Source organism: Acinetobacter piscicola (assembly GCF_002233755.1).
Taxonomy (GTDB): domain Bacteria; phylum Pseudomonadota; class Gammaproteobacteria; order Pseudomonadales; family Moraxellaceae; genus Acinetobacter; species Acinetobacter piscicola.
This window is the reverse complement of the sequence record NZ_NIFO01000011.1, coordinates 57,672-115,342: the sequence shown is the minus strand read 5'-3', so window position 1 is coordinate 115,342 and position 57,671 is coordinate 57,672. Positions and strand designations below refer to the sequence as shown.

Here is a 57,671-nt window from a genome sequence, read left to right as displayed (position 1 = left end):
ATTGATTGTTTTGGTTCAGTGGCAACCGAGTATCGCAATGGCATTTGCTGCAATTGTGATTATTTCACGTGAAATCACTGTTTCTGCTTTGCGTGAGTGGATGGCAGAATTAGGTGCACGTACCAATGTCGCCGTGTCTACTGTTGGAAAATACAAAACAGCATTTCAAATGATTGCAATTACGGTATTTTTATTGAATTGGCAACCACTTGAATTATTGGCTTATGCTTTGCTGTATACAGCGGTTATTTTAACATTATGGTCGATGTTTATTTATTTGAGAGCAGCATGGCCTTATTTAAAACAGCCTTGATATAATTCAAATTTTTAAAGAAAGCCTTTCAAAGAGAAAGGCTTTTTTGTATCTGATCGATCAAAAATTAAAATATTGATTAACGTATCAGGACACATGCTTAATCTTTAGATTATGCTATATTGCGCTTAAATGAAGATCATAAAAATGAACTGAAACGGGACAATTTAGAAAGAGCATACCGTTGTTAGTCGAGCGAAGGAATACACATGGCGTCATTACTCTATTTATCCAATGAAAACTTATATTTATTAGAAGGCAATAAAAGTATTACTGTTCCATGCCAATCTGTGGATCAATATAAAAAGAATTTGTTGGAAATCCAACAACGTAAAGATTGGAAATCTAAAGGTACGGGTGCCCAGTTTATGGGTGCGTATGCTCAACAAGATGAAGTAGATTTACGCTATATCTTTCCATCAGATGCCGTGATAACTACAGATCAAAAAATTATTTATAGTGCATGTTTACAAGAAGGCACGGCTATTAATATTAAGTCATTAACCAATATGCAAGAAGCTGAAGGCTTGGTGCTGCGTAAAAATGATTTTGTGGTTCAAGATATTGCTTATGATGAATCTAAGCGGCGTTTGGCTTTATCCGTCAATACGCAAGGTTTAGAACGTCATATCTGTATTTTGCCTATAGATGAGAATCGTACACAGTATTTAACAGAGGGTGATTGTCAGGATTCCAATCCAATGTTCGATCCGAGAGACTCGATGCAACTGTATTATGACTCTTGTGGGTTAGCTTATGGTGAACATCGGATTGCCTATGGCCCTAAAGAAATTTGTCATTTAAATATGGCAACAGGTGATTTAACAACGATTGTTACTGACCCAAAATTTGATTTCTTTAAACCGAAAATGGACAGTCTAGGTAATTTGTATTTCTTAAAACGTCCTTATTCTAAAGATGGACAGAGCAGTAATTCACCGATAACGTCTTTAAAAGATATTGTTTTTGCACCATTTAAGATTATTCGGGCTATTGTCGGTTGGTTGGATTTCTTTACACAACGCTATACAGGTGAATCGTTAAAAACGACCTCAGGTCATAATCCTGCGAAGACTCAGCAAAAATCTGAGGAAGAATTATTTGTTGAAGGAAATCTGATTAAGGCTCAACAGAATTTGGAGCGTAATAAGAAGGCAGGCGAAAAATATCCGGGAATGATTCCAAACTCTTGGGAACTCATCAAAATGACACCTTCTGGAGATATGACTACATTAAAAAAGGGTGTGATGAGTTTTGCTTTAAAGAATGACTCGATTTTCTTTTCTAATGGTCAATATTTAGTTGAAATTACGCCTGATCAGAATGAAAAGCTATTGGTTGAGGCAAAGTTAATTTCCAAGATTATTTGTTGAGTGATGTCTTATAAATCGTCTATAAAGCAAAGGTATGTTTGCGGCTTATACATTTATTTTTGCTTTTTTAGATAAAATTTGACAAAGAAAATCACTTGTTTCTCTTAAAAAATTCATCCATTGTTTTAGCAAACCCATGTTTAGTTTTGTGTGATGAATCTTGAGTTATTTGAACCAGAAGCGATAGATAATGTATTGCCTTACGATGGGCAAGTCACAGACTATGGCTTAATTTTAGATGCTAAGCAAAGTGATCAATATTTAAAGTATTTTTTGCAACATTTGGCATGGCAACATGATGAAGTGTTTTTGCATGGTCAATACTACAAAACTGAACGTAAAGTGGTGTGGTATGGCGATGAAGATTATCAATATCACTATTCTGGAATGGCTAAACAAGCACATGTTTGGAATCCTGCTTTGTTTCGACTTAAACAACATATCGAAAAATTAACAGGGCATCGCTACAACTCATGTCTTGCCAATTTATATGAGAATGGAACACAAGCAGTGGGTTGGCATAGTGATGATGAACCCGCATTGGTTTCACCTGATCAAGAGGTAGTCGTTGCTTCATTGAGTTTAGGTGTAACACGCAAATTCAGCTTTAAACATAAATGGAAAGCTGAAAAAGTAGATTTATTATTACAAAGCGGACAATTGATTGTGATGCAAGGGCAGACGCAACGTTATTGGAAGCATTGCCTTGCAAAATCCTTAAAAGTTATTGAACCTCGTGTCAATTTAACTTTTCGTCATTTTTATGCTGACGGTTTATAGTGGATAAAGCCGTTCATCAAATTGTTCTAATTTAGGGAAATCGAATGTGGGTAAATTTTCTAAGTTCTGTAAATATTGACGATAATCAATCAGCATTTGCTCACGAGCTTCGTTGGAAATATAAGGTACATGATAGGCAATAAAAGGAGATAAAACCTCAAAACCTACATAGGCCAAAGTACCGCGTTGGATTGGGATCAAAACATTCTCAATTGTCCCATGAATTGCACCTTCGCCAAACATGTGATCACGACCACCTAAAGTAAAACTAAGCATCGCTTTTTTGCCAAGCATTCCACCATGATTATAAAAACGCTTACCGCCATAGAAAATTCCCGATACAAATACACGATCAATCCAACCTTTCAATATTGCAGGAATGGACATCCAATACATTGGGAAATTGAATATAACCAAATCAGCGCGTTGTACTTTCTCAACTTCTTTTTGAATATCAGTCGCTAAGGTCTGATTCTTACAAGCGTGGCGCTGTTCTAAAGCATAATTTAAATAATCGTCTTGTGATAATTCTAAAAAATCAGCACGAGATGCCACCGGATTAAATTTCATCGCATATAAATCTGAAATTTCAACCTGATGTCCCAATTTTTGTAGTTCATCTACGGCTGTATTTTTGAGTGCAGTTGTAAATGAAAGTGGTTCAGGATGTGCATGTACAATCAGAATATTCATAAGTTTCAACTCTCCTTAGCTTTTCAATGTTGTTTTTCATCGTTGAATTATTGGTGAAAGAAGCACGTTCGGCAATTACCAAAAAATTCTTTTAAATGTCTAAAGAGTGAATAAATGATATTGAGATGATTCTGTAATTTATAGCTTTTTAAATTTTATAGCTAAAGCAAAATAAAGATTTGATAAGACAACTTTATGGTTCGAATTCTTCATTTTTATTATCGTTGTCATCATAAAAAATGCCAGTCACTTTTTAAACTGACTGGCATTACTCTGAGTAGAAATTATCTTCGAAAAAATAATCGCTATATATCATGTGCTGCTGGAGAACATAATCATAGTATGAGAATGTTCTGTAATTTACAATCGTGAAAATTGTAAGTTTTTGTTTGGATTATCAAAGATCTTAAAAGATTTTTGCGCTGGTACTAATTTTAGAAAGTTGATCATTTTCAGAAAGTGCTTGATAACGTTTTTCAATCTGGGCTGCTGAGTCTTCTAAGGTTTCAATCAATTTCTGCAAATTGACATATTCAAAACGGTTTTTTGAAGCCAATACAGTCAGTGCCAATGGCGCTTCTTTACTTGAGAATTTCACAGGAATTGATAAACCAGAAACATTTGGATCAAGTTCGCCTTGAGAAAAATAATAACCTTGTTTTTTAATCTTCTTCATTTTATTCACAAAAGTTTCTTCATCTTCTGCAAAACCAACTTTGGCCAGTTGAGTTTGGAAACGGGTGTAATAATTGTGAATATTTTGTTTAGACAGATGCGCCATAATTGCTTTAGGAGATGAGCCTATATAAACAGGGCGTGGGCAGCCACGACCATAAGTTAGCAAAGTTTCATCGCGATACACTTCATGGTGAATATCAATACAATAATCATCATTCAAATGTGTCAGTAAACAACAAAGTTCAGTCCGTTCAGAGATTTCCTGCATGAAAGGTTTACTGATTTGTACCAATGGATCTGTTGTTCTAGAAATATAATCCATGACCGCGATTTTAGGGCCAAGCGTGTAATCACCTGAAGTTCCGCTCAAGCGCTGTAAAATATCGGCTGAAACCAGTTCTTTTAGATAACGATAGCTGGTGGGTTTGGATAATCCCAACTCTTCACAAATCACATCCACATTGATGACAGGGCGAGAGACTGAAAATAAGTCTAATACAGTAAGAATTTTGCCAAAACTAGAAAGAGCCATGAATGACCTACTCAATAAGTGAGAATCAAAAAATAAAAGCTAATGTTACGTTATAACAAATTGTTCAAGAAAAATCAGCGTAATTTGTATCGTAATTAAAGATTGTTTAAAAGTGAGCAACTGAAATGACACTTTAAGAAAGTTTGCTAAGTTTATTCATATGATGTTGATTGAAATTCACAATATTATCAAATTAAGATATTTTGATTGACTAAATGTGTTTTTCTTGCAAGAATTAACTAATAGAATATTCAATGGTGAAATTCGTTTTTTGAAATATCAACATCAATTGAAGCTATTCTCTTCTCAAAAGTTGTACTTGGAACAACGCTTTGTAGTGTTCTCAAATCTATAATTTATTGTTTTTTGAAAATTAATCTCACTGTTTCTATGTTAAATGGTGCGTTTTTTTTGATCGTGTAGAAAAGACCGTGTGTGCTGCGCTTCTCTTGAGTGATTCAACAGATATTGCCTTTATTCTCGATAAAAATAGATTGGAAATTAAGTAGATATATTGAGAAGAGGTCAACATCATCAAGAATATAGCGAGCCGCTTTCATGTTATTAATCAAACCACTATTGGCTTTTAGACCCAATAAATTGGATTGGATTTTTGCGACAAAAACATTTATCGCAGGCATGTTAGCGCTATATATCGCATTTGAACTCAATTTAAGCTATCCGATTTGGGCTATAGGTACGGTCTTCGTCATTGCCAATCCTTATTCAGGCATGACTGCATCAAAAAGTATTTATCGCTTATTCGGAACTTTATTTGGTGCGATTTTTGCGGTTGCCGTGATGCCTTTTTTAATCAATACACCATGGTTATTTAGCTTTGTTTTGGCCACATGGGTAGGTGTTTGTTTATATATTTCCTTGATTGATCGATCGCCACGAAGTTATGTGGTGATGTTGGCAGGCTATACTGCTGTTATTATTTGTTTTAACTCAATTTATTATATCGATACTGTTTCTATTTTCGATATGGCTTTGGGACGATTTATAGAAATCTCTCTAGGTGTTGTGTGTAGTGCGGTGGTGACAGCAACGATTTTCCCAATGCATTTAGGGCCTGTTGTACAAATGCGTGTAACGAAGACTTTGCAAGACACGAAACAGGTCTTCGATTCAATTTTATCTGACCCTAAACATTTAGAAAATTACACTCAATTACTTGCGGGAATTACACGAGATACTTCTGATATTCACACTATGGCTGTGCATTTGAGTTATGAGAAGTCTAAATTTAAAGGCATGACCAAACCGCTTCAAGAGTTACTACATCAAGTCACCATGTTGGTGGCTAATTTAGTTGCTATGTCAGAAAGAATTAAGCAACTTGATCAGATCGATCTGAATTATCGGCAGCATCTTCAACGGCTTTACACTGACGTTGACTGTTTTTTAGATGATGAAAATGTAATTGATGAAAATGAGCTTAGACATTTACCAGAGAAATTTGATCACATTTTTCAAATTATTACCCAACATGCAACATCTGAGCAGCAGGTGATTTTAGGTAGTTTGAAAATGGATATTCGCCATTTTATTCTAAATACGCGTGCTGTGAAGTTGATTTGGCAGCGTATTCAAGCTGGAGATAATACTTTACCTCAAGTTATTGCGCCATTAACCACAACTTATCCAAGTTTACATCGTGATTATGGTGTCGCAGTACGAGGTGGCCTGTCTGCATTTATAACCATCATTATTGCATGTACTGTCTGGATTTTTAGTGGATGGAAAACAGGCTTCATGTTGGCTGAAATGGCCGCAATAAGTGCCTGTGTTCTGACTTTTTTAGATGACCCTGTACCTGGGCTTAAGATTTTTGTTCGTGCCAGTATTTACGGTTCAATTTTAGTCTTTATCTATGCATACGGCATTTTTCCTCATGTCACTACGTTTTGGGAACTGATGGTGGTCTTAGCACCATTTATTATGTTCTGCGTCATGTTGTATTCATACCCGCCATTAAACGTACTTGGACTGGCTTTGATTATGACGACTGTTATGGGTTTGGGCTTGCAAAATCGCTATGCCTTAGATCAAATCGCTTATTTTGATTCTTCGATCAGTATTATTTGTGGACCAATCATTTCTGTGTTTGTCGTGCATGTTGTTCGTTCTATGTCTCCAGATATTACGGTACAACGTATATTGGCAAGACACTATAAAGCCATGCGAGAAACCATAGAAATGCCCTATGGTATTGGTTTTAAAATTCATCTACGCAGTATGTTGGATCGTATAGGTGTACTTAATATGAAGCTTGTGCAGTCTGAGCAATTAAAAATAGAAATTAACAATGCATTGATTGAGTCGAGTGCAGCGATTGATCTCACTCGACTACAAGAACTGGTGCAAAAGCTGTCTTTGGAATCTCCAGTGAGGCATTCGATTGTGGAATTACAAAAATTATTAAAACAATGGTTGATACAACGCGAAGAAAATTTGTCCAATGAACCATTAGTATCATCATTACTTTATATGTTTGATCAAGTTGTTGCTGATGCTCAGTCTGTCGGTGATGTGGACATTCGTCAGCGCGTAGAAATTTCAGTCAATAATATTCGGAATAGTATCTGCCACCAATATATTGGGCTTTATTCAGATTCAGTAACTTTGGTCGGAGCATAAAATGGGTGAGTTTAATATTTATGGTGTCTATGTTCCTGTATTTCTCATTCAAGCCATTCTGGCATATATCTCGTTTAAAATCATTGTGATTGGCTTAGATCGATTGGCTGAAAAGGACTGGATTATTTTTCCTGCGATTTTTAATTTGTGTGTGTATTTGATTTTATTGTGCTGTATGCATTGGTTATTTATTGGCTTAGGGCTGTAAGTTCAATTTTTAAATTTGATGAATGAATAGGTAAATCATGAAAACGTTTGATATACGCAAAGCAATACGACCACTCGGTTTTGCTGTTGTATTACTGATCGCGGTACTCTGTATTGTCCATGTTTGGAATTATTATAATGCTGAACCTTGGACGCGAGATGGTCGTATACGTGGTGATGTGATTCAAGTCTCTTCTGATATTGCAGGCTTGGTGACTGAGGTATTGGTTCAGGATAATCAAACCGTGAAAAAAGGGCAGGTACTTTTTAAAGTTGATTTAGCTCGCCAAGCTTTAGATGTTGAACAAGCAAAGTCAGATTTAGCCAAAGCCAAATCTGGATTGGTTGAAGCGGAAGCAGCTTTAGCTCAAGCCAAAGCCAATGTGATTAAGTCGCAAGCGAATATAAATTTGGCAGATAAAAATGCTAAGCGTTATTCAGATTTGATGGAGGGTGCAATTTCAAAACAAGAGCAAGATCAAGTGCTTGCTCAGCGTGATCAATCTCATGCAGAACATCAACAGCTTGAAGCTGCAATCCAACAGGCTGAAGCCAATATTCAACAGCAAAAAGCATTGATCGAAGCTGCAAGCAGCAGTGTACATTTAGCACAGTTAAATATGAATCGAGCAGAGGTGCTTGCACCTGCCGATGGTACGCTTTCAAACTTTGATATGCGCGCAGGGAACTACGTCAAAGTTGGACAAGCCGTGGCTGCTTTATTAGACCGAAAACAGCTTTATGTCGTCGGTTATTTTGAAGAAACCAAACTGAATAAAATTCATTTAAATGACCCTGCAACCGTTCAGTTAATGGGAGATTCATTTAAATATCAAGGTCATGTTCAAGGGATTGCATCTGGTATTGAAGATCGTGAACGGACGACATCATCAGGTTTATTGGCGAATGTAAATCCAACCTTCAGTTGGGTGCGTTTAGCACAGCGTGTGCCTGTTAAAATTGTTTTGGATGAAATTCCACACGATTCTTTAGCCTTTGTCGCGGGGCGTACTGCGACAGTACATATTTTAGAGCGTAACAAATAATCAGTCTAAATATCTATTTTGCTCGTCTAGAGCCTTATTTATTATTTCATCAATTGTTCTATTAAATGTTAACCCATCGAAAGATGGTTTTTTATAAAAATTGCAATGATTGTGTTTTTAAGCCTTATTGGCTATTGATTAGGGTGTAATGCCTTCAGGGCTTCGATACCAGCTTTCAATGAATAAAGCCGCTGCAATACTGTCAGCTGCTAATTTTTTAGCACGCCCTTGAGCTTGATAACTTTCCAACTCGTCACGTGCTTCACGGGTTGTTAAGCGTTCATCGACCATCAAGGTTTCAATATTGGTTTGATGGCGTAAGCGTCGTGCGAATTTTCGTGCACGAGTTGATAATTCAGATTCTGAATCATCCATATTCAAAGGCAAACCGACTAAAAATAAACTGGGTTGATGCTGTTTAACAACTTTTAGTAGATTATCCCAATTCGGGATGCCGTCTTTCATTGGAAAAAGTGCCAAAGGCGTTGCACTTTGTATAAGCGATGAACCCACCGCCATCCCCATTTTTTGTGTACCAAAGTCAAAAGCGATAATGAGTTGCGGTGTTGTTAAATCAGGCATGTCCAATCTCAGAAGATAACCAAGTACGATCAATCCCTATTTTACGGTATGCGGCATCCCAACGGTCGGTATAGGGTAAATTAAAGACCAAATCCATATCAGAATCACAAATTAACCAGTCGCCTTTGGAAATTTCCTCTTCGAGCTGATTCTTGGACCAGCTTGCGTAGCCTAAAGCGATTTGATAACGGTCTACGCCTTCATTATGTGCAATCGCATCTAAAATATCTTTACTGGTGGTAATACACAGGTTTTCACCGACAGCAATTGAAGAATGCCACGTTGGTTGTCCTGTATGTAGTACAAAACCAGCTTCTGGGCGTAGTGGACCACCTTGCAATACTTCATGTGGGTTGACATGATCAGCTGCTATTTCTAAATCATTGAGCAGTTCTTTGACCTGAATTCCAGCAGGGCGATTGATAATAATGCCTTGAGCGCCGTCTTCATCATGCCGAGCAATATAAATCACGGTATTTGCAAAAAAATCATCTGCTAAATCAGGTGGAGCGATTAAACAGCGATGTGAAAGATATTGTTTGGTCACCTATGGACTGCTCCTACGCTTCATATATTCAGTATTTGAGTGTTAATGTTATGTAGATTGTCTTGTTTAAATTTCAACATACTAGACAAATCGATATTCACCAAATGATTTTTGGGTAAATATTTCAAGGTGAATATCGTCATATTCAAGCTTTTTACTGAAATTTCAATTGGCGGAGTTGTTTTGCATGTTGCAAAGTGGTCTCACTAATTTCGACACCACCCGTCATTCTTGCTAACTCTAAGATACGGCTATCTTCCGCTAATTCAATAATGGTACTGCTTGCAGGATCTGTTTGCTGTTTCTTAACCAATAAATGTTGATCAGATTGAGCCGCAACTTGAGCTTGGTGAGTAATACACAAAATTTGTACATGCTGCCCTAAGCCTGCCAATAGACGACCGACAATTTCAGCCGTTCCGCCACTGATCCCGACATCAATTTCATCGAAAACTAAAACTTCAGCTTCGGTTTTTTCAGCATTCATCACTTGCATGACTAAGGCGATTCGAGACAATTCACCACCCGAGGCTACACGAGCCAAAGGCTGTGCGGGTATGCCTTTATTGGCTGTAAATAATAACTGAATGAAACTTAAGCCTTCACCAGAAACTTGTTCTAAAGGCTCAAATTTAAATTCAAAATGCGCTTCTGGCAGTGCGAGTTGTTTCACTTGTTCTGTGAGGTGTTTTGCCAAAGGTAATGCAGCTTCACGACGAATATGATCTAAATGTTGTGCCTTTTCTAAAAAGGTTTGATGCGAAATTTCAACTTGCTCAGCCAACGTTTCAGGATCTTCAAGTTGGTGTAGCTGTACTAATTCAGTTTGCCAAGTTTCAAACTGTTGTTTGAGTTCATCAGGTTGAATACGATACTTACGTGCTAAACGATGGAAAGTTTCTAATTGAGTATTCAACTCATCCATGCGCTCAGGATCGAAACTTTGGCGGTCAATGAATTGGCGTAAATTCGCTGCTGCATCATCTATTTCACTTTGTGCATTCACGAGTGAATTGTAAATTTCTGCTAGCTGTTCGCTACGCCCAGCATGTGATTCTAAACGACGAATAATTGATGATATTTCTTGAGTGATGTTTTGTTCCGATTCATCTAAAACATTCAAGCTATAACTACAATCTTGCATAATATGTTCATGGTGACTTAAACGATCAAACTCTTGTTCAATCTCTTTGTAGTCAATACGAATCACATCTTCTAATTCTTCAATTTGTAACTCTAAGGTTTCAATACGTTGTAAACGATTGGCTTGTGCATCTATTGCGGCTTGGTGTGAACGTATGTTTTTCTGCCAAGTATTGAAGGTATCTCGGACTTCTTGGGCAGGTTGATAGAAATTACTATAACGATCTAACCAATGTTTAGGATAAGGTGGCTCTAATAATTGTTGTTGGCTGTGCTGACTATAAAGTTGAACCAGTAAGCGTCCAATTTCTTTCAGTTCAGCAAGGCTGCTTGGCCGTCCGTTAATCCATGCCTTACTACGACCTGTTGCAAAAATAACACGTCGTAAATGAATTTCCCCTGATTCATCATCAAGCTCGTGCGTTTTAAGCCATTCAGCTTCAGGGCTATCAGCCTGATAGCTAAAAACAGCGGTTACATCTGCTTTTTCTGCACCATAACGAACATAGTTGGTATCTGTACGCTCACCTAAACAAGCCGATAAAGCATCTAAGAGTAATGATTTACCAGCACCTGTTTCCCCAGTTAAAACGTTAAAACCTTGCTCTATATCAATTGCAAGATTATCAGCCAAAGCAAAATTCATTAAGTTTAAGTGTGTCAGCATAAACGCATCCAAGCTGCGAACGATGAGGTTCTAAGATAGTGAAGTTTTGTTTTTGTCACAAGTCAGAAAATATTCTAATATGAAGCAATTCTAAGCATTCTAAATAATTTTAATATGAAAATGAAACTTCCTTTGCCAAAGGCACCGATAAAACAACAAATCAATAAGAATAATATTGCGCAGTTAAATCAAAAACTGAATCAATTCTCAGCACAGTTTAAAGCTGCGACAGCACAAGGGAACTATTTGGAAGCCTATCAAGCTGTTTCTCAAGTCGTAAAATTGGTTCCGCACCATGCTGTAGTGATGATGGATTTAGCCTTTACTGAATTACGTCTACAACGCTATGAAGATGCCTATGCACATTATCAACAAGCTATTCAACTTAATCCGAATACAATAGATACCAATATTTATGACGGCTTGGCAGAAGTATGTCACTTTTTAAATAAACCACAAGAACTTAAAAAATATGGCCGATTAGCAGTCGAAACCAAGAAACAACAGGTCATAGATCAGCCGATGGTAAAGCAACTTAGCGAACAACCATCGCCGTTCAATGCTAAAAACCCAGCTGAGAATATTATTGCATTTTCCTTATTTGGCGAAAATCCACGTTATTGTGAAACTTCTGTAATCAATGTGGATTTAGCCAAAGAGATTTACCCAGATTGGATTTGCCGCTTTTATGTAGATGATAGTGTTCCTGAAAATGTAGTTCAGCGTTTACATGCGAAAGGCGCACAAATTATTATTGTTAATGAACAGCAACGACAAATTTCAGGATTGTTTTGGCGCTTTTTTGTGATGGACGATCCAACCGTAAAACGATTCTTAATTCGTGATGCAGACTCATTGGTGTCTTATCGAGAACAAGCGGCTATCAATGAATGGTTAAAAAGTGATAAGTGGTTTCATCTTATGCATGACTATTATTCACATACTGAGCTGATTTTGGCAGGTATGTGGGGTGGATGTCAGGGTGTATTGAACGGTTTAGAAAAGCAAATTCAACAGTTTCTAAATACGGGTCATTATTTAAATAGCCGTGTGGCAGATCAGCATTTTCTACGATTTTGTATTTGGCCAAGCTTGAAACAAAGTGTACTCAATCATGACAGCTATCATTTTGATGAAAATAGTGTCGATTTTCCGCAATCTAACTTGCATAAAGATTATGAAACTGAACAACAATTTCATGTTGGGATGAATGAAGGATCATCAAAAATAGTGATTCATCATCTCAAAGATCAGCCGCTTTATTGGGCAATTTACAATGAGCAGCAACAACAAATTTGCCATTATCTAGCTAAACCTACTTTGGGGCAGCTGGAAATAGATATACCACGATTTTATGCAAGGCAAATCGAAAAACAGAATTGGAAAGTAGAGACACATCCACTTGAAAACATAGATTGATTAGTTTGAATGGCGACATTAAACTAGCTTGAACATAATTTATATAAATGCGCATTATCTGGAGAATACGCATGTCAAATCAGTACGACCATGTGTCAGTGGTAAAAAAATCAAATGTATATTTTGGCGGCTTGTGCATTAGTCATACGGTACAATTTGAAGACGGGACGAAAAAGACTTTAGGGGTTATTCTTCCAACAGAAGAAGCATTAACATTTGAAACACATGTACCTGAACGTATGGAAATTATTTCTGGTGAATGTCGTGTCAAGATTGCTGATAGCGAAGAAAGTGAATTGTTCCGTGCAGGACAATCATTTTATGTCCCAGGCAATAGCCGTTTTAAAATCGAAACAGATGATGTATTAGATTACGTGTGTCATTTGGAAGGTTAATACTTATTTTTTAAAACATTGATGTTCTTGTTTCAGAATATAGTTTTTAGATAGCGTATTTTGAAATTGAAGCGTTTGGAAATAAGACAAACAAACTTTAGCTCAAATCGGTTAAACTAAAGCATCAAATAGAATCCTGTAAAGTTGGCTTTGCAGGATTTTTCATTTCTATCATTGTATTGCAAATAGAGGTCGTTCATGGCGAAGCCCGAATATTATTATGGCGTTCATTCTGTGGAGTCATTATTGGAGTTGGAACCAGAACGAGTTTTAACTTTATTTACACTAAAAGGTCGTGATGATCAACGTTTGCAACGTATTTTACAAATGGCTGAACCATTTGGGATTAGTGTGCAAAAAGCCAGTCGTGACAGTTTAGAAAAGTTGGCTGGACAACCTTTTCATCAAGGTGTTGTTGCTGCTGTCAGAGCGCATCCAACATTGAATGAAAAAGATTTAGATCAAATTTTGGAATCGACACATCAACCATTGCTATTGGCATTGGATCATATTACCGATCCACATAATCTGGGTGCATGTATTCGTACTGCTGCTGCGATGGGCGTGGAAGCTGTGATCGTTCCACGAGATCGAGCTGCGACGTTAACACCAACTGCGCGTAAAGTTGCAGCTGGTGGCGCTGAAAAGGTTAAATTCATTCAAGTGACAAATTTGGCAAGAACATTAGGGCAATTGAAAGAGAATTATAATGTTCGTGTTGTTGGAACGATGCTTGATGAAAAAGCTTTGCCAATTCAACAGTTCGATTTTACAGGCACACCAATCTGTATTGTGATGGGAGCTGAAGATACAGGTCTTCGTCCAATTACCCAATCACAATGTGATCAAACTGTGTTTATTCCAATGTCGGGGAATTTGCAAAGCTTAAACGTCAGTGTTGCAACTGGTATGGCGCTTTATGAAGCTTGCCGTCAACGTCAATCAAATTAATTTTTATCATCAGTAGATTGTAATGGTGGGTGGGTTGTTCGTTGTGAATGGCCACTTTACTTTTATTTGATTCGAGAAAAACCATGATGACCTCCCGCACGCAAGGCTATATATATGTCGCAATCACGATGTGTATTTGGGGAGGATTCACCATCACATCAAGGCTTAACGCGATTTGGCACATTAGTGCATGGGATATTGCAGCGCTACGATTTTCTTTAGCATTTTGTATTCTTGTACCCATTTTAATTTATAAAAAAGACACAGCATTTTTATTAAAAAAAGAACCATTCATTTTGGCAATGATCGGTGGTGTTGCTTATTGTTTAACGTCTTATAGTGCTTTTCACTATGTGCCTGCAGCTCATGCGGCAATTTTTTTAAACGGTTGTATTCCTTTATGTACCGCTATTGCAGGCTTTCTTCTATTCAAACAACCCTTTGATAAACATACTTGGATTAGTTTGGCGATTATGCTGTCCGCAATTTCAGGTATGAGTTTTTTGATGTATGAAGAAACTGGTGTTGCATTTGGTTTTGGTGATTTACTGTTTTTGATCAGTGCGATTTGGTGGGGTATTTTTACAGTATTGCTTCGTCAATGGAAGTTATCGGCATGGCATTCCATGGCAGGTGTCGCAATTTGGTCAGCAATCGTTTATGTGCCTTTTTATTTGCTATTTTTACCCAAGCAACTTGACCAAGTTGCAATGCCGCATTTAATTATGCAGACATTGTTTCATGGCATTTTTGTGGTGATTGTGGCGACATTAAGCTATGTCGAAGCAATTAAGCGTTTAGGTGCGTTTAAAACAGGAAGTATTGTGACATTGGCGCCTTTTATAGCAGCAATAATTGCAGTACCTTTACTCAATGAACCCTTAAGTCGTGCGATGATTTGTGGTTTGATTGGTATGGGAATTGGTGCATTACAGCCTTGGCGTTGGTTTATGCATAAAGACAGTTTGCAACAAGGCTTGGATCAGCAAAAGCAGTCGCAATAAGTACATTATAAATTTGCTGGATTATTGCTTTGAACGAGCAAGATATTGTTGGTGCAATGGTTCAAGTTTGGCATGTAAATGTTCAATATGCTCTTCATTGAGTACGATATCATTTGCTATTTTTTGTTTTTCTGCACGAGGCATTTGAGCAGCAATAATTTTTTGAATTTGATCAATCGCTTGCCCATCACGCTGTGATGCACGTAGAATTTGTAAATCTTCATTCGCATCAATTAATAAAGTATGGTGGGTTAATTGATGTTGATTGGTTTCAAATAATAGTGGCGAAACTAAAATCACGTAGGGGCTGGTCGCATTTGCTAATTGTTGAATGATTGCAGTTCGAATGGCAGGATGAGTGATTTGTTCAAGCTGCTGACGTGCATCAGGTTCTTTAAAAATATACTCACGTAAAGCACGACGATTGAGTTCGCCATTTTCTAATACAACCCAATCTCCAAAAGTATCTTTAATTTGTGTTAAAGCAGGTTGTCCTTTTTCAACGATTTCTCGCGCTACGATATCGGCATCTACCACTTGAATACCTTGGGTTTCGAACCACTGGCTTGCAGCAGATTTACCGCTCCCAATCCCACCTGTTAAACCCAAGATAAATGTCATGCAGTATCCTTTGATGTAGCATTTGATGAATGATTTAGGTTGTTCAACTTAATTATTGACCTAAATAGATTTTCATAATTTGCTCACCCCACAAAAATGCAATCCAACCCGCAATTGCAATATAAGGTCCAAAAGCAAAAGGTTGATTCTCTTTACGTGTTTTGAGCAGAATTATTCCGATGATAGAACCAACCAAAGAGGAAAGTAAAATAATCAGAGGCAACATTAACGGTCCCATCCACGCACCTAGCGCAGCAAGGAGTTTAAAGTCACCATAGCCCATCCCTTCTTTACCTGTAATGATTTTAAATAGGTAATAAACCACCCATAGACACAAAAAACCAATGATATAGCCCCAAATCGCAGAAGTAGGGGAGGTGTAAAGTTGAAATGCATTTACACCTAAACCCATTCCCGCCAAAGTTAATGTAAAGCGGTCAGGTAATAATTGTGTATCAAAATCGATAAAGGTTAAGGTGATGAGAACCCACGTCAGTAAGACGCCAAAAACCATTTGTAAGGTTGGTCCATACACTGCTACAACGATTAAAGAGCAAATCGCTGTCAGTATTTCGATGAATGGATAGCGGAAACTAATCGGGTTTTGGCATGAACCACATTTTCCTCTTAAAACTAACCAGCTGATAACAGGTATATTTTGATACCAGCGGATCGGTGTTTTACATTTAGGACACGTCGATGCAGGTTTACTCAAGCTGAGCTTTGACTCATCAATAATCGCTTGCTCAGGATGGAGTAACATTTGGCATTCGTGTTGCCATTCTTGCTCCATCATTTTAGGTGTTCTAAAAATCACAACATTTAGAAAACTACCAATACATAGACTTAAAATTCCAACAGCAAAGTATAACGCTGTTGGAGATTGGATAAAGACGTTAATTAACTCTAACATTACACCACTGAACCCATTTGGAAAATTGGAAGGTACATTGCAATCACAAGACCACCAACCAGTACGCCTAATACCGCCATAATCAAAGGCTCCATCATTGAGGTTAGGCCATCGACAGCATTATCTACTTCATTTTCAAAATGTGTGGCTACCTTATCCAACATTGCATCTAATGCGCCAGACTCTTCACCAATTGCAACCATTTGTATGGCCATAGAGGGGAATCGATTAGTCACACGCATAGCAAAATTCAGTTGTTGCCCAGTGGCGACATCTTCGCGAATTTTCATTACGGCTTGCTCATAAACCACATTGTTGGTTGCACCTGCAGTGGATTCTAAAGCCTCAATGAGGGGGACACCTGCAGCAAATGTGGTGGCCAATGTACGACTATAACGGGCAATAATCGCCTTATAAACTAAATCTCCAAAAATAGGTAGTTTTAGTGCGGTTTTATCTAAAAAGTTTCTAAATTTTTTACTACGCTTTTGAGCTTCTAAAAATGCAGCGATTGCAAAAGCAATCACAAGGATAAGGATAAACCAATAGCTTTGCATCCATTTGGACATATTGACGACCATTTGTGTAAATGCTGGTAAATCCGCACCAAAAGAGCTAAATAAATCTTGGAATACAGGAACAACTTTCACCATTAAAATAATCGTGACAATAATTGCAACAGCAATTACAGCAATCGGATATTTCATGGCTTTTTTAATTTTTTGTTTTAACAGTTCACTTTTTTCTTTATATATCGCAACGCGATCCAACATGGTTTCTAATGCGCCAGATTGTTCGCCAGATTCAACCAATGAGCAAAATAAATTATCGAAATAACGGGGATATTTTCTTAAAGCACCAGCAAAGGTATTACCGCCTTCAACTTCACCCTTAATCCCGAGAACGACTTCTCGCATGGATGGATTTTCTAAACCTTCTGCGACGATTTCAAAGCTTTGTACCAAAGGTACGCCGGCTTTCATCATGGTTGCGAGCTGGCGTGTAAAAATAGTGATATCGAGTGTTGAAATCCCTTTTTTCATCAAACCTTCGAGAATATTTTTCTTTTTTTCTCGAATGGTTTTAATGGTGATTCCTTGCTTTCTCAGGGTCACTTTTGCAAGTGCCATATTTCGAGCAGGAAGTTCCCCCTTGATTTTGACCCCTTTACGATCAACCCCGTCATAAGCAAATGTAGGCATCATTTGAGCTTTCTTCACTGCCATAAGAATTTCCTTGAATATTGATTATATTTATTCACTGGTCACGCGGTTAATTTCTTGTAAAGATGTTAACCCATTCATGACTTTCACTAATCCTGAGCGTCTGAGATTATCAAACCCCAGTTTTGCAGATGCAGCTGCAATTTGCAGTGCATTACCATCTTCCATGATAATCTTTGAAATCTCAGGTGTTACTTTCATCACCTCGTAAATACCGACTCGACCTTTATAACCTTCACGACATTCTGAGCAGCCAATAGGCTGAAAAATTTGTAAATCAGGATTGCTTAAATCTTGTTCGGTAAAGCCTAGCTCTAGCAGACTCTGCTTCGGTATTTCAACAGGCACTTTACAATGGCTACATAAACGTCTTGCCAGTCGTTGTGCGATGACCAAGTTTACTGATGTTGCAATATTAAATGAAGGAACCCCCATATTGCGTAAACGGGTGAGGGTTTCTGGGGCACTGTTGGTATGTAATGTTGACATAACCATGTGACCTGTTTGTGCTGCTTTAATTGCAATTTCAGCCGTTTCTAAATCACGAATTTCCCCGACCATGATAATGTCTGGATCTTGGCGCAGAAATGATTTAAGTGCAACAGAGAATGTCAGTCCGGCTTTTAGATTGACATTGACTTGATTAATACCTTCTAGGTTAATTTCAACAGGATCTTCGGCTGTTGAAATATTGGATGTTTCAGTATTGAGAATATTTAAGCCTGTATATAAGGATACAGTTTTACCTGAACCTGTTGGACCTGTAATTAATAACATCCCTTGTGGTTTTTCTAAAGCTTCCATAAATAAAGCTTTTTGAGCTTCTTCATAGCCTAGTGCATCGATTCCTAGCATGGCACTTGATGGGTCAAGAATACGCAATACCAATTTTTCACCAAATAATGTCGGTAATGAGTTAACACGGAAATCAATCGCTTTGGTTTTAGAAAGTTTTAATTTAATACGACCATCTTGAGGTACACGTTTTTCAGAAATGTCCATCCTCGACATGACTTTTAAGCGAGAAGCAAGGCGATTTGCAAGCTGCAATGGCGGGTTGGTAATAGTTCTGAGTACGCCATCCACTCGGTAACGTACACGATAAGATTTTTCATAGGGTTCAAAATGCAGGTCAGATGCACCCATACGAATTGCATCAATCAATAACTTATTCACATATTTAACGATGGGTGCTTCATCTTCGGAGGTTTCTTCGTCATCTTCAGAAGGAGGATCATCACTCGTTGCAATGATATCAACATCGAAATCTTCATCACCGAAGTTAAAATTTTCTTCTACAGTAAAATGTTTTGCTAAAGCTTTTTCTAATTTATCGTATTCAACGATAATTGGTTCAATATTTAAACCACAGTTAAAGCGGATGGCGTCAAGTGCTTCAATGTTGGTAGGATCACTGGTTGCGACGTAAAGAATATTGCCACGTTGTACAAGTGGTACAAGATGATGTTTGGCAAAGAGATTATTATCGGCGACTTCTTTTGGGAACATATCTGGATTGAAACTGTCCAAATCAAGAATAGGTTCGCCAAATTCAGAAGAAATCATTTCTGCAATGAGAAGTGGTTTGAGATTTACTTTTTCAATGAGATACTCAACGGTACTCATTTTATTTTTTTTAGCACTCTCTAAAGCATCTTTCATTTGCTGCGCGGATACAAAACCTTCGTCGACTAAGCGACGAATATATCCTGAAAACCTAAGTGAACCATTTTGTATAGACATCCCCAAAACACCTTAAACTTCATTTTATAATTGGAATACGAAAATTATACGATTATCGGCAAAAATATCTAGAATTAAACGCATTATTCTACAAAGATATTTTAGCAAAAAATTGAGCTAATTAGAATTTTAATCATTATTCATGAAATGATTTATATTTCCTATGATTTCTACACCACGACTTTAAATGAGAAGCTCAAATTGATAAAGAAAAAATGCTTTAAAATTGAAAATTCCGTGTAGAATGTGCACATTTTCGATAAAAGGTTAGATGTATGTCGGGTTCGAACATTATTCCTTGGGTTGTCGGCAATTGGAAAATGAACCCAATGCAGATTGATTCACAGCAACTTATACAAGATTTAAAACAGCTTTTACAAGATGCACCGATTACAGAACAACAATGTCATATTGGTGTTGCACCCATTTCTATTGCGTTATTGCCAATAAAACAATCGCTTCAAGATGCAGCGACAGCTATTAAAGTTGTTGCGCAAGATGTTTCGCAAATAGCGGGAACAGGTGCATATACGGGTGAAGTGAGTGCAGAGCTGCTTAAAGATAGTCAGATTGACTATGTTTTGATTGGTCATTCGGAGCGCCGTGAAATCTTTGGAGATGATGTTGTTAAAATTAAAGCAAAAGTTACAAATGCTTTAAATGCCAATCTTCAAATTATCTATTGCGTAGGTGAAAGCCTAGAACAGCGTGAAGCAGGGCAGGCAGAGCAGGTTGTTCTACAGCAAATTTGTGATTTAGCTGCGATTGTAAAACCTGGGCAATGGCACAATATCGTGATTGCTTATGAACCGATATGGGCAATTGGAACGGGTAAAACGGCTTCTCCACAAGATGCTCAAGCAATGCATGCTAAAATTCGCGAAGGTTTAACTCAGATTGCAACTGAAGGTCAGCATACGGCTATTTTATATGGTGGTAGTGTTAAGCCTGAAAATGCAGTAGAGTTAGCCGCTTGCCCAGATATCAACGGTGCCCTTGTTGGTGGTGCATCACTTAATGCTGAGTCATTTTATAAAATTGCTCAAGCATTTGCTAAAACAGAATAATAGGAGTTCAGCATGCATAGTTTTGTGCTGGTTGTACATATCATCTTGGCTGTATTAATGATTGTACTTATTCTTGTACAGCATGGTAAAGGTGCTGATGCAGGTGCATCTTTTGGCGGCGGCGGCGCTGCAACAGTCTTTGGTGCATCAGGTTCAGCAAGTTTCTTGACGCGTTTAACTGCAATTTTTACAGCTTTGTTTTTTATAACGAGCTTAACTTTGGCTGTGTTCGCAAAAAAGCTAACTTCCGATGCTTATGGCTTGAAAACTGTACAAACAACATCTCAGCCAGCGACACCAGTTCAGTCAAATACGAACGAAACTTCGCCAAATGCACCGAAATAAATAGCTTTTTGAAATTAAACCTTTCAATTTGGCGCACAAGCTACTAGAATGCGACACAGCTGCGGTGGTGGTGGAATTGGTAGACACGCTACCTTGAGGTGGTAGTGCTTTCGGGCGTGGGGGTTCAAGTCCCCCCTTCCGCACCAACAATGAACCAGATTGTTGGTGTTAGCAGCTAAAAAACATTGATGCGGGATGGAGCAGTCTGGTAGCTCGTCGGGCTCATAACCCGAAGGTCGTTGGTTCAAATCCAGCTCCCGCTACCAATTTAATTAAGATGCAACTTAATTAAAGCATTTAGATTGAAGAATTTATTTGTATACAAAAATGCATATAGTTGCGGGATGGAGCAGTCTGGTAGCTCGTCGGGCTCATAACCCGAAGGTCGTTGGTTCAAATCCAGCTCCCGCTACCAATTTAATTAAGATGCAACTTAATTAAAGACATTTAAATTGAAAAGTTTATTTTGTATGTGAATTTGCAGTATAGTTGCGGGATGGAGCAGTCTGGTAGCTCGTCGGGCTCATAACCCGAAGGTCGTTGGTTCAAATCCAGCTCCCGCTACCAATTTAATTAAGATGCAACTTAATTAAAGACATTTAAATTGAAAAGTTTATTTTGTATGTGAATTTGCAGTATAGTTGCGGGATGGAGCAGTCTGGTAGCTCGTCGGGCTCATAACCCGAAGGTCGTTGGTTCAAATCCAGCTCCCGCTACCAATTTAATTAAGATGCAACTTAATTAAAGACATTTAAATTGAAAAGTTTATTTTGTATGTGAATTTGCAGTATAGTTGCGGGATGGAGCAGTCTGGTAGCTCGTCGGGCTCATAACCCGAAGGTCGTTGGTTCAAATCCAGCTCCCGCTACCAATTTAATTAAGATGCAACTTAATTAAAGACATTTAAATTGAAAAGTTTATTTTGTATGTGAATTTGCAGTATAGTTGCGGGATGGAGCAGTCTGGTAGCTCGTCGGGCTCATAACCCGAAGGTCGTTGGTTCAAATCCAGCTCCCGCTACCAATTTAATTAAGATGCAACTTAATTAAAGCATTTAGATTGAAGAATTTATTTGTATACAAAAATGCATATAGTTGCGGGGTGGAGCAGTCTGGTAGCTCGTCGGGCTCATAACCCGAAGGTCGTTGGTTCAAATCCAGCTCCCGCTACCAAGTTTTATGATGTGTAGAAAAGTGATTTCTTGTTAAAGTTGTTTGTCCATCGGGCTCAGCTCTTCATAAAATCGCGAAGGTCGTTGGTTTAAATCCAGCTCCCGCTACCATTTTGATTAAGGTGCAACTTAATCAAGCAAGAAAATGATTTTCAGTAAATTAAGTTTGATTGAATTTTTTTAGATTCTTGTGTATAATTTTGCAACGTTGATGCGGGATGGAGCAGTCTGGTAGCTCGTCGGGCTCATAACCCGAAGGTCGTTGGTTCAAATCCAGCTCCCGCTACCAAGTTTCTAAAAGGGCTCACATATAGGTGGGTCTTTTTGCATAGTGAGCCTATGGTTTTCTGTGCGATAATAGGGGCGATTGCGCCCTTTTTTATTGGCTTATCGTGTAGTGTGGACATCAATTGGTCAAAAAGACATGCTTCACTATAGTAAGTTTGAATTGGTCCGATGAGCGATTGAATCGCACAAATATGACGAGAGTAAATGAAGCTATCAAATAAAACTCAAGCACTCCAAGATTTAATTACTCCTGCAGTGCAAGCGTGTGGTGTAGAACTTTGGGGAATTGAATTTATTCCTCAAGGTAAAAAGTCTTTATTGCGTATTTACATTGATAAAGACGTTCCAGAAAATGCTGAACCTGTCATGAATGAAGATGGTGAGGCTGAGTTAGGTCGCGGTATTGGTGTACAAGATTGTGTGCGTGTGACTCAACAGGTTGGCGCAATTCTAGATGTACATGATCCAATTTCAGGTGAATATGCTTTAGAGGTTTCATCACCAGGTTGGGATCGTCCATTCTTCCAATTGGCTCAATTACAGGGCTATATCGGTCAACAAGTTGCATTCCGTTTGATCGCTGCGGTTGAGAATCGTCGTAAGTTTCAAGCAAAATTGGTTGCTGTAGATTTAGAAAATGAATTCATCCAAGTCGAAATTGAACAGCAAGTACTTGAGATCGATAGTAATAATATAGACAAAGCAAATTTGATCTTTCAGGATTAATCCAGAAATAGAAATCTGAATAAATAGGTGACTTATGGCACGTGAAATTCTCACCGTCGTTGAAACGGTTAGTAATGAGAAAGGTGTGAGTCGTGAAGCAATTTTTGAAGCGCTAGAACAGGCTTTGGTTGCGGCGACTAAAAAGAAATTCTACGAAGGAACGAATTCGGAAGAAGCTCAGTTACGTGTAGAAATTGATCGTAAAACAGGCGACTATAGTACTTTCCGTCAATGGGAAGTGGTTGCTGATGAAGATCATGAAATGCCTGCATGTCAAGATGCGATTTCTGATGTTAATCCTGAAGAATGGTCAATTGGCGATATTCGTGAACTTGAAGTACCTTCAATCGATTTTGGTCGTATTGCTGCACAAATCGCAAAACAAGTCATTGTTCAAAAGATTCGTGAAGCGGAACGTGCTTTGGTTGCAGATGCTTATGAGTCGAAAGTTGGTGAGTTAATCTACGGTGAAGTGAAAAAACAAACCAAAGATGGCTTTATTATCGACTTGGGTGACAATGCTGAAGCGTATTTAGCACGTGAAGAAATGATTTCTAAGGAAATTCTTCGTCCAAAACAACGTATGAGTGCAATCCTTTACAATGTAAACCGTGAAGGTCGTGGTGCACAATTGTTGTTATCACGTGCAAAACCTGAAATGCTGATTGCTTTGATGAAAAAGGAAATTCCAGAAATTTCTGAAGAAATCATTGAAATTAAAGCAGCGGCACGTCAACCCGGTGTTCGTGCGAAAATTGCAGTAAAAACCAATGACCATCGTATTGACCCTGTGGGTGCATGTATTGGTATGCGTGGTACACGTATCCAAGCGGTACAATCAGAGTTAAATGGTGAGCGTATTGATGTGGTTGTGTGGTCTGATGATCCTGCGCAATATATCGCAAGTGCTTTAGAGCCTGCAGATGTATCTGGTATTGTGATTGATGAAGATGCACGTACGGCTGACATTATTTTTGCAACCAGTGATCAACTTGCACGTGCAATTGGTTCACAAGGTCAGAATGTTCGTTTAGCGTCAGAACTAACTGGTTATAAGTTAGATATGATGCTTGAAGATGAGTATCGTGCTCGTCAACAAAATGAAGCTCAACAATATTTAGATATGTTTGTAACACGTCTTGATATTGAAGAAGATCTTGCAATGGCTTTAGTAGAAATGGGCTTTACTTCACTTGAAGAGATTGCTTATGTACCTGCGGAAACTTTCGATGAAATCGAATTGGATGCAGATATTGTTGAATTACTACAAAGTCGTGCAAAAGAAGCAGCTTTGGCTGATGCATTAAAAGAGCAAGAAGATATTCAGGACCCAAGTCCAGAACTTATTGCGATGGAAGGAATGACTTCTGAAATTGCACATGCTTTAGCGGCTCGTGGTGTGGTAACAGTCGATGACTTGGCTGACCAAGCAACTGATGATATTGCAGATATCGAAGGCTTAGGCGCTGAAAAAGCAGGTCAATTGATTATGAAAGCACGTGAATCATGGTTTAACTAGGAGGTAATACATGACGGATAAGTCAATTCAAGAGTTAGCGGTCAGCGTAGGACTTCCTGTTTCAAAGCTCCTTGATCAGGTGCGTGAAGCTGGATTGCCACAAAAACAGGCTGAAGATAAAATTTCTACTGAACAGCAAGGTGTTCTAGTCAACCATTTGAAAAAATCACATGGTCAAGACACAGGACATGCAGGACAAATCACGTTGAAACGTAAAACAACCAGTACTGCTAAAGTAGCAAGTACTTCAGGTAAGGCTAAAACAATTAACGTAGAAGTTCGCAAGAAGCATACGTTTACGAAGCCTGACCCTGAGCAAATTAAGGCTGAAGCTTTGGCAAAAGCGCAAGCAAATGCTCAAGTAAAAGTAACACAAAAAGCACCAGAAACTGCCTCTAAAGATGGTGAAAAAGCTGAAAGTTCAGCAAAAGCGAATTTAGAGAAAATGCGTGCGGCTGCAAAGCAACAAACTGCTGCAAAAGAAACACCTAAAGCAGCGGTTGTGGTAAAACGCAAATCTACAAATAAGCCGATTACCAAAGCAACGGTTAAAGCTGTTGAAACACCTGAACAGAAACGAGCTCGTGAAGCACAAGCGGCTCAATTGAAAGCGACTGAAGAAGCAGCACGTCGTAAGTCGGCAGAAGAAGCTCAGCAACGTACACTTGAGCAAATGCGTCAAATGGCGTCTAAGTATTCTTCTGATGATTCAACGACGACGATTCGTGTTGTAGATGATTCTCCATTGGCTGCTGGTCTTGTTGGTCAAGCTTATGAAGATTCATTTGCAAAAGAAGACCGTGAAATTAAACGTGGTACGAATACGACAAGTACGCGTGCACCGAAGAAAGGCGGTCGTCGTGGTCAAGAAGAGCAAAGCTTTAGCTCAAATCATCATAAACGTGGTTTAAAAACCAGCCAAGCAAACAAGCATGGCTTTGAAAAACCAGTTAAAAAACAAGTTTATGATGTTGAAATTGGTGAAACCATTGTTGTTGCTGATTTAGCGGCGAAAATGGCGATTAAAGTACGTGAAGTTATTAAATCACTCATGAAAATGGGCGAATTGGTTACTCAGAACCAAGCGATTGAGCAAGATATTGCAGCACTTGTTGTTGAAGAAATGGGTCATAACCCAGTTCGTGTATCTGATACTCAAGCTGAAGATAACTTACTTGAAGCAGCTGAAGAAGCGCGTGGAGCACAAACAACACGTGCGCCAGTGGTTACAATCATGGGTCACGTTGACCATGGTAAAACATCGCTTCTTGACCGCATTCGTCGTGCTAAAGTAGCTCAAGGCGAAGCAGGCGGTATCACACAGCATATTGGTGCTTACCACGTTGAAACTGAGAAAGGCATTATTACTTTCTTAGATACACCAGGACATGCCGCATTTACTGCGATGCGTTCTCGTGGTGCAAAAGCAACTGATATCGTGGTTCTTGTTGTTGCAGCAGATGATGGTGTCATGCCACAAACTGCGGAAGCAATTGACCATGCACGTGCTGCAGGTACGCCAATTATTGTTGCTATCAACAAAATGGATAAAGAATCTGCTGATCCAGATCGCGTATTGAATGAATTAACAACCAAGCAAATCGTACCTGAACAATGGGGCGGTGATGTACCAGTAGCAATGGTTTCAGCACACTCTGGCCAAGGTATTGATGAACTTCTTGACCTGATTCTAATTCAAGCAGAATTGTTAGAGTTGAAAGCATCTGAAGAAGGTGCTGCACAAGGTGTTGTTATTGAAGCACGTGTAGACAATAGCCGTGGTGCGGTAACGTCTATTCTTGTTCAAAACGGTACGTTGAATGTTGGTGATTTAGTCCTTGCTGGTGCATCTTATGGTCGTGTACGTGCGATGGTAGATGAAAACGGTAATCGTATTAAATCGGCAGGCCCTTCAATTCCAGTGGAAATTTTAGGTCTTCCAGAAGCGCCAATGGCGGGTGATGAAGTTCTTGTTGTAAATGATGAGAAGAAAGCACGTGAAGTTGCCGATGCACGTATGGATCGTGAACGTCAAAAACGTCTTGAGCGTCAAAGTGCAATGCGTCTTGAAAATATTATGGCGTCTATGGGCAAGAAAGATGTGCCTATTGTCAACGTAGTATTGAAAACAGATGTACGTGGTACTTTGGAAGCTTTACATGTTGCACTTGCTGAGCTTGCGACGGATGAAGTTAAAGTACGTGTTATTGGTTCGGGTGTAGGTGCAATCACTGAATCTGACGTGACACTGGCTGAATCTTCAGAAGCTGTACTTCTAGGCTTTAACGTACGTGCTGACAGCACTGCGCGTCAAAAAGCAGATGCAGATGGTATCGACATTCGTTACTACAGCATTATTTATCAATTGATTGATGATGTTAAAGCAGCGATGAGCGGTAAACTTGCACCTGAGCACCGTGAAACCATTCTTGGTGTTGCACAAGTACGTGAAGTATTCCATTCAAGTAAATTTGGTGCAGCCGCAGGCTGTATGGTACTTGAAGGTGTATTACATCGTAATAAACCAATTCGTGTACTTCGTGAAGACGTGGTTGTATTCCAAGGCGAGCTTGAGTCTCTTCGTCGCTATAAAGAAGTGGTTGAAGAAGTTCGTGCAGGTATGGAATGTGGTCTTGCAGTTAAAGGTTACAAAGACATCAAAGCACTCGACAAAATCGAAGTTTATGATGTTCAGTTGATTAAACGGAGTCTTTAATGGCGGGTAGTCAACGTCTTAAGCGCATGGCGGATACAGTGCAACGTGAGTTGTCTGAACTGATTCGTCAAGAGCTGAAAGATCCACGCTTAGGTGGCCTCGTAACCATCTCTGCGGTAAAAGTTAGTCCAGACTTAGGTTATGCTGAAGTTTATGTCACTGTTATGGGGCGTGAATTAGGTGATGAGCAAAGTGAGGCTGCGAATAAAGAAACTTTGGATGTTTTAAATAAAGCATCAGGTTTCTTGCGCCACGAACTTGGCCGTCGCATTAAAACACGTGTAACGCCACGTTTGCGTTTCCATTATGATAAAACCAATGCTTACGGTAACTATATGTTTGGTTTAATTGCAGAAGCAGTCAAGGATTTGCCTGAAACTGATGAAGCAAAAAAAGATGAAGAATGATCACTTGATCTAAAATGAGCCACCTTCGGGTGGCTTTTTGTATTTTTAATGCTAATTTTATCTAAGAACTTATTTTCATCAAAAAGAATAATGAAGTTAAAATTATATTGAGTAGGGGGGAATTAGTACGTGATTTATATTTTAATAAATATTTATCCAATTGATTTATAAAATTATATTCTCAAAAAATCTAGGATAATCATTTCAACGAGATACATATTTAAAAACATGTTGTACTATGATTGATAGGCCTAAAATCTAAATTTGTGACTGAAATAGCAGAAATTAAACAAAACTTTGAATAAAACTGTATAGAATGCAGATAAATCAACAAATACAAATAAATATCTTTGAGGAAAAATAAATGATTAATGCAATGAAAAAAGGCTTACTGGCGCTCACACTGACGAGCACATTGGTATTTTCAGGTTGTGGTTATAATACTTTACAAGCCAAAGACGAATCGGTGACTGCTGCATGGTCAGAAGTTGAAAACCAATATCAACGTCGTGCTGACTTGGTACCTAACCTTGTTAATGTGGTTAAAGGTTATGCAACCCATGAAGAAAAAGTATTGACTGAAGTGACTGAAGCACGTGCCAATGTTGCGGGTTTGAAAGTTGATAAAGAAGTGTTAAATGATCCTGAATTATTTAAAAAATACCAAGAAGCCCAGTCACAAATGACAGGTGCATTGTCTCGCTTATTGGCTGTTACCGAAAATTATCCTGATTTAAAAGCCAATGAACAATTCCGTGATTTACAAGTGCAGTTAGAAGGAACGGAAAACCGTATAAGTACTGCGCGTACTCGCTATGTGGAATCGGTTCAGGATTATAATACTTATGTACGTCAGTTCCCTCAGGTGATGACGGCTAAAGTGATTGGTATGAAAGCAAAACCAAACTTTAGTGCTGAAGCAGGTGCATCAAAAGCACCAACAGTTAATTTTAATTAATAGCTTGTTAAACTTTTATAACGTTCTGCTTTGCTTAAGTAGAACGTTAATGACTGTGAATAATTAAAATAAGGGTAATGTATGATTGAATGGTGGGGAAATTCAGAATTTAAGAAAAAAAGTACAAGGTTCTTTGTGCTTTTTGTGCTGATTTTTTCTTTTCAGTCAATTGCTTGGGCTGAAATTGCAACGGCAACAGATGAACAAGAAGCGCAGGATGTTGTCGTATTAGGTAAAGTTGCTCCAAATACAAATTTACCCAATGTCCTTGGTCCAAACGCAATTAACCCTACACCACAGCAGACTACGAATAATACAAATCAATCAGCGAATTCTCAAAATCTACCCCAAGTCAGCAATGATATGGCAGATGGGCAAACAACTCGAAATATTCCAACTTTAAATCAACCTGTTGTAGATCAAGCCAATATACTTTCGGCAGCGGAAAAACAAAATTTAGACCAGCAGATTCGAGATATTTACCGTCAAGGTAAAGCACAAGTCGGTATTATTATTGTGCCGACAACTGGGCAAGAAGATATTTTTGATTTTACTATGCGTGTTGCTGAGCAATGGAAATTGGGCTCAGCGAAGCAAGATAATGGTTTATTGATCGCAGTTGCAGTGAATGATCATAAAATTCATATTGCAACAGGCTATGGCTTAGAAGGTGTACTTCCTGACATTATTGTAAGTCGTATTATCCGCAATCAAATCACACCTTATTTTAAGCAAGGACAATATGCACAAGGTTTACAATCAGGTGTCAATGAAATTGAGCGTATTCTCAATCTTGATCCTGAAATTGCCAAACAAGCGGCAGACGAATTAAAAGAGCGTCAAGTTCAAGCTGCTCAAGAACAAGAAGCAAAAGATCGAACCTTTACTACAGCGATGATTATCCTGATTATTGGAATATTTTCTTCATTTATCATTGGGAATCGTTTAAGTGCTTCTGTGGCTGGTGTGACTGCTTTTGCAGCAGGACTCATCTATGGTTCAGGCATTGTGATGAGCTTGGCTTTAGGTTTTGGAATATTCTTCTTACTGATAACCTCTTTTGCACAACTGATTTTTCAAATGTTTTTATCTGGTGGTAGGCGTGGAGGAGGAAGCAGTGGTGGCGGTTTTGGAGGCGGTGGTGGTTATAGTGGTGGTGGCGGAGGTTTTGGCGGTGGAGGTGCATCAGGCTCATGGTAACGAAAACTGAAACAACAGAAATTTTGACTGAACCTAAATTACAGGAACAGATGCAACCGAGTTTTAAACGCTGGTTAAAACACTTTCTTTATATGCCTGCATCTAAACGTTATTTCTCAAAACAAGACCAGCAAGCCATCGCACAAATGGTTAAACAAGCTGAGCAGGGGCATGTTGGTGAGATACAAGTGGTGATTGAAGGACATATTCCGAGTCATCAAGCCTACCGACAAAATACACGTTTAAGAGCGCAACAGCTTTTCGCAGAATTGGGTGTGTGGGATACAGAATATAATAGTGGGGTGTTGTTATATCTAAACTTATGTGAGCAAACTGTTGAAATTGTGATAGATCGTGGAATTAATCAAGCAACGACACAGCAGATATGGCAGCAGATTTGTGATCAAATTACCACTGAATTGAAAAGTAAAAAATATCGTCTTGCACTTGAAAATGGTGTGCTGGAAATTGGTAAGATATTGAATTTATTCTATAATGACCAAAACAGTCAGCATCGAGCTGATACAGTGAATGAATTAACAAATAATCCAATAATTTTTAACTAGATCACGGAAAAAGTGACAAGAAATGTCACTTTTTTACGAGAAATTACGAAAAAAAATAAGAAATAAAAAAAATCTTGTAAAGCGTTACATTCCAATTAGAATGAAATTGTTATCGAATGATTGCTTGTTTTTTCCACACGAAGCAGTCAAATAAATTTGCTTGTTAAAGCTATAAAAATTTTTAAAACATTGGAGAAATGTTATGAAATCAGTTCAAAAAGGTTTTACACTTATTGAATTAATGATCGTTGTTGCGATTATCGGTATTTTGGCTGCGATTGCGATTCCTGCGTATCAGGATTATACAGTGCGTACAAAGTGGGCTTCTAACGTTGCTGACGTTGAAGGTGTGAAGACTGCAATTAAAACTTGCTTAAATGATCAAGCAACTGATGGTACAAAATGCGATAGTTTGGCTGAATTACAGGCATATGATTTCCCAGGTACTGCATTACCAACACCTTCTTATGCTGCAGGTGTAGTTGCTTTAACAGGTACAGCTCCTGCTGCTGGTGCTGCTGGTGCTCCTGGTACGCCTGGTAAAGTAAATGTGACTTTTACTGGTACTTCTGAAGTTAAAGCTTTAGTATTTAATGCGGATTGTACTGTAAATGCTGGCGGTAACTTTGAATGTACTAAGACTAGTACTGATACTTTAGATAAATATATGAAAGGTGCTAAGCGTTAATTTAAACATATATTTAAAAAAGTGGCGATAGCCACTTTTTTTTTAATAAAAATAACTAGAATTTACGATTTATTTGGATATCAGGAGTACGGGGATGAATGTAAAAGGCTTTACTTTGATTGAGTTAATGATTGTTGTTGTGATTATTGGTATTCTTGCTGCAATTGCAATTCCTGCTTATCAAAATTACCAAATTCGCACCAAGTGGATTGCTAATATTGCTGAAATTGAATCAGTAAAGAATGCAATAAGGACTTGTATGTTAACTAATGCTGAATTGGGTTATATGTGTGATTCTTTAGTGGATCTACAGGAGTCAGGTTTTGCTGGAACAAGACTTCCACAACCTTATTATGCAATTAACTCAGTACAGTTGACGGGTGTTGCAGGTAAAGTGAATATTAATTTCGTCGGCAGTGATGAGGTGGGTAATCTTGTTTATAATGCGGATGGAAAAATTAATAATCAGGGAAATTTTGTTTTTGAAAAAACATCACTTGATACATTGGGAAAATATTATAATGGGGCTTTAAGGTGATTTATCTATTGTAATTATCCTTAATATTTTTTTATTAAATAAAGAGTACAAGTTATAATACGCTCAGTTTTTCTTTGTCTTTTTATTTATGAAAGCCATTCTTTATATTCTTTCAGCTATTTTACTTCTACTCGCATGGCTTCTCCCGATCCATAAAATGCCATGGACAACTTTTGGTAGCGAAGTGCTGACTTTTCTCTCAGCTTTGGTATTACTTTCAACATTTATTAATAAAGACATTAAAATACCCAAACCACAACTATTGGCTCTACCTTTATTGACCATTCCCTTAGTTCAATGGGGATTTGGCGAAATTCTTTATTTTAGTAATGCTTTATTGTGTACGGCTTACATCACCATGTTTTGGTTAATGGTCGTGGCGGGCTATAACTTAGCAGTGGGTGAGAAAGGGCAAAGAGAGCAGGTCTTTAAAATATTCTGTCTCGTAATATTTTTTGGGGCAAGTCTTTCAAGTGTTATTGCAATCTGCCAGTGGTTAGGATTTAGTGATTATTTTAGTTTGTTCATGAATCGTTTGCGTGAAAATCGGGTATATGCAAATTTTGCACAACCCAATAATCTAGCTACCTTTATCTGTATGGGGCTATTTGCTTGCTTATATTTCTATGAAAAGAAAATATTGCCAAGTATGGTTTTAATTCCAGCCACATTTATTTTTCTGTTGACTATCGCATTGACCCAATCACGTACAGCATGGGTGGTGTGTATATTCACCCTTGTTTATTTAACCATTAAGCAATTCGGTCAAAACAAGCGTTTTGGCTTTGCGAAGTTATTGGCTTGGGTCGGTGTGTTTATTGCATTGATTGCCTACTTACCTATGTTTAATCAGTGGCTCGCATCATTCACCGCACAAGACATTACTCAAACAGCGACAGTTGTGCAAAGAGCATCATCGGGTTATCTGCGTTTAGATATGTGGAATCAAGCGCTTGTAGCAATCACACAACAGCCCTGGTTTGGTTATGGGTGGAATCAAACAGGGATGGCGCAAATTGCTGCTTTTGATTTGTATCCTTCACATGAGTGGTATAAGACAGCGCATAACGTAGTTCTAGATTTATTGATTTGGAATGGCATTCCAATCGGTACTATGATCATTCTTTATGTAGTGTGTTGGTTATTTTGGTTGAATCGCGGTGTCAAAGAACCAGTTTCAATTGCTGCAAGTTTGATGGTGTGTGCCATTCTGATTCATGCTTTATTGGAATACCCAATTCATTATGCTTATTTCTTGCTACCACTTGGCTTTATTCTCGGTATTGTTCAAGCACAATATTCATATTTACCTACAATTAAACTTAAATCAACAATAGTCGTTAGCATTGTGGTAATTGGCTTTGTTTTGATTGGAGTTGTTTATCGTGACTATGTTCTATATCGTCAGCAAAGTGTCTTTATCAATAAGAAAATACCGTTAACTGAAGCGCAACAGCGAGTGATGAATCAGGATATTTTCTTGCTCACACAGTTTAAAGAGCGCGTGTGGTGGATTGGTTTTAATCCACATAGCAAAGTATCTGATCAGCAGCTTGATCATATTGGTCGAATGGTGGCAAATCTTGCCTCTAGATACGATATTTATAAGTATGCACAAGTTTTAGCATTTAATGGTAAGAAGGCTGAAGCTGAACATCAGTTATGGATTCTTAAAACATTACATGGTCAAGAAAGTTCTTATCAGGATTTATTGGCTGTTTCAGCAGTAAAATAATTGCAAATTGGTCATAAAAATCCCCAAATTTATGGATAATGCTGATTAGTTAAGCCTTTTTAAATCCTCCCCAACCCTCCTTTGATAAAGGAGGGAGTACCAAGAATCTAAAATTACAATTGGCTTTGAATGTAATTTTCAATCCCAACACTTTCGGTTAGGTCAAGTTGAGTGGTTGTCCAATCCCAGTATTCTTCTTCTTTTTCAAGAATTTCTTGAACTAAATCGCGAGTGACGTAATCTAAACTTTTTTCAGCCAAATCAACAGCTGCTTTGAGTGCTTCAATATTCTCTTTCACTTTCCGCACATCACAGTTTAAAACTTCAATGGTATGCTGACCAATATAAAGCTTTCCAAGGTGTTGTAGGTTTGGCAAGCCTTCTAAAAATAAAATACGTTCAATAATTTTATCGGCATGCTTCATTTGACGGATCGATTCTTTATATTCAGCTGAACCGAGCTGTTCAATTCCCCAATCATTAAACATGCGTGAATGAAGGAAATATTGATTGATTGCAGTCAAGTGGTGATACAACACTTGATTGAGTTGGTTAATAACGTCTCGATTGCCTTTCATGGTCAAAGCTCCATTCAGTTGTGTGCCTTAAAAAGCTTAAGGCAATCCATGTTGTTATCTTAATCAACTTTATCAATAGTTTCGAGTGATTTATGGAACAGCAAATGAAAATCGCAATCAAAAACAATCGGTATATTTTTAATAATGTTCAATTTTAACTAAAAATAAACCCGCTTTGAGTCGAAGCGGGGGAGGAATATGACCCGAAGATCATGAAAAACTTATTATGATTATTTGGAGGGAATCTATAAATGTTATGCGGCAATGGAAATGCGTGCAGCTATTTCTGCCAATTCTTCATTGATAATACTTTTTGCTTCTGGTGCACAACGCCCACAGCAAGTGCCTAAATCTAAAAGGTCACGAATTTCACGATAGCTTTCTGCACCATTAGCCACAGCATCTTTAATATCTTGATCTGTAATACCACGACACAAACAAACGTACATGAGAGTAAACCACAAAGTTAAATGCGATAACTAGTATTATTGATAATTATTACCATTTGTCAATAAAATTCATTTAAAAAGAGGTTTATCTTTATTGAGTTTTTGAATAAAAAAATACCACCTGATCGGTAGTATTTTTGGTTGATTTTTAAACACATTAAAAATCAATTGTTTGTCTTATTTCTTTAAAATGTTATTGATCAATGATCACAATACCATCCATTTCAACCAAAGCATTTTTGGGTAAAGCAGCAACACCTAAAGCAGCGCGAGCTGGATAAGGTTGTGCGAAATATTCACCCATAATTTGATTGACCAATTGGAAGTGTGAAAGGTCTGTAAGGAAAATATTCAATTTTGCAATATCGGCCAATGAACCACCAGCGGCTTCACAAACTGCTTTGATATTGTCAAAAACACGACGAATCTGTGCTTCAATGCCCTCTACAAGTTCCATGCTATAAGGATCTAAGCCAATTTGCCCTGAAAGATATAAAGTGTTACCGACTAAAATAGCTTGTGAATAGGTACCAATTGCAGCAGGGGCATTCTCAGTGTGGATCACTTGGCGGGACATTGATTTCTCCTTGATTTCAACTCATTTCATCATAATGGATGAAGCGGATACTTGAAAGCGACATCGATTAAACTGATCAGTCAGCGTGATTAACATGCTTTGGCTTTGATGTTGTCATTAATCACGATAGGCATTAGCAAACGCTCAATTCGAGGGAAGCCGAATTGCATACGTAACTCGCGAATGATTTGAGCAATCTGTTTACGGTTATTCACCACGATATTGACGTAAGTTTTACTTTCATGGGAGCGTACAGATTCGACCCCAGTTTTAGCCTTACGACATAAATAAATCAATTCGGAGATTTGTTCATCATTCAATACAAGGTCAATACTTAAATAAGCATTGAAGTTAATATCTTCTTCTTGCTCGGATGTCCATTGTAGAGACATGATGTTTTCAGGATGCAGGTGTTGCTCATGGATCAAGTTGTGGCAACGCTCACGATGAACAATGAGGCCTCGACGAGATAAATGCCCTTGAATTTGATCACCAAACACAGGGTTGCAACAATGTGCATATTTAACATCAACGCCTTCTGTACCTTGAATCAAGCGTTCAGAAACAGTGTGATCTGTAGGCTGCGACTGTGCAAACAAGTGATTGGCAACCAGTTGAGGTAATAAATCACCAACTGCAATCTGTTCAAATAAAGCATTTCTGTCTTGAATATGACGCCATTGCAATAAATCGATCCAATCAGCTTCTGATAAGTCTTTGACAGAGCGATTAAAAAGTTTGAGTGCGCGATTCAAAGCTTGTTGCCCAACTAAACGTTGTTCTTCTAAATCTTGATCTCGCAAAATATTTTGAATGGCACGACGAGCTTTTTGGGTGTTGATGAAACTTAACCAATCAGGATTTGGTGTTGCCAATACATCGGTAATAATTTCAATCACTTGACCACTGACTAATGGTGTGGAAAGTGGTTTGATTTCATTGTTAATTTTAGCACCTACAGCATGATTACCTAGAAATAAACTGGCTGAATAGGCGAAATCAACAGCTGTTGCACCTTGTGGAAGTTCATGTAGTTGACCATGTGGGGTATACACCCAGATCTTTTCTTGATGCAAATAATCAAGCAAATCATTAAATGTAGTTTTTGCACATTCACCACCCACAAGAATATCTAAATTCTTCATCGAAGCCTGAATCGCAGAACGACAAGCTTGTGGTGCATTTTCACCTAAAACCACGCCAAAACGAGCCGCTTTACGCATCAGTTCGGTTTGTATGGTTAATGATAACGTTGTACGCTCGCCTTTAAGTTTAATCATTAAAGACTGATTACCACCAGGTAATGGTCGGCGAATATGGTCTTCATAAGACAATACTTGGAAATTTTCGCGTAAAGCATCTACAAAACGGTCGCAATCGGCAATGCTTTGTAAAATAATTTCAAAAGCATGACTATGCGTTAATTCTTGTAGATCAATTTCATTTTTTACAAAGTGTCGCAAAAGTTCAATATTATTATTCTTCTTCTTAATACGACCTAAAATATTATAATTATTTAATAAATCAACGAGGTTTTGTTCCCAAATCGATTGGTATTTGCATCGTTCAGGTTTGGTTTTAAGTAAGGATTCTTGAACATCGTTATACATATCGAGATCAAGATTTTGATAACATAGATGCTCTAAATTATCCGCCATTTCGTTCATACCAACTAAACGGGCCATAGGAACAAAAATATCAAAGGTTTCTTGGGCGATACGTGCGCGTTTGTCTGGACGCAATGCATCTAGTGTCGTCATATTGTGATAACGATCAGCAAGCTTGATGATAATCACACGTGGATCTTGCAGCGTTGCTTGTAAGATTTTACGAAATGAGGCTGCTTTATTATATTCTTTATCGCTTGAATGGCTCAGCTTCGTCACACCATCAACCAATTCGGCAACGGTTCGACCAAATTTTTCAACAATATCTTCTTTGGTGAAATCGGTATCCTCGATCACATCATGCAATAGTGCAGCCATGAGCGTTTCAGCATCCATACGCATATGCGCCAAAATACAACTCACAGCAATGGGATGAAGAATATAAGGTTCACCGCTTTTACGGGTAATACCATCGTGCGCAATATCAGCATAATCACAAGCTGCAAGAACCCGCTCGACATCGCTCAGTTTTAAATAAGCGTCGATAATCATATTGAGCTGCTGCTTGGCTTGACTGACCTCTTGGCCTGGCATAAAACACCTATCATTAATTGCGAATTTGAACGATTTTCCCCAATCCTTTAATGAAAAGCATATTGAGTCACTTGTCAATTTCTAGAAATAAAAAATATCTATTTTTTTTAACAAATATTTAGGATTTTGTCGATGTGTTGGCAAAATTATTTACGATAAATTTGCAATAAAAAAGCCTAGTATAAAAACTAGGCTTTTTAAGAAGGTTTAACTTATTGGAAAGAAAAACCATCAAGATTGAGATTGTTTGCAGAAAGAGCAAGATCAAGACTCGATGTTTGATAATCTTGATCACGTTGTTTCAATATATCTTTAGTCACATGACCAATCGCAATTTCACGTAATGCAACAACAGTTGGCTTGTCATTGTCCCACTCAACAGTAGGCTCAATACCTTGACGTGCCAATTGACGCGCGCGTTTGCTTGCCACTAGTACAAGCTCAAAGCGGTTGTCTACATGGTCTAAACAATCTTCAACGGTTACGCGTGCCATAAGAATTCTCGTTTGAATACAAATTTTTTAAATAGACTGCGGAGTATAAAATGCTTTCACGATAGACTCAAGTTTTAATCGACAGCTAACTCAAGATTGTGGTGTGATTAACTTTTCAATCAATACTTGATGACGATTTGCTTGTTGCTGAATTTTTAAACGATTGGCGTTAATTACAGACTCTAAATCGTGCAATGCCTTATTGAAGTCATCATTAATAATAATATATTCAAAATTAACATATTGCTGCATATCAGCAACAGCACAGCTTAAGCGATGTTCAATCACTTCAACAGAATCCGTGCCACGATTAGACAAACGTTGACGTAAGTCAAACTGTGTTGGAGGGAGAATAAAGATTTGTTTAGATTCAGGAAAAATCTTACGAACTTGTTCCGCACCTTGCCAATCAATTTCTAAAAGTACATCGTGACCTTTTGCTAATTGATCTTTTACTGTAGTTTGAGCAGTACCGTAATAATTACCAAAAACTTCAGCATATTCAATAAAACCACCTTGATTCACTTGATCAAGAAAGTTTTCTTTTGAAGTAAAATGATAATGCACACCGTCGAGTTCGCCAGGTCGTTGACCACGAGTCGTATGAGAAACTGAAACATGCAAATTACTGACACGTTCAAGTAGCGCTTTAACGAGAGATGTTTTGCCTGTTCCCGATGCCGCAGAAACGACAAACAATAGACCCGACATGATATTTTTCCTGATATGATAAAATATCTTCTCTATTTTAGAGTAGACGGCACACAAACAAAACAGTTTTTAACGGTTTTTATTATTTGTTTGTGTTCTATCGATTAAAATTATCCAAGCATTTAAGTGAGTATTGAGGGTTCTATGGAAATTGTATTGGCCAATCCACGTGGATTTTGTGCAGGTGTAGATCGTGCAATTGCCATCGTCAATCGTGCACTTGAATGTTTTAACCCACCTATTTATGTCCGTCATGAAGTGGTACATAACAAATTTGTGGTGGATGACTTACGTCAACGTGGTGCGATTTTTGTCGATGAACTTGATGAAGTGCCTGACGATAATATTGTTATTTTTAGCGCACATGGTGTTTCAAAAGCGGTACAACAAGAAGCAGAACGCCGTGGCTTAAAAGTTTTTGATGCAACATGTCCTTTGGTCACTAAAGTTCATATCGAAGTGACTAAATATGCGCGAGAGGGAACGGAAGCAATTCTGATCGGTCATGAAGGACACCCAGAAGTCGAAGGGACAATGGGTCAATACGATAAAAAAAGTGGTGGTGAAATTTATTTAGTTGAAGATGAAGAAGATGTAGCTTCTTTAACTGTAAATCATCCTGAAAAAGTTGCTTTTGTAACGCAAACGACACTGTCTATAGACGATACAGCAAAAGTCATTGATGCTTTACGCGCAAAATTTCCTCAAATCCAAGGGCCGAGGAAAGATGATATTTGTTATGCGACACAAAATCGTCAAGATGCGGTTCGAGATTTGGCAGAACAGTGTGATGTGGTTTTAGTTGTAGGTTCTCCAAATTCTTCTAACTCAAACCGTTTGCGTGAACTCGCTGAGCGTATGGGGAAGCATGCATACCTTGTAGATAATGCGGATGAGCTTCAACAAGAGTGGTTTAAAGCTACCGATAAAATAGGAGTGACCGCGGGTGCATCAGCTCCTGAAATTCTCATTAAACAAGTCATTCAACGCCTACAAGATTGGGGGGCAACAGCACCACATGAACTCAATGGGCGTGAAGAGAATATTACATTTAGCTTACCGAAAGAGTTGCGAATACAAGTCACGCAAGCTTAAATTTAATCTAATTTTTTTAAGCAGATAACTGAATTTTTCAGTTATCTGCTTTTTTATGCCATTTATCCAACTTGTATTGGTTTTGTAATGAATTGGTCTATGATTTTAAATAGGGTAAAGTTTTGTTGCTATGGAGTTGCGATGCGAAATAATCGAGGATTCACCTTAATTGAGTTGATGGTGACAATAGCTGTTTTGGCGATTATAGCAATGATGGCAGCGCCTTCTTTTACGCAAACAATTCGAAAAATGCAGTTGACAAGTGATACACGTGATTTTGTAGATATTTTGGCGGAGACGCGATCGGAAGCGATTTTTAAACAAAGCCCAAGAGTTTTAGCGTTAGATAATAGTGTTGCTGTATTTTACAAAAGATGGTCATCCGTTTATGTGACAAAATTAAGTGGTGATACGAGTGTCACTTTTAATCGTTTAGGGCAGACTACAGTCACAAATAATGGACAGTGCTTTGTGTTTAAACATAATAATGATGCAGCCTTGAAAGCTTATGTATATGTACAAAAAGGTGGAACGGTGTTGTATAACAAAATGGCTACAAGTTGTCCGACTTGAGAATAAGGGATAATTAAAAATGATGAATACTCAAAAAGGGGTTGGACTTGTAGAAGTATTGGTTGCTTTGGTACTTCTCTGTATTGCTATATTGGGCTTTGTTGCACTGCAAATTAGGGCTGTTACAGCAAGTAATGAAGCTGGTTTGAATGTTCAGGCAACAAATATCGCTCGAGATTTGGCGGAGAGGATGAGGATGAATCGATCGGGTTTAGATGATTATAAGAATGTAACTAATCCGCCAACGACTTGCGATAGTACATTTTGTACACCACAACAAATGGCACAATATGATTATGCTCAAGTAAGAACTCACGCCACTAACTTAGGTATGAGTATGAATGTTCTTAATTGTCAAGGTTCTACTTTGGTTCGTAAATGTGTTTATGTTGCATGGGAAGGTACAACAGCAACAAATGGTACAACTAGCGCAGATTGTACTAATGGTGCAGCTTATGTAGTTAATGCTAAGTGTATCATCATGGAGGTGTATAACTATGGAAGTTAAAACTTACCCCATGAATAAAAAGTTCCGATATTCTAATAATATAAGGCGAAATCATATTTCGGGGTTTACCCTATTGGAATTAATGGTTGCATTAGTATTAGGATTGTTGATTGCTGCTGCTGGTTTGTCTGTTTTTTTTGGGAGTCAACGTTCTTTAGGATTGCAGCTAGGGATGAGTGAGTTGCAACAAAATGCTAATTTTGGACTATCTTTAGTCACACACGATTTGCGTCACGCTAATTTAAACACCATATCATCACAGAGAGTTAACTCTGTAATAACAGGTTCGGGCATTGTATTTAAGAAAGAGAACTTACCCGATGCATTGCGTACCATTGCTGATTTAGAGGAGCAATTGGTTACTTTGCAAGCTAAAGATACTGATAATACGTCAGGGAAAAGTGATCGCTTAACCATTCAATATGTCCCTGCTGTAAGTAGTATTATTAACTGTGAAGGAGAGGAAGTTACCTCTGCTTCATCAAAAGTAATCGTACAACGCTATTATCTAGCGCAAACTCCGCAGCAAGTAACTGGTGAACCAACAGCCTATTCTTTATATTGTGATGCAGCGTCCTATGATGCTGCTGGAATGGTTGGTTTAAATACTGACGCTCAGCAATTGATGCAACGAGTCGATGCTTTTAAAGTGCGTTTAGGTGTTAAAAATCCAACAGGTAATTTACGTTATATGACAGTAAATGAATATATCGCTGCAATGGATACTATTCGCGCTGCATGTGCAACACCAATTGTAGAGGACACCTGTTCGAAAAGTTATTTAAATGTTGTATCTATCGATGTGGGTATTCTTTCACGCTCTACAGGAACAATTGGCTCAAACGCAAATTTAAATACTCAAACTACGTTTGAAGTTGCAGGTGCAAATGTCACCTTATCGGGTGATGCAGTCATGAATAAACGGTATTTACGGCAGGCTGTCAATCAAGTCGTTGCAATTCGTAATACATTGGGAGCATCGTAATGAAACAACAACAAGGTGCAACTCTGATTGTGGTTTTGATCATTTTGGTAATCATTACTTTACTTGGTACGATCGCAGTTAAAACGGGAATTTTGGGGTTAAAAATCGCAACCAATAGTCAGGTTAATGCTTTACTCTTAGGTAACTCGGATTCAGCTTTGTTCAATATAGAAAATCCAGATCAGATCGCAAGACAGTTGGCGTTAGATGGGATGTTTGCTTATTTTAACTCATCTGCCAATGCTGAAGATGAATTGGTATTTTGTTATCGTGCTACGCAAAGTTCATTTTTTGCTTTGTCTAAAGCAAGTGCTATTACTGCGAGCAATACGACTACAAAAATTGGAATAGATGGATTTTGCAAAGCAGACCAATTTGCAATGGGGCGCTCTGCGGTGCTATCACAAGTTTATTTGACTAAAAACACGACACCCACTGCACCGTTTAGTACTGCACCAAAAGGAACAAGTCTTGGACAAAGTAATGTTCCAATGACAACGAATAATATCGGTGCAACTGTAATTTCAGTATTACCAAGTTTCTCAAGTGCGACAAAAACACAAATTGAAGCCTGTTTTAAACAGCGTGCATCTGCTGTTGGAGCTTGTTTTGATGGTTTGGGAATTCCTTATAATATGCAGCATTCAGATTATACGGTTGGTGGCCAACCGAAATTGATATCGTAGAGAAAGAGGATTTAGAGATGAAACAGTTAAATCAAAAAAATGTACTTTCAGCTGCGGTATCGATGGCGATGACTTTATCTATCTGCCATAGCGTGTCTGTACAAGCAAGTGATATAGAAATATATTCCAACCCAACTTCTGGGAAAACGACCATTACTATGATGCTCGATACTTCTGGAAGTATGAGTGAACCTGTAGTGGGAGCATCTGCTTGTAATCTTGATAAAAATGCGAGCTATACTGCTGGAAATGAGCCTTCTGGAACAACGCCATCTTATACACGTTATTATTGTGCAGTTGATATTCCAAACTCTGTTTCCCAGCGAATTTATTATTATAAGCGTACAGGTTCAAGTGGAAATCGTTCTTGGTTTGGTTGTGGTGCATCTGGTTCTACAAGTCAGGCGGACTGTGTAACCTCGATCAGTAATCCAAGCCCAGATGATAGTTTTGATAATACTAGTAGTAGTGATCCTCGATATTATTATAAAAATGAAAAACCTAAACAAAAGTCTTATGATCGTTTGACGCAACTAAAAGATGCGATTTTTACTCTAATGAATAGTAATCAAATTGATTCTAATACGGTTGCAATTGGAGTGGGGCAATTTTCTTCGCAAAGTGGTAATGATAATGTATATACCAGTGCAGATGGGTCAAGTGGGAAAATACTTGTTCCGGCAGCATTATTATCAGATACGCAGCGTAGTGCTATTAAAGCAGCTGTTGCTGATTTGCGAGGTTCGGGCGGAACGCCAACGGCTAACGCTTATGCCGAAGTAGCTGCTTATATATTGGGAACAAATACTACTGCAAATGTTACAGGGATGCGGGAAGAATATGTAAGTTATAGCACCGATGGATGGGGGCGGGTATTATTTGCTAAATGTAATAGTTGGTCTGGATTTTCTTGCAATTCATACAATACAGGAGCTGGTGTAATCACTGGTTCAGTAGGTTGGAATACACAACAATGTTCATTGGGTTGGTCCCCATCAAGAATTTGCTTAGTACAAAGTAATACTTCTACAGCTGCTAGTCTTGGTTTCAGCGGATTTTTAAAATCGATAAATGCTAGTAAAATAGGAAGCTCTGCAACTGCAGTAAATTATCAAACACCATTATCTACATCAAGTACGCAATGTAATGGTCAAGGCATTTATTTTTTAACAGATGGTGAGCCGAATAGTTCGCCTGTACCTGTGCCTCTAATGAAGGCTGCATTGGGATCAAATGGTTCAAGCTTTACTATTCCTACAGTAGGAGTACTACCAGAAGGCTCTCAGGCCAATAATAGTATGTCTGCAGTGGGTGAATTTGCCAAAGCTTTACGAAATCAAAAAGCATCGCCTACTGCTGCAAACCGAAATCCTTTAGGCTTGGAAATAAAAACAGCTGTTGTTGGTTTTGGTTCTAATTTTAATGTGGATCGAATTGCAGACGCTGAAAAACTAGAAGCAGACAGGATTATTCGTCGTTTAAATTATATTAATAACAATGGGCAGCGTACAAATGAAATACGAGATTACTATAACTGTTCACTTATAGCAGATGTTGATGCAAAAAATGCTTGTAATTGGGGAGCTAAAGCTCACCCTGATTTACCAACAAGTGTAGGTGGGTATGGTGAGGGCGGGTTTTATTCTGCACAATCTACTGACGATGTTGTACAGAGTGTTGTTAAGTTTTTAGACGACGTAAAACCTGAGTTTGATCCTGTTGCAACAGGATCTCCAACTTTACCTCAGGACGCTTTAAATCCGTTACGTATACAACCTTATGGTTATTACGCTTCTTTTACACCAAAACCACAGGATTCTACTCAATTATGGGTAGGTAATCTGAATAAATATCATATTTATAATGGACAGCTTTATAATGAGGCTAAAACGTTACGTTTAATTAAAGACGATGGATCATTAGATTCTGCAGCCAAAGGTATTTGGACTGATGGTATGAAAGGGCAATTGCCTCTGGGATTGAAAGCTAATACTGAGCTTGCAAATCGTACTATATTTACCAATCGTGAAATAACAGGTTCATCTGCGCCATATACTTCTCAAGAAGCCAACTCATTGAAGAAAGTAAATATTGAAGCCTTATTTGGTACAGGTAGTTCGGCTTTGTTTGTAAATGATCCTGAAAAAAACTATTGGCTTAACTTGCTTGGTTATAATGTGGGTGCAACTGAAACTGGAATTACCTTAGCGGGCCTTGCAGGAAAATCAGAACTACGTCAAGTTGGTGCGGTGATGCATTCAACGCCAATATTACTTACTCAAAGTGGTAAAATTACGGTTAGTGCAACAGGTGTATTAGATACAACAGATCGGGAAGACTTCTTATTATTTGGTAGTACACAAGGTTTATTGCATGTCGTTCGTGCAAGAAAAAGTGCTACAGATGTGAATGATGCTGGTAAAGAGGTTTTCGCTTTTGCGCCAAATGAAATGATGCAAAATCAGAAGAATGCTTTTTTATCTGAAACGAGTAGTACACTTGGTAAAAACAACTTGTTCTACGGAATAGATGCACCATGGACAGCGTATACACAATATGTTTCTAAGGCAGATGGAACATTGACTGTAAATGACTCTGGGCGAACTAGTGATGGTAGTACGAATACAGATTTAGCACTTAAAGGCTTACAGTGGGTTTACGGTGGTTTACGTATGGGTGGTAAAAGTTACTATGCACTGAATTTATCTGATTTAGATAACCCAAGTTTAAAATTTCATATCGACCCAGCAAACTCGAAGATCTATAAGTCTGATAGCACAGTGAATGTGACAGCTCTAAGCTATATGGGACAAAGCTGGTCTAAACCAACACTCGCCTATGTTAAATTTGGCGGTGAAAAAAAACTGGTGATGTTTGTTGGTGGTGGTTATGACACTGGTTATGAAAATGCAAATTATGATCAAAATACAACTACCGGTAGTGGTGCTGGTGTTTATATGTTTGATGCAGATACAGGTGCTTTACTTTGGTGGGCTGGTGCCAATGCAACTGCTGAAAAAGGGGCGGAAGCTTTTACAGATGCTAGTGCAAACACAATTAATATGAAATATAGTGTTGCTAGCCAGATCAATGCTATTGACCGTGATAATGATGGTTTGGTTGATCATCTTTATTTTGGTGATTTAGGTGGACAAGCTTTCCGTGTAGATTTAAATAATAATATCACTGCAAAATCAAGTTTTGCGACACGTGTGGTACGATTATTTTCGCAACATGCGAGCGGTGGTACAAGTCCTCGTTTTTATGAAATGCCAAGTTTTTCTATTCATGATGGTAGTAATGGTTACGTTGCTGCTGTGGCTTTTAGCTCTGGTAATCGTAGTTCTCCACTTGTTGGGGCATCTGGAACTAACCAAGCAGGTTCAAGTGTGAGTGCTTTAGATGGAGTATACGTGGTATATGATAAAGACGTAGCTAAAGCAAATTTGTATGCTTCATCACCCGCACCGACTTTGGTAACGCAAAATGTAGCTCTTGCTTCGTTAAATACAAATATTGCAACAGGTGTCACTCTATCAGATAACAATGGATGGAAGTACACTTATTCAAACACTGCTGGGGCCTATAAGGGAATGAATGAACTATATGCCTTAGACAGTATGCTTTATGTAAATGTTTATCATCGCGATGGTGTTGGTATAGGTGGTACTTGTGGTGCTGGGGTAAAAGGTGACTCTTATATTTATCAATTCTGCTTACCTACAGGTAAATGTCCTTTTAATACAAAACTAACAGATGTTCCAAATAATGTTAAAATAGGAGCTGGTATTTTAGGAACAGGTTTAGGACAGAGTTTTGATAATAATCCTGATAATACAGGTTTGATTATTAAACGACCTGATAATTTTAATTGCACAGCAACACCCAATTTACCAGAATGTCAGAAATTTAGTACAGCAGCAAAATTAAGACAATTGCGTTGGTATGAGACTAGATAAAAGGAAAAGTCATGGATAATCAAAAAGGCTTTACTCTTATTGAATTGATGGTAGTCGTTGTGATAGTGGCAATATTTGCCGCTATTGCTATTCCAAGTTATGCGCAATATATGGAACGTAAAGATCTTGCCACAGCAAAACAAGAAGCTTTACGTATTGCTTCAGAGCTAGAGCGATTTAAAGCAAAAAACTTTAGTTATAAGGGGTTTGATGCGAGTACCTTATATAGTTATACCAATACGGATACTAATGGGGTAGTTGCTACTGATAGCTATTATAACAGTACAACGGGTCAGTTACTTTTACCTGTTGGATCAACAGTTTCGACATCAAAATATATCTTAACTTTAGTAGATGCTGGGAGTGCGCATAAACCCCTGACGGTTATAAATGGTTCCGATGGTAAGGAAACATCTGATTCAGCAGGAGTTAATGGTTTAACGTGGATTATTGCTTTAGAGCGTGTTAAGGGAAGTGATGGAGAGCCGAAGCAACCACGAAACTATGATTTGTTACTAACAAGTGCTGGAGTTCGGTGTATGACTAAAACTAAAAATATTGTGACTAATTATCTCAATTGCGGCAGTAATGGTGAATCGTGGTGATGAAAAGTATCAAAGGCTTTACCTTGATAGAATTGATGATTGTTGTGGCTATTATTGCAATTCTTGCGGCAATCGCCTATCCATCATATACTCAGTATAAAATTCGTACTAATCGTGCAGATGTACAAAGTGAAATGATGAATATAGCTCAACGTTTACAAAGTTATTATGTCATTAATCATAATTATACAAATGCAAAGTTAGATAATAATGATGTAAATAAAGATTATCCGACCTCTAATGCTGTATACACAATAAAATTGACAGGAACTGCCCAAACATGGGTATTAACAGCAGAACCTAAATCATCCACTATTCAATCATCTAATGGAAATGTAATTTTAGATAGCCAAGGCCAAAAATGCTGGACGAAAACAACAACGGCATGCACCCCAACAGCCACCTCAAACTGGGACGGTAAATAAAATAAATTCAAAAATGTGGATAAATAAATTTTAAGCTTTCTTTCATTGTAAAGATAACGTAAAATGTTGCCCTCTATGAAAGGGGTTTGAAATGTTCCGATGGTCGGTACAGGGATAATCCGTAAAAACTATAAGGTTCTATCATGGTTGTAATTCGCCTAGCACGCGGTGGTGCTAAAAAACGTCCGTTCTATCAAGTAATCGTAACTGATAGCCGTAATGCACGTGACGGTCGTTTCATCGAACGTATTGGTTTCTTTAACCCTACAGCTCAAGGTAAAGCAGAAAAACTTCGTTTAGATGCTGACCGTTTTGCTCATTGGATCGCTCAAGGCGCTCAACCGTCTGATCGCGTTGCTTCTTTAGCTGCTCAAGCTAAGAAAGCTGCTGCTACTGCATAATTAAATTTTTAATTAGGCAGTAAGCCCATGACACCAGCACAGAATGTGCCCGAAGATCGTATTCAGATTGGACAGCTACGTTCAGCATATGGATTAAATGGGTGGCTCTGGGTCTATTCCAATACAGAACCTATGAGCAATATTTTTGACTACCTGCCTTGGTATATAGAAACCAAAGCAGGTTGGCAAATTATAGATGTGAAACGTTGGAAACCGCATGGCAAAGGCTTAGTTGTTTCGTTGAAAGGTGTGAGTGATCGTACCGCAGCGGATAACTTAGTGGGTGCAAATGTTTGGATTTCAAAATCGCAACTGCCTCAAGCAGGCGTGGACGAGTATTATTGGTCAGATTTAAAAGGCTTAACAGTGTTAGGTCTGAATGACGAAGAGCAAGAAATTAATCTCGGTAAAATCCATGAATTGTTTGAAACAGGCGCTAATGATGTGATGGTTGTTCATGCAACACCAGAAAGCATTGATAGCGAAGAGCGAATGATTCCATGGCATAAAGATGTAGTACAACGTGTTGATCTCGAAGCTGGTCGTATCTACGTGAATTGGGGCGTAGATTATTAATCCTTTAAGGATGAACGCAGCAGGAAAATAGAGGAGTCTGCGATGTTTTTTGCAGTCATTACGCTTTTTCCTGAAATGTTTGAAGCGATTACAGCGTACGGAATTAGCGGACGTGCAGCAAAACGTGAGCTTATACAAGTTCATTGTATAAACCCACGTGAGTTTGCAGAGGGCAATTACAAAAGAGTGGATGAACGTCCATTTGGTGGTGGTCCTGGTATGGTGATGATGGCTGAGCCTTTGGCAAAAGCAATTCACCGTGCTAAAGAGCTTGCAAAGCAAGCAGGTGCAGTTCATGTTCCTGTGGTGTATATGTCACCCCAAGGAAAGACTTTAAACGAAACAGCAGTGCAACAATTTGTTGAATATGACGGATTAATTGTATTGTGTGGACGTTATGAAGGTGTTGATGAACGTTTGATCCAAAAATATATTGATCAAGAATGGTCAATAGGGGATTACGTGTTATCAGGTGGAGAGTTACCTGCGATGGTTTTATTGGACAGTATTATTCGACGTTTACCGAATACAATGTCTGATGAACAATCAGCAATACAAGACTCATTTGTGGATGGTCTTTTAGATTGCCCGCAATATACCAAGCCAGATCATTTTGAGGGTTTGGATGTGCCTGAAATATTAAAATCAGGGCATCATGCAAATATTGAAAAATGGCGGTTTTTTCAGCGTTATCAACGCACTTTAGAACGCCGACCTGAGTTGGTTGAAAAAGTTGAGTTGACGAAGCAGCAAAAAAAATGGCTAAAAGATAAGCAAGGGTAAATATATATAATGAATGTTTGCCTGAGCACAAAACGAGAAGCATTGCTTCGAGTTGGTATTTAAACAACGTTTTAAGTACTTCTATTCAGCTTTTTATGCATTGAAGTGGTCAAGCATAGAGAGAAATATAATCGGGTTGATATGCGCTTAGCCTCTATCCCCAGCGGAATCCAGACCTCTTCTGAACCGCAATATTGGAGATTCCCACAATGAGTGGTAAACATCCTTTAGTTCAAGCTGTTGAAAATGCACAGTTAAAACAAGACATTCCTGCTTTTGCACCTGGTGATACAGTTATCGTTCAGGTAAAAGTAAAAGAGGGTGATCGTGAACGTCTTCAAGCATTTGAAGGTGTTGTAATCGCGAAGAAAAACCGCGGTTTGAACTCTGCTTTCACTGTTCGTAAAATTTCTAGCGGTGTTGGTGTTGAACGTGTTTTCCAAACACATTCACCAGTTGTTGCTAAAATCGAAGTGAAACGTCGTGGTGACGTTCGTCGTGCTAAACTTTATTACCTACGTGAATTGTCAGGTAAAGCTGCACGTATTCGTGAAAAGTTACCAGCTCGTAAACAAGGTTAATTTAAACTTTGTTTTAAAGCAAAAAATGCGCCGATTGGCGCATTTTTTATGTCTAAATAAAATTATAAACCTTGTAATTTAAGTCGATTGGCATGCTGACGATAGAGTGACACTGGGTCAGGAGCGAATACATCACGCAGCCCTAAAACTAGATTTGTTTCATCAAGATGAGTTAATTTGTAATCATCTCGAATGACTTTGCCAAAATGGGTGCTACAACGTGGGGCAACACCATCATTATCTAAATTACCATATGCGATAGGTGCAAGTGTGGAAACGCCCATATCGATGACATCTAGTACATTGGTGACTTGAGATGTACCTGTCCAAGAATAATAATATCTGCCTTGGTTCGAGTAAGCACCAGTTTGATCACAAGCATCTGCGAGTGCTGGTGTTGGGTAGGTTGCATTAAAGACAGCAGAACCTGCTTCACTGACGGACACAAGTCCTCGATGCATGTTTATGGTCGTGTATGGATTATGCGATGCCCATGTCAATATTGGTCCAATTAGATAATCAGCAATAAGACTCGAAATTGGATTGGAAATAGGATTCTCCAGTGTCATATCTCCAATTCTTGATCCTCTAAAAGTTGCACCAACACCTGTTAGAGAAGCAATGTATTCTGGTTTAATGGCTTCAACATAACGGATTGTCGATCCAGCGTGACTATGTCCAATCAAGTTGACTTTGGCTTTTCCTGTAATGGCCATAATTTCTTCAACCTGTCCAATTAGTTGTTCTCCACGGATTTCAGAGGACTCGATAGGAGAAACCTGTGTAGCAAAGGTTGTCGCACCATGACGAGCGAGATCAGGTAAAACTTGATAGAAATAATCCATACCAAATGAGTCAAAGCCTAAGCGTTCAAAACCAAACATGCCATGTACAAAAGCAATAGGATATTGAGTTTTTGCATAGTCAGAAATGATATTGGATGAAGTAACTTGTTGCGGTACATTCACCGCAAAAGTAGAGTGTGCTATTGTCATTAACCCAATAACATTGATGAAAAATAGTCCTTTTTTCATAGAAATTCTCACATTATTTATTTTAATTGAACAATAAAGGCTTTGCATTGTTTGAGATCAAACAACATATTCTTTTTGATTCCTTTCATTCTATTGATTGAATTGCATCAGAAAGTTTACTTCTGCAAGCGCTCTTATTTTTTATTGTCAAAAATATCGTATAGAAAAACTAAATAAAAATCTAAATGGAACGGATGGGTGGTTGGTATTTGATCGGATTTTAGAGTGCCAAATATTGTTTATCACAATATTTGGCTGTGTGGTTTTATAAAGAACTTTATAAACCTTGAAGTTTTAAACGATTGGCATGTTGGCGATAAACAGAAACAGGATCTGTTGAAAATAAGCCTCGAATTCCTAATACTTGATTGACTTCATCGAGATGATTCCAACCATAGTTATCACGAATAACTTTACCAAAATGCGTATTACAACGTGGAACTAGACCATCATTATCCAAACTACCATAAGAAATTGGTCCTAAAACTGCAATAGCAGTATCAACAACATCTAATATATTCGTGACTTGCGAAGTTCCAGTCCATGAATAATAGTAAACGCCATTGCGGGAAGTTGCACCGCTTTGATTACAACTACTGGCGAGTGCAGGAGTTGGGTAGCGTTGATTGAATTCACTCGAACCTTGTTCACTAATGGATTTGAGTGATGCATTCAAATTACTTTTAAGTCCTGAATTTCCTTGAGAAAAGGCAATAATAGGGCCAACAATATAATTTGTTGCAATACTTAGAAATTGAGCTCCTCCTCTATTTGCTAATAGATCATCGGCAACTTTTGATCCTCTAAATGTTGCACCGACACCTGTTAAAGATGCGACATATTGAGGTTTAACCACTTCTATATAACGTATGGTTGGCCCACCGTGGCTATGACCAATCAAATTGACTTTAGTTTTGCCTGTTAAAGCCATGACTTCTTCAACTTGAGTGAGTAGCTGTTCTCCCCGAACTTCAGTAGACTCAAGTGGTGAAATTTGAGCAGCAAATACCGTTGAACCATTACGGGCTAAATCAGGTAAAATTTGATACCAATAATCTAGTCCAAATGCAGCAACACCTAAACGGCTAAACCCAAACATTCCATGTGTAAATAAGATTGGATATTTGGTTTTTGCATAGTCAGACTGAGCTGAAGCGGTAACACGCTGTACGCCAGCATGTGCAGAACTAATGCCTACCGCCCCACAAAGAGCTAACATAGAACATGCAAGCGCGTATTTCTTGTTTTTTAACATTTATATTTCATCCTGAAAAAATGTTGATTGTCGATGAATCAGCTTAGGGCATAGTCATCCCTAATCGGCAAATGGTAGTTTTCCTCCTTCGTCATGAACTTTTTCAAATGTTTGTAATCGTATTTGGTCTTGTTGGTTATTAAACTGCTGCGATTTTAATTGTGATACCGCGTTTTGTTTTGCAATGTCGTTCATTGAACTATTCATGATCGTGTCACGTTCAGCTAAGTATTGATTAACTTTGCTTTTCCAGTCGCTACGTTGTACATCAAGTGTCTCAAGACGTTGAGTGGCTTCAGCACCGACTAAATTGGTACGCATTTGACGTAATTCTTCAGTTGAACCACCTCGTGCTTTAATTTCCGAGGTAAGTTTTCTTAAATCTTCAAGTTGAGAAATTTGTTGTAAATTTTCTTTCCAATCCTCAGGAAGTTGATTAAATAATTGCTTTAATTTTTCAGCCTTTTCAGTTGCAGACAAATTTTTATCATTCATGATATCCATGCGATCAAGCGTGTATTGATCGTAAATATCTTGTGTGCCGAATAATCCCTGAATTTCATAATCTGAAAAGAATTTTTTTCTTAGACTCTGCGTATTATTTACAATCTGTTGATAATATTGAGTACTGTCTTTATCTGCTGTAGGAGACTGTAAATCGCCTAACTTACTCCGATAATCTACATAACGTGACCATAAATCGCTGAGTTGTGATAGTACAGGTTCTTTATAACTGGCTTTGAGATAAGTTAGAAAATCAGTCTTAATTTGATCAATACTTTTTTCGCCATATTGGGTAATAAAATATTCAAAACAGTCTTTGGTTTGCTCATTGACCATTAAATGATTTGAATCATCTACACGAATCTGACAATTGATTTGCGTATCTTGCTGGCTTCTGCTCGAAAAGGACTGTGCTTGTATGTTTGAAAGAGTTGCAGGCATAATTTGCCCCGCCTCTTGCTTGGTGAATGTTTTTGCAGATGTTTGCGGATCATTATTGGATGAGTTTTGCGGTTTTACCCAAAGGATAAAAGTGAAAACAATCACAATAATGAGTAAAAATGCAATCCATAGCATATTTTTACGTGCTTTTTGCATGTAAGTCCTTTGATTTCTATTATTTTTTTGATTAAAAAATAATCTGCCATAAATATTTATTTTGCATAGCAGAAATTTGTAAAAATAGGTAAATGGATTTGTTAGAATAAGCAAACACTGTTCTGATTATATTCAATATGTCTGCTCAATCGTCAAAAATACAACGTCGTCATATTAGTGGCGTTTTTTTATTGAATAAACCTTTAGGAATCAGTTCAAATGCAGCTTTGCAAAAAGTGCGTTGGTTATTTCGAGCACAAAAAGCAGGACATACTGGGGCATTAGATCCGCTCGCCTCAGGTTTATTACCAATTTGTCTAGGTGAAGCGACTAAGTTTTCACACTATTTGCTTGATTCAGAGAAGCGTTATCTCACGACTATTCAACTTGGGCACAGTACAACCACGGGTGATGTTGAAGGTGAAGTGTTGTTAGAACAAGCAGTTCCTGTGCTAACAGAAGACATTATTCACAATGTATTAGAACAATTTAAAGGTGATCTTCAACAAATTCCACCGATGTATTCTGCATTGAAGAAAGAAGGTCGTCCTTTGTATGAGTTGGCACGTCAAGGGATTGAAATTGAACGAGAAGCGCGGCCACTACATATTTACGCCATTCAGTTAATCGAATTTTCAGAAAATAGCATTACTCTAGATATCACTTGCTCTAAAGGCACTTATATTCGTGTTTTAGGTGAAGATATCGCTCAAGCACTCGGAACGTATGGACATTTAACTTATTTACATCGAATTCAAACAGGTCATTTCGAGCTAAATCCAAGTTATACCATTGAGTATCTTGAGAGTTTGACTGAGCAAGAACGCGAAGCATTATTGCTCCCCGTTTATGCACCAATCGATCATTTTACTAAAGTCCAAGCACCTGAAGGGCGTGCAGAATATTTTAGCCGTGGTATGGAAAGCAATATTGAGCATGAGGCTGATGCTGAGGTTTTAGTCTTCGATGGTGAAAAATGCCTAGGTTTGGCTGAAATCACCGATAGAAAGCGTTTAGTCCCTAAGCGTGTGTTAAATCTCTAATTTGAGTAAGTTGTATGGAACTGGAAATTGTTATTAGTCTTATTTTTTTCGCTTTTTGTGCAGGTGCAATTGATGCGGCAGTCGGGGGCGGAGGATTAATACAAATTCCAGCTTTGATGGGGGCACTACCACATTATCCAACTGCAACAGTTTTTGGTACCAATAAACTAGCTTCAATTTGTGGTACAGCCTCGGCGGCATTTTCTTATTTACGTCAAGTTAAAATCCAATGGAAACTTTTAGCGGTTATTGCAGTAACTGCATTCATTAGCTCTTTTGGTGGAGCTGCTTGTGTATCGTTGATTCCACAAGAAATTTTACGTCCATTTGTACTATTCATGTTGATCGTGATTGCGATTTATACTTTTTTTAAAAAGCAATTTGGACAAGTGCATTTTCAGCAAGAAATCACCAATAAAATGCTACTCATCGCAGGTGTTGGTGGTTTAGCCATAGGTTTTTATGATGGAATTTTTGGACCAGGTACAGGTAGCTTCTTTATTTTCTACTTTATCCGTTATTTAAAAGTTGATTTTTTACATGCATCAGCATTGTCTAAAATCGGTAATTTTATGACCAACTTTGCAGCTCTAAGTTTCTTTATTCCAACGGGGCATGTTTTATTTCAACTTGGTTTAATGATGGCTGTTGCCAATGTATGTGGTTCATTGCTTGGGGTGAAAATGGCATTGAAATATGGCAGTGGCTTTATTCGTATTCTATTTTTAATTTTAGTGAGCATTTTGATTTGTCGTTTGGCATATCAAATGTTTATGAGCTAGTTTGTTTTACGGCTAAGTTTTCGATACAAAAAATTGCATTTAATAATAATGTTTATTTTATCACTCTTTTATTATGCTATGTCTACTGAGTCAATTTTATTGAACTAAAGGATGTAAGTATAATAATAGAGGGATTCGAATGGATATTTTTGAAGCATTAAAAGTGAGTCACCAAATTCAGCGAGATTTATCTGAAAAATTGGTTGAAACATCAGGTGATAGTTCTGAGCGTCGTGAGATATTTACACTACTTAAAAATGAATTATTTGCACATGCTGTTGCAGAAGATCGTTACTTTTATATTCCATTGATGATGACGGATTCAGGCTTAAATATTACGCGCCATGCGCTTTCTGAACATCGTGCAATGGATGACATACTGAAATCATTAACTGAAACTGATTTTAGCCATTCTCGTTGGTTAGTACTTGCAAAGCGACTATTTGAAACAGTGCATCAACATTTACAACAAGAGGAAAATCACTTTTTTCAACAAGCAGGTAAAATTTTTGATGAAAATCAAAAGCTAACACTTGCGAAAAAGTATCTGGCTGAATATAAAAAATATAAGGCAAAAAACAAAGATGCGCTTATAGATTAATCCCAATAAATTTTACATTTTTGAATAACGGACGGTTAAAAAGATGGAGTGCCCCATCTTTTTATGTATTGAGTATCTGAGAAATTTAAGATTATAAATGATGGGAAATTATCGCTTATAAATCATGAGGATCTTGTTTTGATCTCAACGTCACACCAATAGATGCCAGCATAATGCAGACTAAAGCGATGCACTGCCACAGGCTAATCTGTTCTTTTAATAAAAAGAAACCTGCAATCGCTCCTAAGGCTGGAGATAAGCTTGAAAGTGTTCCATAACTGAGCTTACTTAAACGTTTTAAAGCCATTAAATCGAGCGCGTAGGGAATTGCAGTGGCTAATAACGCAATCAGTAAGGCTTTACCCCAATATTCAGTTTTGAGTAAGGCTTCAGGATTGTGTACTGCACTGATGGGTAACATGACCAGTGCTGATAATACGATCGCAATACTGAGCGCATGCATACCAATATTTTGGCGAACCACTCTTTGCCCATAGTAAATATAAATTGCCCAACAAATCCCTGCACCTAATGCAAAGGCTGCACCTATATATGAAAAATTATGCGCAGTTGCATCTTGCCAAGGCACCATTAGTGCAACACCAATGATGGCAAGCAAAACCCAAATGTAATCACTTTTTTGCTTAATCGAGAATAATGCCAATGTAAGCGGGCCAAGAAACTCTAATCCTACTGCGATACCTTGCGGTAACTTACCTAAGGATGCATAGAACAAGACATTCATTAGACATACTGAGCCACTATAAAATAATAAATCTTTCCATTTTAAATAAGGCAGACGCTTAATGATTCTCCATGATCTAAACATTAAAATAATGAGAATAGAGGCGAAACATAATCTCAAGGTAACGACTGTAAGTGGATCTAAAACTTCAAAAAGTTGTTTAGCAAATGATGCACTAATCTGATACGCAACCATGGATAAAACCATGAAGAGTACAGCAGTGAGATGAGAGTTCTGCATAAATATAAAAGTGTAGGATTCTTGGGGGATTTTATCATTAGTCGATAATAAAGTGACTATTTCTAAAGTTTATATCGAAAGATAAAATATTTACTTGGAGATTGAAAATTCTACGCTATGATGAAGATAATAAATGATAGACGCATCGCACAAATTAAATTTTAAAAGATGTAAGTAGGGTGGTTAATGATGATGAATTTAGAACGAATAGATCAAGCTTTATTGAAACAAGCTGAATCGGGAGATCCCGCTGCACAATTTGAAGTTTCTATGCAGTTACCCTTAGAGCATGAAAAACATATTTCATTGTTGAAATCCGCAGCACAGAATGGTCATGAGCAAGCAATACTTTGTATGGCGACACATGAGCGACAGCAGCAAAATATTGAAGGCACTTTATTTTGGCTAAATCAGGCAAAAGATTTAAATAATGCGAAAGCTTATTTTCTTTTAGCTGAAATTTTTAAAGCAGGTGAAGGTGTCGCTTTAGACTTACAACAGAGCCTTGAATACTACAAAAGTGCAGCAGATTTAGGTGATATTGATGCAGCTTTTGAATTATTTAAAATCTACAATGAAGGGATCGGTGTCAAAAAAGACCGAGAGATTGCCGAGAAATATTTAAATATGGCGAAGCAAAATCAACATATCGAAGCTGCTTCTATTGAACTGTAGTGATTGAATTGATTGTTAAATGATTATTTTTAGAAATAAAGCCCTGAGTTGATAAAAGACTGAGGGATTTATTTTTTTGCCTTTTGTACGGTGATGGTACAGCCAATTGAAGCACTAATAATCGTGGCTAAAGCGAGCCATTGAGTCCATAACAATTGTTCATTCAAGAAAATGAATCCTGAAAATGCAGCAACCGCAGGCTCTAAACTCATCAGCGTACCAAAGCTCAAAGCAGTTAAATTTCTTAACGCAATCATTTCCAAAGAAAAAGGTAATGCACTGGCTAAAATGGCTAAAGCAACAAAATAGATAAAATTGGAAGGTTGGAAAACACTTGCAGGCATTCCTGTAAATAAAGCAATTGGCATTAAGCACAACATACCAACAAACATACCTAAACAGACTGTATGATTACCAGAGATTCCTGAAGGCTTTTGTCCTGCAATAATATACAACGCCCAACATGCACCAGCTCCCAATGCTAAGGCAATGCCTATCGGGTCTAATCGATGAGCAGCCTGATCGAAAGGGAACAGCAAAACCAATCCTAAAATTGCCAATCCAACCCAAACAAAATCAAACTTTTGCCGTGCATGATACAGTGCAACACT

General features: G+C 38.0%; 58 protein-coding genes and 9 tRNA genes (2 of these 67 cut by a window edge). 47 read left to right on the top strand and 20 right to left on the bottom strand.

Annotated features, from left to right (window positions below; genetic code table 11):
• The 3 genes from pgsA to CDA10_RS12505 form a co-directional block, all read left to right on the top strand.
• On the top strand, positions 1–313 hold the 3' portion of the coding sequence (gene pgsA, locus CDA10_RS12515; protein WP_089605927.1) for a CDP-diacylglycerol--glycerol-3-phosphate 3-phosphatidyltransferase. 275 nt of this gene lie to the left of the window's left edge; 313 of the gene's 588 nt are visible here — the last part of the coding sequence; its start codon lies beyond the left edge, outside the window; it ends in the stop codon at positions 311–313.
• 209 nt (positions 314–522) lie between these two features.
• Entirely contained in the window at positions 523–1,686 is a 1,164-nt protein-coding gene (locus CDA10_RS12510) for a hypothetical protein (RefSeq protein ID WP_089605926.1), read from the top strand.
• Positions 1,687–1,839: 153 nt separating this feature from the next.
• Positions 1,840–2,466 (top strand): alpha-ketoglutarate-dependent dioxygenase AlkB family protein, encoded by a 627-nt coding sequence (locus tag CDA10_RS12505; RefSeq protein ID WP_089605925.1) that lies wholly within the window; start codon positions 1,840–1,842, stop codon positions 2,464–2,466.
• Here the strand turns inward: CDA10_RS12505 and CDA10_RS12500 are convergent.
• Entirely contained in the window at positions 2,461–3,159 is a 699-nt protein-coding gene (locus CDA10_RS12500) for an NAD(P)H-dependent oxidoreductase (protein WP_089605924.1), read from the bottom strand. The two genes, CDA10_RS12505 and CDA10_RS12500, sit on opposite strands and share 6 nt — an antisense overlap.
• Before the next feature lie 406 nt (positions 3,160–3,565).
• Positions 3,566–4,369, bottom strand: a complete 804-nt coding sequence (locus CDA10_RS12495; protein ID WP_089605923.1) for an IclR family transcriptional regulator — start codon at positions 4,367–4,369, stop codon at positions 3,566–3,568.
• Between the two features lie 558 nt (positions 4,370–4,927).
• Here CDA10_RS12495 and CDA10_RS12490 point away from each other — a divergent pair.
• Genes CDA10_RS12490 through CDA10_RS12480 form a run of 3 tightly spaced genes read left to right on the top strand, consistent with a single transcriptional unit; the run spans position 4,928 to position 8,265 of the window.
• Entirely contained in the window at positions 4,928–7,012 is a 2,085-nt protein-coding gene (locus tag CDA10_RS12490; RefSeq protein WP_089605922.1) for an FUSC family protein, read from the top strand.
• Between the two features lies 1 nt (position 7,013).
• A complete protein-coding gene (locus tag CDA10_RS12485) occupies positions 7,014–7,220 on the top strand; it encodes a DUF1656 domain-containing protein (protein WP_089605921.1) in 207 nt (68 codons plus the stop codon).
• Between the two features lie 37 nt (positions 7,221–7,257).
• Positions 7,258–8,265, top strand: a complete 1,008-nt coding sequence (locus CDA10_RS12480) for an HlyD family secretion protein (RefSeq protein ID WP_089605920.1) — start codon at positions 7,258–7,260, stop codon at positions 8,263–8,265.
• A 138-nt stretch (positions 8,266–8,403) separates the two neighbouring features.
• Here CDA10_RS12480 and ruvX read toward each other — a convergent pair whose 3' ends face one another.
• From ruvX to recN, 3 genes are all read right to left on the bottom strand, one after another.
• On the bottom strand, positions 8,404–8,847 hold the full coding sequence (ruvX, locus tag CDA10_RS12475; RefSeq protein WP_089605919.1) for a Holliday junction resolvase RuvX: 444 nt from the start codon (positions 8,845–8,847) through the stop codon (positions 8,404–8,406).
• Positions 8,840–9,394 (bottom strand): YqgE/AlgH family protein, encoded by a 555-nt coding sequence (locus tag CDA10_RS12470; RefSeq protein WP_089605918.1) that lies wholly within the window; start codon positions 9,392–9,394, stop codon positions 8,840–8,842. The genes ruvX and CDA10_RS12470 overlap by 8 nt, the downstream gene beginning before the upstream one ends.
• Positions 9,395–9,548: 154 nt before the next feature.
• The gene (recN, locus tag CDA10_RS12465; RefSeq protein ID WP_089605917.1) at positions 9,549–11,204 is read right to left on the bottom strand and encodes a DNA repair protein RecN; all 1,656 of its coding nucleotides are present in this window, start codon (positions 11,202–11,204) and stop codon (positions 9,549–9,551) included.
• A 114-nt stretch (positions 11,205–11,318) separates the two neighbouring features.
• Between recN and CDA10_RS12460 the strand changes: the two genes are divergently transcribed.
• The 4 genes from CDA10_RS12460 (at position 11,319) to CDA10_RS12445 (ending at position 14,973) form a co-directional block, all read left to right on the top strand.
• Positions 11,319–12,623 carry a tetratricopeptide repeat protein gene (locus CDA10_RS12460; protein ID WP_089605916.1) on the top strand — a complete coding sequence of 435 codons (1,305 nt, stop codon included), beginning with the start codon at positions 11,319–11,321 and terminating at the stop codon, positions 12,621–12,623.
• 71 nt (positions 12,624–12,694) lie between these two features.
• Complete coding sequence (ppnP, locus tag CDA10_RS12455; RefSeq protein WP_089605915.1) at positions 12,695–13,018, top strand: pyrimidine/purine nucleoside phosphorylase; 324 nt, start codon at positions 12,695–12,697, stop codon at positions 13,016–13,018.
• Between the two features lie 198 nt (positions 13,019–13,216).
• Positions 13,217–13,969, top strand: coding sequence for a 23S rRNA (guanosine(2251)-2'-O)-methyltransferase RlmB (gene rlmB / locus CDA10_RS12450; RefSeq protein ID WP_089605914.1), 753 nt, complete (start codon positions 13,217–13,219; stop codon positions 13,967–13,969).
• An 83-nt stretch (positions 13,970–14,052) separates the two neighbouring features.
• Complete coding sequence (locus CDA10_RS12445; RefSeq protein WP_089605962.1) at positions 14,053–14,973, top strand: DMT family transporter; 921 nt, start codon at positions 14,053–14,055, stop codon at positions 14,971–14,973.
• A 21-nt stretch (positions 14,974–14,994) separates the two neighbouring features.
• Here the strand turns inward: CDA10_RS12445 and coaE are convergent, their stop codons facing one another.
• Genes coaE through pilB form a run of 4 tightly spaced genes read right to left on the bottom strand, consistent with a single transcriptional unit; the run spans position 14,995 to position 19,473 of the window.
• Positions 14,995–15,594 carry a dephospho-CoA kinase gene (gene coaE, locus CDA10_RS12440; protein WP_089605913.1) on the bottom strand — a complete coding sequence of 200 codons (600 nt, stop codon included), beginning with the start codon at positions 15,592–15,594 and terminating at the stop codon, positions 14,995–14,997.
• A 52-nt stretch (positions 15,595–15,646) separates the two neighbouring features.
• Positions 15,647–16,507 carry a prepilin peptidase gene (locus CDA10_RS12435; protein WP_089605912.1) on the bottom strand — a complete coding sequence of 287 codons (861 nt, stop codon included), beginning with the start codon at positions 16,505–16,507 and terminating at the stop codon, positions 15,647–15,649.
• On the bottom strand, positions 16,507–17,733 hold the full coding sequence (locus CDA10_RS12430; RefSeq protein ID WP_089605911.1) for a type II secretion system F family protein: 1,227 nt from the start codon (positions 17,731–17,733) through the stop codon (positions 16,507–16,509). The genes CDA10_RS12435 and CDA10_RS12430 overlap by 1 nt, the downstream gene beginning before the upstream one ends.
• A 27-nt stretch (positions 17,734–17,760) precedes the next feature.
• Complete coding sequence (gene pilB, locus CDA10_RS12425) at positions 17,761–19,473, bottom strand: type IV-A pilus assembly ATPase PilB (RefSeq protein ID WP_089605910.1); 1,713 nt, start codon at positions 19,471–19,473, stop codon at positions 17,761–17,763.
• Positions 19,474–19,748: 275 nt separating this feature from the next.
• Here pilB and tpiA point away from each other — a divergent pair, with 275 nt between their 5' ends.
• The 21 genes from tpiA to CDA10_RS12320 all read left to right on the top strand — a co-directional run bounded on the left by tpiA (position 19,749) and on the right by CDA10_RS12320 (position 33,397).
• Positions 19,749–20,540 carry a triose-phosphate isomerase gene (gene tpiA / locus CDA10_RS12420; protein ID WP_089605909.1) on the top strand — a complete coding sequence of 264 codons (792 nt, stop codon included), beginning with the start codon at positions 19,749–19,751 and terminating at the stop codon, positions 20,538–20,540.
• A gap of 12 nt (positions 20,541–20,552) precedes the next feature.
• Complete coding sequence (gene secG, locus CDA10_RS12415; protein WP_089605908.1) at positions 20,553–20,885, top strand: preprotein translocase subunit SecG; 333 nt, start codon at positions 20,553–20,555, stop codon at positions 20,883–20,885.
• 61 nt (positions 20,886–20,946) lie between these two features.
• Positions 20,947–21,031 (top strand) — tRNA-Leu (locus tag CDA10_RS12410).
• Positions 21,032–21,074: 43 nt separating this feature from the next.
• Positions 21,075–21,151, top strand: a tRNA-Met gene (locus tag CDA10_RS12405).
• A 72-nt stretch (positions 21,152–21,223) separates the two neighbouring features.
• Positions 21,224–21,300: transfer RNA gene (locus CDA10_RS12400), tRNA-Met, on the top strand.
• A 75-nt stretch (positions 21,301–21,375) separates the two neighbouring features.
• A tRNA-Met gene (locus CDA10_RS12395) sits at positions 21,376–21,452 on the top strand.
• A 75-nt stretch (positions 21,453–21,527) separates the two neighbouring features.
• Positions 21,528–21,604 (top strand) — tRNA-Met (locus CDA10_RS12390).
• 75 nt (positions 21,605–21,679) lie between these two features.
• Positions 21,680–21,756: transfer RNA gene (locus CDA10_RS12385), tRNA-Met, on the top strand.
• A gap of 75 nt (positions 21,757–21,831) precedes the next feature.
• Positions 21,832–21,908: transfer RNA gene (locus tag CDA10_RS12380), tRNA-Met, on the top strand.
• 72 nt (positions 21,909–21,980) lie between these two features.
• Positions 21,981–22,057: transfer RNA gene (locus CDA10_RS12375), tRNA-Met, on the top strand.
• Between the two features lie 211 nt (positions 22,058–22,268).
• Positions 22,269–22,345: transfer RNA gene (locus CDA10_RS12370), tRNA-Met, on the top strand.
• Positions 22,346–22,548: 203 nt separating this feature from the next.
• Complete coding sequence (gene rimP, locus CDA10_RS12365) at positions 22,549–23,070, top strand: ribosome maturation factor RimP (protein ID WP_089605907.1); 522 nt, start codon at positions 22,549–22,551, stop codon at positions 23,068–23,070.
• A 34-nt stretch (positions 23,071–23,104) separates the two neighbouring features.
• Entirely contained in the window at positions 23,105–24,589 is a 1,485-nt protein-coding gene (gene nusA, locus CDA10_RS12360) for a transcription termination factor NusA (protein WP_089605906.1), read from the top strand.
• Between the two features lie 10 nt (positions 24,590–24,599).
• Complete coding sequence (gene infB, locus CDA10_RS12355) at positions 24,600–27,305, top strand: translation initiation factor IF-2 (protein ID WP_089605905.1); 2,706 nt, start codon at positions 24,600–24,602, stop codon at positions 27,303–27,305.
• The gene (locus CDA10_RS12350) at positions 27,305–27,712 is read left to right on the top strand and encodes a ribosome-binding factor A (protein ID WP_089605904.1); all 408 of its coding nucleotides are present in this window, start codon (positions 27,305–27,307) and stop codon (positions 27,710–27,712) included. Before infB ends, CDA10_RS12350 begins: the two co-directional genes overlap by 1 nt.
• A gap of 376 nt (positions 27,713–28,088) precedes the next feature.
• Positions 28,089–28,670 carry a LemA family protein gene (locus tag CDA10_RS12345; protein ID WP_407640378.1) on the top strand — a complete coding sequence of 194 codons (582 nt, stop codon included), beginning with the start codon at positions 28,089–28,091 and terminating at the stop codon, positions 28,668–28,670.
• Positions 28,671–28,751: 81 nt separating this feature from the next.
• Positions 28,752–29,870 carry a TPM domain-containing protein gene (locus CDA10_RS12340; protein WP_089605903.1) on the top strand — a complete coding sequence of 373 codons (1,119 nt, stop codon included), beginning with the start codon at positions 28,752–28,754 and terminating at the stop codon, positions 29,868–29,870.
• Positions 29,864–30,436 carry a TPM domain-containing protein gene (locus tag CDA10_RS12335; protein WP_089605902.1) on the top strand — a complete coding sequence of 191 codons (573 nt, stop codon included), beginning with the start codon at positions 29,864–29,866 and terminating at the stop codon, positions 30,434–30,436. Before CDA10_RS12340 ends, CDA10_RS12335 begins: the two co-directional genes overlap by 7 nt.
• A gap of 202 nt (positions 30,437–30,638) precedes the next feature.
• Complete coding sequence (locus tag CDA10_RS12330) at positions 30,639–31,124, top strand: pilin (RefSeq protein ID WP_089605901.1); 486 nt, start codon at positions 30,639–30,641, stop codon at positions 31,122–31,124.
• 94 nt (positions 31,125–31,218) lie between these two features.
• Complete coding sequence (locus tag CDA10_RS12325; protein ID WP_089605900.1) at positions 31,219–31,662, top strand: prepilin-type N-terminal cleavage/methylation domain-containing protein; 444 nt, start codon at positions 31,219–31,221, stop codon at positions 31,660–31,662.
• Positions 31,663–31,750: 88 nt separating this feature from the next.
• On the top strand, positions 31,751–33,397 hold the full coding sequence (locus tag CDA10_RS12320) for a PglL family O-oligosaccharyltransferase (RefSeq protein ID WP_089605899.1): 1,647 nt from the start codon (positions 31,751–31,753) through the stop codon (positions 33,395–33,397).
• A 113-nt stretch (positions 33,398–33,510) separates the two neighbouring features.
• Here CDA10_RS12320 and bfr read toward each other — a convergent pair whose 3' ends face one another.
• The 6 genes from bfr to gmk form a co-directional block, all read right to left on the bottom strand.
• Complete coding sequence (gene bfr / locus CDA10_RS12315) at positions 33,511–33,975, bottom strand: heteropolymeric bacterioferritin subunit Bfr (RefSeq protein ID WP_089605898.1); 465 nt, start codon at positions 33,973–33,975, stop codon at positions 33,511–33,513.
• A 254-nt stretch (positions 33,976–34,229) separates the two neighbouring features.
• Positions 34,230–34,424 carry a bacterioferritin-associated ferredoxin gene (locus CDA10_RS12310; RefSeq protein ID WP_089605897.1) on the bottom strand — a complete coding sequence of 65 codons (195 nt, stop codon included), beginning with the start codon at positions 34,422–34,424 and terminating at the stop codon, positions 34,230–34,232.
• A gap of 193 nt (positions 34,425–34,617) precedes the next feature.
• Entirely contained in the window at positions 34,618–35,001 is a 384-nt protein-coding gene (locus CDA10_RS12305) for a RidA family protein (protein ID WP_089605896.1), read from the bottom strand.
• Between the two features lie 89 nt (positions 35,002–35,090).
• On the bottom strand, positions 35,091–37,202 hold the full coding sequence (locus CDA10_RS12300) for a RelA/SpoT family protein (RefSeq protein ID WP_089605895.1): 2,112 nt from the start codon (positions 37,200–37,202) through the stop codon (positions 35,091–35,093).
• 212 nt (positions 37,203–37,414) lie between these two features.
• Positions 37,415–37,696 (bottom strand): DNA-directed RNA polymerase subunit omega, encoded by a 282-nt coding sequence (gene rpoZ / locus CDA10_RS12295; protein ID WP_089605894.1) that lies wholly within the window; start codon positions 37,694–37,696, stop codon positions 37,415–37,417.
• Positions 37,697–37,786: 90 nt separating this feature from the next.
• On the bottom strand, positions 37,787–38,407 hold the full coding sequence (gene gmk, locus CDA10_RS12290; RefSeq protein WP_089605893.1) for a guanylate kinase: 621 nt from the start codon (positions 38,405–38,407) through the stop codon (positions 37,787–37,789).
• Positions 38,408–38,551: 144 nt separating this feature from the next.
• Here gmk and ispH point away from each other — a divergent pair, with 144 nt between their 5' ends.
• From ispH to rplS, 12 genes are all read left to right on the top strand, one after another.
• Positions 38,552–39,502: a 4-hydroxy-3-methylbut-2-enyl diphosphate reductase gene (gene ispH, locus CDA10_RS12285; protein WP_089605892.1), complete on the top strand. Its 951-nt coding sequence runs from the start codon at positions 38,552–38,554 to the stop codon at positions 39,500–39,502.
• A 141-nt stretch (positions 39,503–39,643) separates the two neighbouring features.
• A complete protein-coding gene (locus tag CDA10_RS12280; protein ID WP_089605891.1) occupies positions 39,644–40,075 on the top strand; it encodes a pilus assembly FimT family protein in 432 nt (143 codons plus the stop codon).
• Between the two features lie 19 nt (positions 40,076–40,094).
• Positions 40,095–40,583 carry a type IV pilus modification protein PilV gene (pilV, locus tag CDA10_RS12275; RefSeq protein WP_089605890.1) on the top strand — a complete coding sequence of 163 codons (489 nt, stop codon included), beginning with the start codon at positions 40,095–40,097 and terminating at the stop codon, positions 40,581–40,583.
• A 10-nt stretch (positions 40,584–40,593) separates the two neighbouring features.
• Positions 40,594–41,568, top strand: coding sequence for a PilW family protein (locus CDA10_RS12270; RefSeq protein ID WP_089605960.1), 975 nt, complete (start codon positions 40,594–40,596; stop codon positions 41,566–41,568).
• Entirely contained in the window at positions 41,568–42,254 is a 687-nt protein-coding gene (locus tag CDA10_RS12265) for a pilus assembly protein PilX (protein ID WP_089605889.1), read from the top strand. The genes CDA10_RS12270 and CDA10_RS12265 overlap by 1 nt, the downstream gene beginning before the upstream one ends.
• 17 nt (positions 42,255–42,271) lie before the next feature.
• Positions 42,272–46,213, top strand: a complete 3,942-nt coding sequence (locus CDA10_RS12260) for a pilus assembly protein (RefSeq protein WP_089605888.1) — start codon at positions 42,272–42,274, stop codon at positions 46,211–46,213.
• A gap of 11 nt (positions 46,214–46,224) precedes the next feature.
• Positions 46,225–46,818 carry a type IV pilin protein gene (locus CDA10_RS12255; RefSeq protein ID WP_089605887.1) on the top strand — a complete coding sequence of 198 codons (594 nt, stop codon included), beginning with the start codon at positions 46,225–46,227 and terminating at the stop codon, positions 46,816–46,818.
• Positions 46,818–47,243, top strand: a complete 426-nt coding sequence (locus CDA10_RS12250) for a type IV pilin protein (protein ID WP_089605886.1) — start codon at positions 46,818–46,820, stop codon at positions 47,241–47,243. Before CDA10_RS12255 ends, CDA10_RS12250 begins: the two co-directional genes overlap by 1 nt.
• Positions 47,244–47,386: 143 nt before the next feature.
• Entirely contained in the window at positions 47,387–47,644 is a 258-nt protein-coding gene (rpsP, locus tag CDA10_RS12245) for a 30S ribosomal protein S16 (RefSeq protein WP_089605885.1), read from the top strand.
• A 27-nt stretch (positions 47,645–47,671) separates the two neighbouring features.
• Positions 47,672–48,220 (top strand): ribosome maturation factor RimM, encoded by a 549-nt coding sequence (rimM, locus tag CDA10_RS12240; protein ID WP_089605884.1) that lies wholly within the window; start codon positions 47,672–47,674, stop codon positions 48,218–48,220.
• Between the two features lie 42 nt (positions 48,221–48,262).
• On the top strand, positions 48,263–49,003 hold the full coding sequence (gene trmD, locus CDA10_RS12235; RefSeq protein WP_089605883.1) for a tRNA (guanosine(37)-N1)-methyltransferase TrmD: 741 nt from the start codon (positions 48,263–48,265) through the stop codon (positions 49,001–49,003).
• Positions 49,004–49,212: 209 nt separating this feature from the next.
• The gene (rplS, locus tag CDA10_RS12230) at positions 49,213–49,584 is read left to right on the top strand and encodes a 50S ribosomal protein L19 (RefSeq protein WP_010113417.1); all 372 of its coding nucleotides are present in this window, start codon (positions 49,213–49,215) and stop codon (positions 49,582–49,584) included.
• Positions 49,585–49,646: 62 nt separating this feature from the next.
• On the opposite strand, the gene CDA10_RS12225 is transcribed toward rplS, so the two are convergent.
• The 3 genes from CDA10_RS12225 to CDA10_RS12215 form a co-directional block, all read right to left on the bottom strand.
• Positions 49,647–50,618: an esterase/lipase family protein gene (locus CDA10_RS12225; protein ID WP_089605882.1), complete on the bottom strand. Its 972-nt coding sequence runs from the start codon at positions 50,616–50,618 to the stop codon at positions 49,647–49,649.
• Between the two features lie 277 nt (positions 50,619–50,895).
• A complete protein-coding gene (locus CDA10_RS12220; RefSeq protein WP_407640377.1) occupies positions 50,896–51,837 on the bottom strand; it encodes an esterase/lipase family protein in 942 nt (313 codons plus the stop codon).
• Positions 51,838–51,933: 96 nt separating this feature from the next.
• Positions 51,934–52,974 carry a lipase secretion chaperone gene (locus CDA10_RS12215; RefSeq protein WP_089605880.1) on the bottom strand — a complete coding sequence of 347 codons (1,041 nt, stop codon included), beginning with the start codon at positions 52,972–52,974 and terminating at the stop codon, positions 51,934–51,936.
• A gap of 137 nt (positions 52,975–53,111) precedes the next feature.
• Between CDA10_RS12215 and truB the strand changes: the two genes are divergently transcribed.
• The 3 genes from truB to CDA10_RS12200 all read left to right on the top strand — a co-directional run bounded on the left by truB (position 53,112) and on the right by CDA10_RS12200 (position 55,400).
• Positions 53,112–54,017: a tRNA pseudouridine(55) synthase TruB gene (truB, locus tag CDA10_RS12210; RefSeq protein ID WP_089605879.1), complete on the top strand. Its 906-nt coding sequence runs from the start codon at positions 53,112–53,114 to the stop codon at positions 54,015–54,017.
• A 14-nt stretch (positions 54,018–54,031) separates the two neighbouring features.
• The gene (locus CDA10_RS12205) at positions 54,032–54,799 is read left to right on the top strand and encodes a sulfite exporter TauE/SafE family protein (protein WP_089605878.1); all 768 of its coding nucleotides are present in this window, start codon (positions 54,032–54,034) and stop codon (positions 54,797–54,799) included.
• Positions 54,800–54,938: 139 nt separating this feature from the next.
• Entirely contained in the window at positions 54,939–55,400 is a 462-nt protein-coding gene (locus tag CDA10_RS12200) for a hemerythrin domain-containing protein (RefSeq protein ID WP_089605877.1), read from the top strand.
• Positions 55,401–55,515: 115 nt separating this feature from the next.
• On the opposite strand, the gene CDA10_RS12195 is transcribed toward CDA10_RS12200, so the two are convergent.
• The gene (locus CDA10_RS12195) at positions 55,516–56,385 is read right to left on the bottom strand and encodes an EamA family transporter (protein ID WP_089605876.1); all 870 of its coding nucleotides are present in this window, start codon (positions 56,383–56,385) and stop codon (positions 55,516–55,518) included.
• 189 nt (positions 56,386–56,574) lie between these two features.
• Here CDA10_RS12195 and CDA10_RS12190 point away from each other — a divergent pair, with 189 nt between their 5' ends.
• Positions 56,575–57,060 (top strand): tetratricopeptide repeat protein, encoded by a 486-nt coding sequence (locus tag CDA10_RS12190; protein WP_167374967.1) that lies wholly within the window; start codon positions 56,575–56,577, stop codon positions 57,058–57,060.
• Between the two features lie 68 nt (positions 57,061–57,128).
• Here the strand turns inward: CDA10_RS12190 and CDA10_RS12185 are convergent, their stop codons facing one another.
• Positions 57,129–57,671, bottom strand: partial view of an EamA family transporter gene (locus tag CDA10_RS12185; RefSeq protein ID WP_089605874.1) — the 3' portion only. 324 nt of this gene lie beyond the right edge of the window; 543 of the gene's 867 nt are visible here — the last part of the coding sequence; the start codon falls outside the window, past its right edge; the stop codon is at positions 57,129–57,131.

Coding starts and splice junctions, on each gene's coding strand:
- pilV (WP_089605890.1), top strand. CDS start 40,095: ATGATGAATACTCAAAAAGGGGTTGGACTTGTAGAAGTATTGGTTGCT.
- rimP (WP_089605907.1), top strand. CDS start 22,549: ATGAAGCTATCAAATAAAACTCAAGCACTCCAAGATTTAATTACTCCT.
- coaE (WP_089605913.1), bottom strand. CDS start 15,594: ATGACATTTATCTTGGGTTTAACAGGTGGGATTGGGAGCGGTAAATCT.
- rpoZ (WP_089605894.1), bottom strand. CDS start 37,696: ATGGCACGCGTAACCGTTGAAGATTGTTTAGACCATGTAGACAACCGC.
- CDA10_RS12310 (WP_089605897.1), bottom strand. CDS start 34,424: ATGTACGTTTGTTTGTGTCGTGGTATTACAGATCAAGATATTAAAGAT.
- CDA10_RS12430 (WP_089605911.1), bottom strand. CDS start 17,733: ATGGCAGTGAAGAAAGCTCAAATGATGCCTACATTTGCTTATGACGGG.
- CDA10_RS12190 (WP_167374967.1), top strand. CDS start 56,575: ATGATGAATTTAGAACGAATAGATCAAGCTTTATTGAAACAAGCTGAA.
- rimM (WP_089605884.1), top strand. CDS start 47,672: ATGACACCAGCACAGAATGTGCCCGAAGATCGTATTCAGATTGGACAG.
- CDA10_RS12305 (WP_089605896.1), bottom strand. CDS start 35,001: ATGTCCCGCCAAGTGATCCACACTGAGAATGCCCCTGCTGCAATTGGT.
- CDA10_RS12270 (WP_089605960.1), top strand. CDS start 40,594: ATGAATAAAAAGTTCCGATATTCTAATAATATAAGGCGAAATCATATT.
- CDA10_RS12250 (WP_089605886.1), top strand. CDS start 46,818: ATGAAAAGTATCAAAGGCTTTACCTTGATAGAATTGATGATTGTTGTG.
- rplS (WP_010113417.1), top strand. CDS start 49,213: ATGAGTGGTAAACATCCTTTAGTTCAAGCTGTTGAAAATGCACAGTTA.
- CDA10_RS12195 (WP_089605876.1), bottom strand. CDS start 56,385: ATGCAGAACTCTCATCTCACTGCTGTACTCTTCATGGTTTTATCCATG.
- CDA10_RS12205 (WP_089605878.1), top strand. CDS start 54,032: ATGGAACTGGAAATTGTTATTAGTCTTATTTTTTTCGCTTTTTGTGCA.
- CDA10_RS12495 (WP_089605923.1), bottom strand. CDS start 4,369: ATGGCTCTTTCTAGTTTTGGCAAAATTCTTACTGTATTAGACTTATTT.
- CDA10_RS12225 (WP_089605882.1), bottom strand. CDS start 50,618: ATGAAAAAAGGACTATTTTTCATCAATGTTATTGGGTTAATGACAATA.
- pilB (WP_089605910.1), bottom strand. CDS start 19,473: ATGTCTATACAAAATGGTTCACTTAGGTTTTCAGGATATATTCGTCGC.
- CDA10_RS12280 (WP_089605891.1), top strand. CDS start 39,644: ATGCGAAATAATCGAGGATTCACCTTAATTGAGTTGATGGTGACAATA.
- CDA10_RS12350 (WP_089605904.1), top strand. CDS start 27,305: ATGGCGGGTAGTCAACGTCTTAAGCGCATGGCGGATACAGTGCAACGT.
- truB (WP_089605879.1), top strand. CDS start 53,112: ATGTCTGCTCAATCGTCAAAAATACAACGTCGTCATATTAGTGGCGTT.
- CDA10_RS12345 (WP_407640378.1), top strand. CDS start 28,089: ATGAAAAAAGGCTTACTGGCGCTCACACTGACGAGCACATTGGTATTT.
- recN (WP_089605917.1), bottom strand. CDS start 11,204: ATGCTGACACACTTAAACTTAATGAATTTTGCTTTGGCTGATAATCTT.
- bfr (WP_089605898.1), bottom strand. CDS start 33,975: ATGAAAGGCAATCGAGACGTTATTAACCAACTCAATCAAGTGTTGTAT.
- CDA10_RS12460 (WP_089605916.1), top strand. CDS start 11,319: ATGAAAATGAAACTTCCTTTGCCAAAGGCACCGATAAAACAACAAATC.
- CDA10_RS12500 (WP_089605924.1), bottom strand. CDS start 3,159: ATGAATATTCTGATTGTACATGCACATCCTGAACCACTTTCATTTACA.
- infB (WP_089605905.1), top strand. CDS start 24,600: ATGACGGATAAGTCAATTCAAGAGTTAGCGGTCAGCGTAGGACTTCCT.
- CDA10_RS12510 (WP_089605926.1), top strand. CDS start 523: ATGGCGTCATTACTCTATTTATCCAATGAAAACTTATATTTATTAGAA.
- CDA10_RS12505 (WP_089605925.1), top strand. CDS start 1,840: ATGAATCTTGAGTTATTTGAACCAGAAGCGATAGATAATGTATTGCCT.
- CDA10_RS12435 (WP_089605912.1), bottom strand. CDS start 16,507: ATGTTAGAGTTAATTAACGTCTTTATCCAATCTCCAACAGCGTTATAC.
- ruvX (WP_089605919.1), bottom strand. CDS start 8,847: ATGCCTGATTTAACAACACCGCAACTCATTATCGCTTTTGACTTTGGT.
- rlmB (WP_089605914.1), top strand. CDS start 13,217: ATGGCGAAGCCCGAATATTATTATGGCGTTCATTCTGTGGAGTCATTA.
- tpiA (WP_089605909.1), top strand. CDS start 19,749: ATGTCGGGTTCGAACATTATTCCTTGGGTTGTCGGCAATTGGAAAATG.
- nusA (WP_089605906.1), top strand. CDS start 23,105: ATGGCACGTGAAATTCTCACCGTCGTTGAAACGGTTAGTAATGAGAAA.
- CDA10_RS12485 (WP_089605921.1), top strand. CDS start 7,014: ATGGGTGAGTTTAATATTTATGGTGTCTATGTTCCTGTATTTCTCATT.
- ppnP (WP_089605915.1), top strand. CDS start 12,695: ATGTCAAATCAGTACGACCATGTGTCAGTGGTAAAAAAATCAAATGTA.
- CDA10_RS12255 (WP_089605887.1), top strand. CDS start 46,225: ATGGATAATCAAAAAGGCTTTACTCTTATTGAATTGATGGTAGTCGTT.
- trmD (WP_089605883.1), top strand. CDS start 48,263: ATGTTTTTTGCAGTCATTACGCTTTTTCCTGAAATGTTTGAAGCGATT.
- CDA10_RS12335 (WP_089605902.1), top strand. CDS start 29,864: ATGGTAACGAAAACTGAAACAACAGAAATTTTGACTGAACCTAAATTA.
- CDA10_RS12265 (WP_089605889.1), top strand. CDS start 41,568: ATGAAACAACAACAAGGTGCAACTCTGATTGTGGTTTTGATCATTTTG.
- CDA10_RS12480 (WP_089605920.1), top strand. CDS start 7,258: ATGAAAACGTTTGATATACGCAAAGCAATACGACCACTCGGTTTTGCT.
- CDA10_RS12325 (WP_089605900.1), top strand. CDS start 31,219: ATGAATGTAAAAGGCTTTACTTTGATTGAGTTAATGATTGTTGTTGTG.
- ispH (WP_089605892.1), top strand. CDS start 38,552: ATGGAAATTGTATTGGCCAATCCACGTGGATTTTGTGCAGGTGTAGAT.
- CDA10_RS12215 (WP_089605880.1), bottom strand. CDS start 52,974: ATGCAAAAAGCACGTAAAAATATGCTATGGATTGCATTTTTACTCATT.
- rpsP (WP_089605885.1), top strand. CDS start 47,387: ATGGTTGTAATTCGCCTAGCACGCGGTGGTGCTAAAAAACGTCCGTTC.
- CDA10_RS12490 (WP_089605922.1), top strand. CDS start 4,928: ATGTTATTAATCAAACCACTATTGGCTTTTAGACCCAATAAATTGGAT.
- CDA10_RS12445 (WP_089605962.1), top strand. CDS start 14,053: ATGATGACCTCCCGCACGCAAGGCTATATATATGTCGCAATCACGATG.
- CDA10_RS12260 (WP_089605888.1), top strand. CDS start 42,272: ATGAAACAGTTAAATCAAAAAAATGTACTTTCAGCTGCGGTATCGATG.
- CDA10_RS12200 (WP_089605877.1), top strand. CDS start 54,939: ATGGATATTTTTGAAGCATTAAAAGTGAGTCACCAAATTCAGCGAGAT.
- gmk (WP_089605893.1), bottom strand. CDS start 38,407: ATGTCGGGTCTATTGTTTGTCGTTTCTGCGGCATCGGGAACAGGCAAA.
- secG (WP_089605908.1), top strand. CDS start 20,553: ATGCATAGTTTTGTGCTGGTTGTACATATCATCTTGGCTGTATTAATG.
- CDA10_RS12330 (WP_089605901.1), top strand. CDS start 30,639: ATGAAATCAGTTCAAAAAGGTTTTACACTTATTGAATTAATGATCGTT.
- CDA10_RS12300 (WP_089605895.1), bottom strand. CDS start 37,202: ATGCCAGGCCAAGAGGTCAGTCAAGCCAAGCAGCAGCTCAATATGATT.
- CDA10_RS12220 (WP_407640377.1), bottom strand. CDS start 51,837: ATGTTAGCTCTTTGTGGGGCGGTAGGCATTAGTTCTGCACATGCTGGC.
- CDA10_RS12320 (WP_089605899.1), top strand. CDS start 31,751: ATGAAAGCCATTCTTTATATTCTTTCAGCTATTTTACTTCTACTCGCA.
- CDA10_RS12340 (WP_089605903.1), top strand. CDS start 28,752: ATGATTGAATGGTGGGGAAATTCAGAATTTAAGAAAAAAAGTACAAGG.